Origin of the sequence: Prolixibacter sp. NT017 (genome assembly GCF_009617875.1) — a bacterium.
Lineage (GTDB): Bacteria > Bacteroidota > Bacteroidia > Bacteroidales > Prolixibacteraceae > Prolixibacter.
In genome coordinates this window covers 4267693-4325363 of sequence record NZ_BLAV01000001.1, presented here as the reverse complement: position 1 = coordinate 4325363, position 57671 = coordinate 4267693, and the positions used below count along the sequence as shown (strand labels likewise).

41 protein-coding genes, 1 tRNA gene and 1 pseudogene (2 of these 43 only partly in view) are annotated in these 57671 nt (G+C 47.6%); 15 read left to right on the top strand and 28 right to left on the bottom strand.

All coding sequences use genetic code 11. The features are described 5' to 3' along the window. From GJU87_RS17985 to pepE, 3 genes are all read left to right on the top strand, one after another. Positions 1-379, top strand: partial view of an outer membrane beta-barrel protein gene (locus GJU87_RS17985; protein ID WP_153640740.1) — the 3' end only. It extends 545 nt beyond the left edge of the window; the window shows 379 of its 924 coding nt (coding positions 546-924); its start codon lies off the left edge, out of view; it ends in the stop codon at positions 377-379. 97 nt (positions 380-476) lie between these two features. Beyond that, on the top strand, positions 477-1286 hold the full coding sequence (locus GJU87_RS17980) for an outer membrane beta-barrel protein (protein WP_153640739.1): 810 nt from the start codon (positions 477-479) through the stop codon (positions 1284-1286). Between the two features lie 108 nt (positions 1287-1394). Then, positions 1395-2105 carry a dipeptidase PepE gene (gene pepE / locus GJU87_RS17975; RefSeq protein WP_153640738.1) on the top strand — a complete coding sequence of 237 codons (711 nt, stop codon included), beginning with the start codon at positions 1395-1397 and terminating at the stop codon, positions 2103-2105. Between the two features lie 98 nt (positions 2106-2203). On the opposite strand, the gene GJU87_RS17970 is transcribed toward pepE, so the two are convergent. The 7 genes and pseudogenes from GJU87_RS17970 to GJU87_RS17940 form a co-directional block, all read right to left on the bottom strand. Next, a complete protein-coding gene (locus GJU87_RS17970) occupies positions 2204-2911 on the bottom strand; it encodes a DNA-binding domain-containing protein (protein ID WP_153640737.1) in 708 nt (235 codons plus the stop codon). 279 nt (positions 2912-3190) lie between these two features. Then, the gene (locus GJU87_RS17965; RefSeq protein ID WP_153640736.1) at positions 3191-5608 is read right to left on the bottom strand and encodes an ABC transporter permease; all 2418 of its coding nucleotides are present in this window, start codon (positions 5606-5608) and stop codon (positions 3191-3193) included. Positions 5609-5664: 56 nt separating this feature from the next. Further along, positions 5665-6342, bottom strand: a complete 678-nt coding sequence (locus tag GJU87_RS17960) for an ABC transporter ATP-binding protein (RefSeq protein WP_153640735.1) — start codon at positions 6340-6342, stop codon at positions 5665-5667. Positions 6343-6369: 27 nt separating this feature from the next. Beyond that, on the bottom strand, positions 6370-8721 hold the full coding sequence (locus tag GJU87_RS17955; RefSeq protein WP_153640734.1) for an ABC transporter permease: 2352 nt from the start codon (positions 8719-8721) through the stop codon (positions 6370-6372). Positions 8722-8876: 155 nt separating this feature from the next. Further along, positions 8877-9554 (bottom strand): ABC transporter ATP-binding protein, encoded by a 678-nt coding sequence (locus tag GJU87_RS17950; protein ID WP_106540916.1) that lies wholly within the window; start codon positions 9552-9554, stop codon positions 8877-8879. Between the two features lie 84 nt (positions 9555-9638). Continuing rightward, positions 9639-11981 (bottom strand): annotated as a pseudogene (locus tag GJU87_RS17945) (ABC transporter permease); the annotation flags it as partial. Between the two features lie 53 nt (positions 11982-12034). Continuing rightward, positions 12035-13285 (bottom strand): efflux RND transporter periplasmic adaptor subunit, encoded by a 1251-nt coding sequence (locus GJU87_RS17940; protein ID WP_153640732.1) that lies wholly within the window; start codon positions 13283-13285, stop codon positions 12035-12037. A gap of 313 nt (positions 13286-13598) precedes the next feature. Between GJU87_RS17940 and GJU87_RS17935 the strand changes: the two genes are divergently transcribed. Together GJU87_RS17935 and GJU87_RS17930 are read left to right on the top strand one after the other, a co-directional pair. After that, on the top strand, positions 13599-14951 hold the full coding sequence (locus GJU87_RS17935; protein WP_153640731.1) for a sigma-54 dependent transcriptional regulator: 1353 nt from the start codon (positions 13599-13601) through the stop codon (positions 14949-14951). Then, the gene (locus GJU87_RS17930; protein WP_153640730.1) at positions 14941-16287 is read left to right on the top strand and encodes a PAS domain-containing sensor histidine kinase; all 1347 of its coding nucleotides are present in this window, start codon (positions 14941-14943) and stop codon (positions 16285-16287) included. The genes GJU87_RS17935 and GJU87_RS17930 overlap by 11 nt, the downstream gene beginning before the upstream one ends. Positions 16288-16356: 69 nt before the next feature. On the opposite strand, the gene acnA is transcribed toward GJU87_RS17930, so the two are convergent. Beyond that, on the bottom strand, positions 16357-19137 hold the full coding sequence (gene acnA / locus GJU87_RS17925) for an aconitate hydratase AcnA (protein ID WP_153640729.1): 2781 nt from the start codon (positions 19135-19137) through the stop codon (positions 16357-16359). Between the two features lie 344 nt (positions 19138-19481). Here acnA and GJU87_RS17920 point away from each other — a divergent pair, with 344 nt between their 5' ends. Then, positions 19482-20489, top strand: coding sequence for a virulence RhuM family protein (locus tag GJU87_RS17920; protein WP_153640728.1), 1008 nt, complete (start codon positions 19482-19484; stop codon positions 20487-20489). 143 nt (positions 20490-20632) lie between these two features. Here GJU87_RS17920 and GJU87_RS17915 read toward each other — a convergent pair. The 7 genes from GJU87_RS17915 to GJU87_RS17885 all read right to left on the bottom strand — a co-directional run bounded on the left by GJU87_RS17915 (position 20633) and on the right by GJU87_RS17885 (position 28006). Further along, a tRNA-Arg gene (locus GJU87_RS17915) sits at positions 20633-20707 on the bottom strand. A gap of 72 nt (positions 20708-20779) precedes the next feature. Next, a complete protein-coding gene (locus tag GJU87_RS17910) occupies positions 20780-21940 on the bottom strand; it encodes a methionine aminotransferase (RefSeq protein WP_153640727.1) in 1161 nt (386 codons plus the stop codon). Between the two features lie 118 nt (positions 21941-22058). After that, positions 22059-22784 (bottom strand): DNA repair protein RecO, encoded by a 726-nt coding sequence (recO, locus tag GJU87_RS17905; RefSeq protein ID WP_153640726.1) that lies wholly within the window; start codon positions 22782-22784, stop codon positions 22059-22061. Between the two features lie 3 nt (positions 22785-22787). Further along, entirely contained in the window at positions 22788-25100 is a 2313-nt protein-coding gene (locus tag GJU87_RS17900; protein ID WP_153640725.1) for a two-component regulator propeller domain-containing protein, read from the bottom strand. 42 nt (positions 25101-25142) lie between these two features. Next, on the bottom strand, positions 25143-27152 hold the full coding sequence (locus GJU87_RS17895) for a YfhO family protein (RefSeq protein ID WP_153640724.1): 2010 nt from the start codon (positions 27150-27152) through the stop codon (positions 25143-25145). Between the two features lie 9 nt (positions 27153-27161). After that, positions 27162-27740, bottom strand: coding sequence for a non-canonical purine NTP diphosphatase (locus GJU87_RS17890; protein ID WP_153640723.1), 579 nt, complete (start codon positions 27738-27740; stop codon positions 27162-27164). Positions 27741-27778: 38 nt separating this feature from the next. After that, positions 27779-28006 carry a hypothetical protein gene (locus GJU87_RS17885; protein ID WP_153640722.1) on the bottom strand — a complete coding sequence of 76 codons (228 nt, stop codon included), beginning with the start codon at positions 28004-28006 and terminating at the stop codon, positions 27779-27781. Between the two features lie 281 nt (positions 28007-28287). On the opposite strand from GJU87_RS17885, the gene GJU87_RS17880 reads away from it, so the two are divergent. Further along, complete coding sequence (locus GJU87_RS17880) at positions 28288-28599, top strand: hypothetical protein (RefSeq protein WP_153640721.1); 312 nt, start codon at positions 28288-28290, stop codon at positions 28597-28599. Here the strand turns inward: GJU87_RS17880 and GJU87_RS17875 are convergent. From GJU87_RS17875 to GJU87_RS17835, 9 genes are all read right to left on the bottom strand, one after another. After that, a complete protein-coding gene (locus tag GJU87_RS17875; RefSeq protein ID WP_228492044.1) occupies positions 28596-30062 on the bottom strand; it encodes a DNA/RNA non-specific endonuclease in 1467 nt (488 codons plus the stop codon). The two genes, GJU87_RS17880 and GJU87_RS17875, sit on opposite strands and share 4 nt — an antisense overlap. 240 nt (positions 30063-30302) lie before the next feature. Then, positions 30303-30512, bottom strand: coding sequence for a PspC domain-containing protein (locus GJU87_RS17870; RefSeq protein WP_025862545.1), 210 nt, complete (start codon positions 30510-30512; stop codon positions 30303-30305). A gap of 21 nt (positions 30513-30533) precedes the next feature. Next, entirely contained in the window at positions 30534-31037 is a 504-nt protein-coding gene (locus tag GJU87_RS17865; protein WP_153640720.1) for a DUF4252 domain-containing protein, read from the bottom strand. 45 nt (positions 31038-31082) lie between these two features. Beyond that, positions 31083-32645, bottom strand: coding sequence for a PspC domain-containing protein (locus tag GJU87_RS17860; protein ID WP_153640719.1), 1563 nt, complete (start codon positions 32643-32645; stop codon positions 31083-31085). A 32-nt stretch (positions 32646-32677) separates the two neighbouring features. Next, positions 32678-33004: a PadR family transcriptional regulator gene (locus tag GJU87_RS17855; protein WP_025862542.1), complete on the bottom strand. Its 327-nt coding sequence runs from the start codon at positions 33002-33004 to the stop codon at positions 32678-32680. Between the two features lie 18 nt (positions 33005-33022). Continuing rightward, entirely contained in the window at positions 33023-33478 is a 456-nt protein-coding gene (locus GJU87_RS17850; RefSeq protein WP_153640718.1) for a hypothetical protein, read from the bottom strand. A gap of 639 nt (positions 33479-34117) precedes the next feature. Next, positions 34118-35917, bottom strand: a complete 1800-nt coding sequence (gene typA / locus GJU87_RS17845; RefSeq protein WP_153640717.1) for a translational GTPase TypA — start codon at positions 35915-35917, stop codon at positions 34118-34120. Positions 35918-36078: 161 nt separating this feature from the next. Beyond that, entirely contained in the window at positions 36079-37929 is a 1851-nt protein-coding gene (locus GJU87_RS17840; protein ID WP_153640716.1) for a choice-of-anchor J domain-containing protein, read from the bottom strand. Positions 37930-37970: 41 nt separating this feature from the next. Next, positions 37971-40553: a TonB-dependent receptor gene (locus tag GJU87_RS17835; protein ID WP_153640715.1), complete on the bottom strand. Its 2583-nt coding sequence runs from the start codon at positions 40551-40553 to the stop codon at positions 37971-37973. A 969-nt stretch (positions 40554-41522) separates the two neighbouring features. On the opposite strand from GJU87_RS17835, the gene GJU87_RS17830 reads away from it, so the two are divergent. The 3 genes from GJU87_RS17830 to nadA all read left to right on the top strand — a co-directional run bounded on the left by GJU87_RS17830 (position 41523) and on the right by nadA (position 46422). Beyond that, a complete protein-coding gene (locus GJU87_RS17830) occupies positions 41523-44216 on the top strand; it encodes a TonB-dependent receptor (protein WP_153640714.1) in 2694 nt (897 codons plus the stop codon). Between the two features lie 169 nt (positions 44217-44385). After that, on the top strand, positions 44386-45297 hold the full coding sequence (locus tag GJU87_RS17825; RefSeq protein WP_153640713.1) for a patatin-like phospholipase family protein: 912 nt from the start codon (positions 44386-44388) through the stop codon (positions 45295-45297). 135 nt (positions 45298-45432) lie between these two features. Continuing rightward, on the top strand, positions 45433-46422 hold the full coding sequence (gene nadA / locus GJU87_RS17820; protein ID WP_228492043.1) for a quinolinate synthase NadA: 990 nt from the start codon (positions 45433-45435) through the stop codon (positions 46420-46422). A 315-nt stretch (positions 46423-46737) separates the two neighbouring features. On the opposite strand, the gene GJU87_RS17815 is transcribed toward nadA, so the two are convergent. Then, positions 46738-47751, bottom strand: coding sequence for a branched-chain amino acid aminotransferase (locus tag GJU87_RS17815; RefSeq protein WP_153640712.1), 1014 nt, complete (start codon positions 47749-47751; stop codon positions 46738-46740). 318 nt (positions 47752-48069) lie between these two features. On the opposite strand from GJU87_RS17815, the gene GJU87_RS17810 reads away from it, so the two are divergent. Next, positions 48070-49011, top strand: a complete 942-nt coding sequence (locus GJU87_RS17810) for a DUF3667 domain-containing protein (protein WP_194831573.1) — start codon at positions 48070-48072, stop codon at positions 49009-49011. Here GJU87_RS17810 and GJU87_RS17805 read toward each other — a convergent pair whose 3' ends face one another. The 3 genes from GJU87_RS17805 to GJU87_RS17795 all read right to left on the bottom strand — a co-directional run bounded on the left by GJU87_RS17805 (position 49012) and on the right by GJU87_RS17795 (position 53039). Beyond that, positions 49012-49782 carry a DUF2797 domain-containing protein gene (locus GJU87_RS17805; protein WP_228492042.1) on the bottom strand — a complete coding sequence of 257 codons (771 nt, stop codon included), beginning with the start codon at positions 49780-49782 and terminating at the stop codon, positions 49012-49014. A gap of 104 nt (positions 49783-49886) precedes the next feature. Then, positions 49887-51086, bottom strand: coding sequence for an acyloxyacyl hydrolase (locus GJU87_RS17800; protein WP_153640709.1), 1200 nt, complete (start codon positions 51084-51086; stop codon positions 49887-49889). Positions 51087-51221: 135 nt separating this feature from the next. Further along, a complete protein-coding gene (locus GJU87_RS17795) occupies positions 51222-53039 on the bottom strand; it encodes an ATP-binding protein (protein ID WP_153640708.1) in 1818 nt (605 codons plus the stop codon). Positions 53040-53404: 365 nt separating this feature from the next. Between GJU87_RS17795 and GJU87_RS17790 the strand changes: the two genes are divergently transcribed. The 4 genes in view from GJU87_RS17790 to GJU87_RS17775 are tightly spaced (at most 3 nt apart) and all read left to right on the top strand, a layout consistent with a single transcriptional unit that may run on beyond the window. After that, the gene (locus GJU87_RS17790; RefSeq protein WP_153640707.1) at positions 53405-55723 is read left to right on the top strand and encodes a putative monovalent cation/H+ antiporter subunit A; all 2319 of its coding nucleotides are present in this window, start codon (positions 53405-53407) and stop codon (positions 55721-55723) included. Continuing rightward, a complete protein-coding gene (locus GJU87_RS17785; protein WP_153640706.1) occupies positions 55720-56145 on the top strand; it encodes an MnhB domain-containing protein in 426 nt (141 codons plus the stop codon). The genes GJU87_RS17790 and GJU87_RS17785 overlap by 4 nt, the downstream gene beginning before the upstream one ends. Positions 56146-56147: 2 nt before the next feature. Next, positions 56148-56489, top strand: coding sequence for a Na+/H+ antiporter subunit C (locus GJU87_RS17780; RefSeq protein ID WP_106540874.1), 342 nt, complete (start codon positions 56148-56150; stop codon positions 56487-56489). A 3-nt stretch (positions 56490-56492) separates the two neighbouring features. Next, positions 56493-57671 carry the 5' portion of a Na+/H+ antiporter subunit D gene (locus GJU87_RS17775; RefSeq protein ID WP_153640705.1) on the top strand. Its footprint extends 318 nt past the window's final position, so 1179 of the gene's 1497 nt are visible here — the first part of the coding sequence; the start codon lies at positions 56493-56495; its stop codon lies beyond the right edge, outside the window.

Here is a 57671-nt window from a genome sequence, read left to right as displayed (position 1 = left end):
TGACAACGGTACAACAGCACCTGTGTACCTAACCTACGACAACCTGAAGAAAACCAAGCTCAATACTTTATATCTGCAGGCACCCTTGATGCTGGAATTCCAGATTCCTGTGAATAAATCCTATAAACGGATTTACCTTTCCGGTGGAGTCATCGGTGGATTGAGACTGGGCTCGCATACGAAGGTAAAGCATAGTGGTACCAAGGATAAAAACCGGGATGATTTCAATATTTCGCCTTTCCGCTACGGGACAACTGCCCGAATCGGTTACAAGGGAATTAACCTGTTTGCCACTTACTATTTTACGCCTTTCTACGAGAGTGGACGCGGACCGGAAATGTATCCCTTCACCGTTGGCTTGGGACTGGTAAACTGGTAATAAAAGATATAGAAACATCATAGACTCTGGGCCGGATTGCTTCCGGCCCATTTTTTTTCTGCTGCTTTTTCAGTTAAATTTGTACAAACCTCGGTCCATGACAAGAAAATACCTGATAGTCACAATAGCAGCGTTGTTGTTTTCACCGGTCGTTTTTGCGCAACAAAACGATACGGTCACGATTGTACCGGCTAAGTCTCGGCACGCTGTCTCCATTAATGATTTTATGGGAAACCAGGATGAGTACAAAAGTTTCTGGGACCGTAATTTTTCCGGTCACTGGAGCGGTTTCCACCTGGGGATTAACTCCTTTCTGCAAAAGGATTATTCAGCTTATCCTCCCTCACAGGATGGATTTATGAATTTGAAAATCTGGCGTTCGTTTTCCTACCAGGTTAACTTTTGGCAGAAGAGTATCGGTTTGCAGCGCTATCACGATGCCATTGGTCTGGTAACCGGCCTGGGATTGTGCTTCGACGATTATCGTTTCAATCCGGAGGTGACCATCGAAGCGGACGATAATGGCATAATCCACCCGGTTTATCCCGACTACGAAGAGATGAAGAAATCCAAACTCAGCACATTTTACGGCAGAATTCCGCTATTGTTGGAATTTCAGATTCCCGTGGGGCATTTCCAGCGACGGTTCTTCATATCAGGAGGTGTGGTTTTCGGTTACAAACTGGGAAGTCACACGAAAATCAAGTACCACCAGGCAGGCATTAGCGAAAAGGTGAAGTTCCGCGACGAGTTGTACCTGAACGATTATCGCTACAGCTACACGGTGCGTATGGGATATAAATGGTTTAACGTATTTGCAGAGTACTCTCCTGTTCCTTTTTTCAAAGAAGGTCACGGCCCGGTGCTCTATCCGTTTACGGCGGGCATCACCCTGGTTAGTTTTTAGTTCGGTTTAGCCGAATAATTCGACCATAATCCTGTGATTCCTTCTTTTTTCATTCCCTGAATTTGACTTAATTGCGTTCCGGAAAAAATAAATCGAATCAATAAAGCTATGCAACTTTTACTCATCAGTAACTCGACGATGGCGGGAGAGCCATACCTCGATTACCCCAAACATGAAATCAAAAAATTTCTTGGCGATAAACCCGTAAAAGCACTCTTCATTCCTTACGCAGCGGTAACGTTTTCATTCGATGATTACGAAGCGAAAGTAGAGCAGCGTTTTGCTGAAATCGGGCACCACGTGCGTGGAATCCATCATTACGACGATCCGGTAAAAGCGGTTGAAGAGGCCGAGGCCATTGTGGTGGGGGGCGGAAACACCTGGCAATTAGTGCGGATGCTGCACGACAACAACCTGATGAAGCCGATTGCCAAACGAGTGGCCAATGGTATGCCTTACATTGGCTGGAGTGCCGGTTCCAATGTGGCTTGTCCCACCCTGCGCACCACCAACGATATGCCCATCATCGATCCTCTGGGATTTGACTGCCTGAAGTTGGTTCCGTTCCAGATCAATCCTCATTACCAGGATAAGAATCCGGATGGACATGCCGGTGAAACCCGCGAGCAACGCGTCGAAGAATTTTTGGAAATCAATCCCGATACCTATGTGGTGGGCTTACGCGAAGGAACCATGCTGAAATACGACGATGGGAAGCTTTCGCTGATTGGAAACCTCAAGGCACGGATTTTCAAAAAGGACCAAAAGCCACTGGAATTAAGTAGTGAAGACAATTTCAACTTCCTGCTAAAGAATTAATTCTGCATGTCGGTAACGTGTGAATGAACCTGTTAACGGGGCACTTTCACCCGTTTCCGGCAGGTTCTTTTTTATTCCCGGTACCGGTACCGGGGATTTCAACTTGTTGGTTCGCCTGCAATAATTACCGAGCCTAGAACCCCGGTGCGTAACGAACGGGTTTTCATCCGGCTGCGTACTTCAATTCTGTATTCGCCGGCGGTAAGCGCTTCCGGAATTAGGAAAAGCAACTGGGAGAAGCTGTTTCGGTAAAGCGTTTCCACCTGATAGCTATGATTGTCTTCACCGATGAAAAAAATACCTTCGTCCCGGGCGTCGGCATCGAATTGCAGGTACCGTCCCCCGATAATCGCCGGTCCGCCCGTGGTGGCTTTCCCGTTGACGATGCCGCTGCTTGCGTCGGTAAATTGCTCGGGTTCGGGGCCTGGATGACCGGGGGAGACCTTGTGGGTATGTACTTTTTTAGGTACCTCTTTCAGTTGGCTTCCCGGCCTGATTTTTACGTTAATGGTATGGCGTTGGTTTGAGAAGATATCTGCAGGTCCGTCAAAGTTGCCCTTTATGCTGCACTGTGCATGAAAAAGGGGAGTAGATACAACCCCTCCTTCGGCCAGTACATTCTCCACTTCTTCCATAAAAAGTGCAAGTACTGCCTGAATAGCGCCCGGAGAAATACCGGAATGCCGCTGAATCATATTTCTCTCGATGTCTTCCAGGTTATACTTCCGGCGATTTTTGATGAGAGCCCTGAAGGTTTCCTTTCCTGTTATTACCGGATTCGGATATAAAGCATACGTAATGGCCATCGTTTCTCCTTCTATCTAATTAGTTCATATTATATATATAATATTAATCAAATTAAATATATAATACAAATAGAATCATATATATAATATGAATAGAATAATAACTATAATGCAAACCAATATAACAGAAGGTAATATTGTGAGGGATGACAATATGCCTGAAAAGGAAAGCCCGGGGTAGAAAAGCTTCCACTCCGGGCCTTGAACAGGTTATGGCATTGATAAGAGCAACATCAGCCGCCCCAATGCAGCATTTATCAGCTAAAACTCCTTTTGGTTTTATTCATCTTTCAACACCTCTACCGGATTCCGGTTGGCGGCTTTGTAGCTTTGCCAGCTAACGGCGGCCACGGCAATAACGAGGGTGAACAGAGCTGCCGAAGCAAAAATCCACCAGCTTAAGGCGGTTTTCCATGCGAAATTTTCGAGCCATTTATGCATCAGGTACCACGAGAGGGGAACACCGACAATAAACGCTGAAATCACCCATTTCAGAATGTCGCCGTTGAGCATAGTCATGATGGAACCAACCGAAGCGCCGTTTACTTTCCGCACGCCAATTTCCTTTCTGCGGGTTACTCCCGAATACATGGCCAGCGCCCATAAACCGAGGCAGGCGATGAATACGGCTAAAGCCGAGAAAAAGCCGAATACGGAACCAAAGCGTTGGTCGGACTGGTATTGTTGCTCGTAAAACCGATCGACGAAGAAATAATCGAACGTGGATTGTGGGAAGAAGCGCTCCCACAAATTCCGGATATCGGCCATGGTTTTTGCCGATGGATTACCTGTCATTTTGACGGAGATGAACCTGGGCGAAATCCACGGAATGCGATCGTAGCGAAGCATCATAATCGGCGTATAAGCTTTCACCAGCGATTGCTGATGGTAATTCTTCATGATACCAATGATTTCGAACGGCTCCTCTTCGCCCTCTACGCTTATCCGGCGGCCAATGGATTCTTCGTTGTCTGGAAGGTCAAGCAATTTCAATGCTTCCTCGTTTACCACCAGTTTGTTCCGGTCGTCACCGAAATCTTCCGAGAAACCACGTCCGGCAATGATTTTCATGCCGTAGGTTGAGGCGAAATTATCATCGGCGCTCAGCATTTCGTACAGGCGGTTCTGTTTGTTCGGGTCATCAGCCCGGTGGTTCGAGGCAAAAAAGGCAACTTCCATTCCGGGTACGGCACTGGAAATCGCTGCATTTTTCACATCGGTAAAACCTTTCAGTTCTCGTCTGAAGCTGATGATTTTTTGTTGTAATTCGTCGGTTTGTGCCGGAAACTTAATGGCCATCACCCGGTTGATGTTCACACCGGTGGGCTGGTTCATCATATAATCGAGCTGATTGTACACCACAATTGTACTGAATATTAGCACAAACGAAGCCACAAACTGAACGACTACGAGTCCTTTCCGCATGGAACCGGTTCCTTTGGATTGTTTGCTTTTTCCCCGAAGAATAGAGATAGGCTTAATGGAAGCCAGCACCGAAGCGGGGTAGAAGCCCGAAATGAAGATTCCGGACAGGAATACCAGTACGATGGGAATCCAAAATGTGGAATCTTTCCACAGTTGGAACGGAATATTCTTTCCGGTGAGTTGATTAAACCCTCCAACCGAAACCAGCATGACACCAATGGCCAGAACGAGAGCGACACCATTCACCAGTAACGATTCCATCAGGAATTGAATGACGATATGCCTTTTCGAGGCGCCGGACACCTTGCGGACGCTCACTTCCCGGGCACGGTCCAAAGCCCGGGCGGTTGTCAGGTTGATGTAGTTGAACCAGGCAATCACCAGGATAGCCAGTGCCACCAGTATCAATGCATTCACGGCATTTCGGTTCCCCTTGGCTTCGCGCTCGTATTGTTTCTGCGGAGTGAGATGAATATTTCGCAGCGGGTTGAGGTGGATAGCCCAGGTTTTATTCTTCAGCGCCGGCAATGTTTTGTACTGCTCGGCCATTTTGGGGAAAGCATTTTCGATACTGGTCGGCGACACATTTGGCTGCAGCAAAACGTAGGTGTACACTTCGTGCAGGTACCAGAAGTTTTTCATCCATTCCGGCAGTGTTTCCCATGAAATGAAAAAGTCGAAATGAAAGTGGGAATTGGGTGGTAAATCGGCCATTACACCAGTCACCTCGCAATTTTTCACCGCTCCGGTTGTGCTGAACTTCAATATTTTTCCGATAGGATTTTCGTCGCCAAAGTAACGGTGTGCAGCCGTTTGGGTAATCACCACTTTGTTGGGGCCTTCCAGCGCTGTTGTGGGATTGCCTTCCAGCAATGGGAAATCAAAAATCCGGAAAAACGAAGGCTCAGTAACAGTAACGTCGCTTTCGCGGAAACGCTTATCGTGGTAACTAACAATCTGTTCGGTTTCGTGAATATCCACCCGAACAGCATCTTCGATTCCGGAAATATGCTGCATCATGGCCGGCGCATAACCGAACGAGCTGGTCGGCCAGTCGTCGGTCATGGTATTGCCTTCATAGAAACGCGACTCCACCCGGTAAATGCGTTTGGCCAGGTGGTGCATGTTGTCGTAGCTGAACTCGAAGTTCACGTAGTTCAGTATCAGCAGCGAAACCGCCATCCCAATGGCCAGTCCAAGGATATTGATGACCGTGAATAGTTTGTTCTTCAGCAGATGGCGAATCGCTGCCAAAAGGTAGTTTCGTAGCATGGTTTGGTGTCAGTTTTCGTTTGGTGTTTCAGTAAAAATAGTAAGAATGCCCAACTTTAACTGTTGGCAATTTCTTCCTCGATTTCTCCGTCGGTCAGTCGAATGATGCGTTTTCCATAGTTGGCAAATTCCTGGTTGTGGGTCACCTGAATGATGGTCATACCTTCATCGTTCAGTTTCTTCAGCAGGTCCATGATCATTTTTCCCTGGTCGTGATGCAGGTTCCCGGTAGGTTCGTCGGCTAACAAAAGTTTGGGTTTACCAGCGATGGCGCGGGCAATACCGACCAATTGCTGCTGCCCACCCGATAGTTGCTGCGGGAACAGATCTTTTTTTGCCACCATGTTAAAACGGTCGAGCAAATCGGCGATTACCGCCTGACGCTCTTTCTTTTTCATACCCTTATAGAAAAGCGGTGTTTCGATGTTTTCGTAAACCGTCATCTCCTCAATCAGGTGAAAAGCCTGGAAGATAAAGCCCACATGGTGGCGGTGGAAATCGACTTTTTTCTTCTCGTTGAGTTGGTGTGCCGGCTGATCGAGGAAGAAGTATTCTCCTTCGTTTGGGTCATCCAGCAGTCCGATAATGTTGAGCAGCGTTGATTTCCCGGCGCCGCTGGGGCCCATTACTGATACAAAGTCACCTTCCGCTACATCTAGGTTCACGTTTTTCAGGATGTAGGTCCGTTGGTATTTGTTGTCGTAGTACTTGTAGATTTTCTTCAGGTTGATCATGATGATGGATATTTAGTGCGTTAATGTTTATTCGTATCGCAGGGCGTCAACGGGATTGCGGGTAGCGGCTTTCCAGCTTTGCCAGCCAACAGCGGCGGTTGCAACCAACAGGGCGAACAATCCGCTAACGATAAAGTAACCGGGATGCAGTGAAACCCGGTTTGCGTAGTTGCTGAGCCAATGATTCAATGCAAAATAGTCGGCGGCAAAAGCGAGCAGCATGGCAGCAACTACCCAGATGAGCATATCAAAAAGCAATAGCTGTAATATTTCCCGTACCGAACTTCCCATCACTTTGCGCACACCAATCTCTTTGGTCCGGCGGGCCGTGGTGAAAATCGACAGTGCCATGATACCCATAAAGCTGATGATGATGGCGAGCACCGTTCCGGCCGAAACCAATCGCATTACCCGCTCTTCATTGGCAAATTTTGCATTATAGCGACTCGTTATTTCATAAGTGTTGAAGATAAAGTTGGGATCGTATTGCTGAAAGATGGAGGCCACCTGCTTTTGCTCGACTTTGGTAAATTGCCCCGGAATCCTGAGATAAAAGCAGTTCACGTTATCGCTGTAGTTGGTTAGCATCAGCGGGGCTATTTTTTCACTACTGCTGGAATTGTAGTAGAAGTTTTTGACTACTCCGATAATCTTCATCGGGTCTTTGTACATGGTTACCAGCTTTCCTACTGGATCTTTCAACCCCAGCATTTTTACTGCTGCTTCGTTGAGAATAACGTCCATGCGGTCGGTTTCCCGATCGTCGAAGAAACGGCCTTGCAAAAGATGGAGTTGCATGGTTTTCCCGAATCCGGGATGAATTCGAAGTTCATTAATCGGTTTGAGATTGCCCGATGCATCAGCATACAATTTCAGTCCCTGACCACTATATCCACCTCCCATATGGTGCACGGAGGCTGCTGCACTCTTGACAAACGAAAGTTTGTTGAACTCTTCCTTGATAGCAGGTGTATGAGCTTTGGTATCCTTATTCAGTCCGGAAATTTCGATGACATGAGAGGCATTGAATCCTAACGGAATATCTTTCAGGTAGGAAATTTGGGACCGGATAACGATTAAGGAAGTAATCAGGAACACGGCCACTGAAAACTGAACAACCACCGAAGCTATTGACAATGAACTTTTCTTGCGCTGTTTATCCCGTTGACCTTTTAGTCCGGTAACCAGATTGATTCGGGACAGATGAAATGAAGGATAGGCACCACTGACGAAGATGAGCAAAATGAGAAAAGCTACGACGATGAGAAGCCCGGCAGGAGAAAACAAGTCGGAAGCAGGGAGGTTGCGCTGCATTAGGTGAGCAAACCAGGGACGGGCCAGTTCGGTAATCCAGAAAGCGAGGAATAAGGCAAAGAAGCTGATGACACCTGTTTCGGTGTAAAACAACCTGGCTAATGCCCACTTGTCGGCTCCCAGTGCCTTCCGGGAAGCAATCTCTTTGATTCTTTTTTCACCGTGAAGGACATAGAGGTTAATGTAGTTGATCAAGGCGATGAGCAGGATAAAAAAGGCGAGGCCGGCAATGAGATAGATACTGCTGAGACTTCCTTTTTCCGATAAATCGAAATCAGCTTTGGTGTGGAGATGAATCCGGGTCAGCGATATCGTCCCGGAAATCGCTTTCAAGCCATAGTGAACTGCGATGGGTTTCATCAACTGATTGTTCAGCGCATTAATCTTCGCTTCTGTCTGCTCCCGGTTGGTATTTTTATTGAGCAGGAAATAGGTGAAGAACTCAAATCCACCGAATTTTTCCGGGTGAACCGATGACATACTGGCCAGCAAATCGAAATGAAAATGGGTGGTTGTGGGCAGCTGTTTCATGACGCCCGATACGGTAAACGACTGATCGGAAATGGTGATAGTTTTTCCGACACAATTGGTGGTACCGAAAAACTTTTTAGCCGCTGGTACAGTCAATACTACGGAGTTCAAATCCCGCAAAGCGGTTCCCTTATTTCCCGCCAGCAAATTCAAACCAAAAACATCGAAAAAGCCGGGATCGGCATACAGCAATCGGTTCTTCTCAAACCGTTTGTTTTTCCTTTCCACATTCACATTCCAGCCACGATAAATTTGTACCGCCGCATCGATTCCCGGAACCTTGGCAGGAATTTCGGTGTATGCACTGCGGAGCGAAAGAGGAGAGGATTCAGTAGAATTTTGCTGTGTTATAGAGTTATACAATCTGACAACGCGGTCCTTGGTCGGGAATTGCTGGTCGTAACTCAGTTCGTGGCGAACATAAACCGAGAGCAATAAAAAGGCAGCCAGACCGAATGCCAAGCCGGGAAGGGTAACGAAAACCAGCAACGGATTCCGTTTCAATATGCGGAAGGTGTAACGAAGTTGCTTCATGGGACAAGGTTTTGTGATCAGCTTTCCTTCTTCACGATTCTTGTCAGCACAGGCTGTTCACATTAAGCTAATTGATAAAATGGGAACGAGGATGGGCAAAATCCAAACGGAAATTGCACCATCCCTGCTAGTTTGTCTTATGGATGAAAAAGAACCTATCTGTTATGCTTTTCTGTAATAATCTGACCGTCGAACAGGTTGATGATGCGGTGCGCAAAATCGGCGTCGTGCTGCGAGTGAGTTACCATCACAATGGTGGTTCCCTCTTCATTCAGTTCCGACAGCAAATTCATCACTTCCAAACCGTTGTTGGAGTCGAGGTTACCAGTGGGCTCATCGGCAAGAATAAGGCCCGGATTGGCTGCCACGGCCCGTGCAATGGCCACGCGCTGTTGCTGACCTCCGGAGAGTTGCCGCGGGAAGTGTTTCCGGCGGTGACTGATTTTCATTCGTTCCAGAATCTTCTCGACACGTTCTTTGCGTTCCGATGCTTTCATCTTCAGGTAGATGAGCGGCATTTCGACGTTTTCGAAAACAGTCAGCTCGTCAATCAGGTTAAAACTCTGGAAGACAAAGCCGATGTTTCCTTTACGCAGCTGGGTACGGTCTTTTTCCCGCATGCGCGAAACATCAACACCATCGAACATATAGGAACCCGACGACGGATTATCGAGCAGTCCGACGATGTTCAGTAGAGTTGATTTTCCGCAACCTGATGGTCCCATAATAGCAACGAATTCACCTTTTTTTACGTTGAAGTTGACCTCATTCAGGGCAGTTGTTTCCACCTCTTCGGTTTGGAAAACTTTTGTCAGATTTTCAGTTTGTATCATGATGTAAAAATTTTGTAGTCGATATATTTTGTGAAAATTTAATCAGAATTATTCGTTTCGTAAACTGTCAACCGGGTTGGTATTGGCGGCCTTGTAGCTGAAATAGTTAATCACTAACAAGCAGACAGAAAGCACAATAAGTCCGGCACTAATGAATATCCACCAGGGAAGATTGGTCCGGTAAGCAAAGTTTTGCAGCCACTGGTGCATGAAATACCAGGCAACCGGCACAGCGATGACCACGGCGATTCCAATCCAGCGGATAAAACTTTGATTCAGCAGTGCCAGTATCTGCATGGTCGAAGCACCGTTGGTTTTGCGTAAGGCAATCTCTTTCGAACGTTTCTGGGTTAGATAAGTTACCAGACCGATGATTCCAATCAGGGCAATCAGCAGCGACATCAACGTGCCGAACTGGATGAAATTAGCCAGTTTGTTTTCGCGGCTATACAACGATGCATATTTCTGATCGAGGAACCCAATGGAAGGTGCCGGAGCCGATGAGAATTTCGCCCAGGTATTTTTGATATACTGAGCCGTTTGTGTCAGATTTCCGGGTTGTACTTTCAGCAGAATGTAACGCTGCCAGGTGGGGCTGTCCGTCAGCCAGAACACCATGGGTTGCAACTCCTCACGCAAGGATGAATAGGCGACGTTCTTAGCCACACCAATCACCTGTCCGTTGGCGTCCAATGCCGGAAAGGATACGTCCAGCGGATTTTTCCAGCCAAAATTCTGAACGGCTTTTTCATTAATGATCAGGTCATTCCGGTCGGCCTCCATATTCTGTGAGAAGGCACGGCCTCTGACCATCCGGATGTGAAAGAAATGGAGAAACCGCTCATCAACCGGCCAGGCCCAGATTTTAATACGTTGTTCGTTCACATCGCGGCCCCATGACATCTGCACCTCTCCGGGAACGAAGCCCGAATAGGTATAATCGGTAATTTGCTGGTCCTTCAGTAATTCTTCAGCAAAAGCACGGCTGTGGTGGGTAATGGATCCGTCGGTTTGCAGGTAAATCACGTTGTTGGGTGATAAACCGGTATCGAAATTTTTCCAGTAATTCAGCTGGCGGTGAATCGTGAAAGCTCCGATGATGAGCGCGGTCGAAATGACCAGCTGCAAAGTCGTCAACGTTGCCCGAAGGAATTTTCCGTTTCCGGAAAAGTGTACTTCGCCGTGCAGAATCTTAGTCGGTTCGGCCGACGATAGCAGGTAGGCAGGATACAATCCGGCAAAGAAGCCGAACAGAATGGCCAGGCCGGTTGGAAGAAGCAACAGGTCCAGCTGGTTCATCATCGGCAAGTCCTGATACGGCAGAATTCCGTTCATGTCGGTTCCGAGAAGCTCAACCACTACGGTAGCTAACAAGAATGCGATCAGTGCGAGTGCGATGGCTTCGAAAATGATCTGCAGCTGTACCTGGAACCGGGTGGCTCCCAGGGCCCGCTGGATTCCCAGCTGATGAATTCGTTTCCCGGCCTGTACCGAAATCAGGTTGATGTAATTCACAAAGGCCATGAGCAAAATCAAAAGGGCAACGGAGGCAAATATTTTCAGGAACAACGGATTGACCGGATTTAGGTAGGCCATACTGCCATCGCTCGTAAAGTGCACCTCTTTGAACGGTTTCAGGAAAAGGATGCGGTCTGTATGAAACGCTTTTTTGAACCCCTCGAAAGCCTCTTTGATACTCCCTGCATTATCTTCAATTTTCTGAGCGGTTTGATCGGGATTAACGCCCGGCTTGAGTAAAAACGCGAGAATGTAGCTATATTCTGATGCCTGGTTGGCGGCATTGTTCGGGTCTTCCGATTCGGTGGCAAACGATAAGAAACAATCGGTCTTGATGGATGAGTTGGATGGGATGTCCTTCATCACCCCCGTAATGGTGAACGGGCTCTTTCCCCTCAAGTAAAGAATTTGCTGTCCGACCGGATTCTGGTCGCCAAATATTTTGTGCGCCAACGACTGGGAAATGACCGCGGTGTAGGGTTTACTCAGGGCCGTTTGAGGATTCCCCTGAATCAAAGGAAAAGTAAACGCGGTAAAGACCTCTTTGCTGGCATATACCGGAGTGGCATTATAGTCACCATTCGGCTTATCGACACGATGAATATACTCCAGGCGTGGGATTTGATGAAACACAACCACGTCATCTACCTCCGGCACTGAATTTCCAATCTCTTTTTTCAGCAAGGCGGGGAGGGTGGCTTGCGGCTTCCCCTGATCCATTTTGGCGGTTAAAAGATATAGGCGGTCGTAATTTTTATTGAATTTATCGTAGCTCAGTTCATGTTGCAGGTAAATCATGATGAGCAGGAAACCAAAGAAAGCCAGGGTCAGTCCCAGAATGTTCAGCAAAGTCGTCAGCTTTTGCTTCAGCAGGCTTTTCAATGCAATTTTAAGTCCTTTAAATATCATGGTTGTTCGGGTTTCTCGTTTTGAAATGTGATTTTCTGTCTCTCTCTGTCGGTTTATTTAAAAACCACCCGTTCGTTGTCTCCAAAGGTGTCGTACCCGGAAGTAATCACCTGTTCGCCTGGTTTCAAACCTTCCAGCACCTCGTAGTACTGCGGGTTCTGCCGTCCAATCCGGATATTGCGGCGGGTTGCTTCACTACCATCTTTGCTTAGCACGAAAATCCACTGTCCACCGGTCGACTGGAAGAAACCTCCTCTTGGAATCAGCACGGATTTTTGCGCTTGTCCCAATTGCAGTTCCACGTGATATGTTTGTCCTGAGCGAATATTTTGGGGCACCTCGTTATCGAAAACCATGTCGATTTTGAAGGTTCCGTTGCGGACTTCGGGATAGACTTTCTTTACGGACATATCGTAACTTTTATCCTGGCGGGTAAAGGATGCCTTCAATCCTTTTCGTACCCGGTCGATGTAGTGCTCATCAACCTGTGCCGTTACCTTGAAAGCGCTCAGGTCGTTCACCTGACCGATGCGGCTTCCCTGCGGAATCGACTGTCCTATCTCTGCGTCGAGCAGGCCGATTTGACCATCAATCGGTGCTTTCACGTCCAGGTTCTCCATTCGTTGTTTCACCAGGTCCAGGTTGGTTTTCATCCGGTCGAGGTTATACTCCATCTGCTTCACCTGTACAGCCCGGAAAGCGGAGTCGGTCTTCTGCCGCTCGTCCAGAATTTTACTGGTTTTCACCGCATATTCGTAATCTTCTTTGGAAGCCAGGTATTCATCTTCCGATATCATATCTTTTTTGTAGAAGCGTTGGTCCTGGGAAAATTTCCGCTTCTTTTTCAGAATGTCATAATCCATCTGCAGGATTTGGCGCTGAAGGGTCAGCTTGTCCTGTTCCATCTGGATGCGGGTGTTCCGGAGGAAGTTAATTTGCTCGGCCAGCCGGGCTTCGGCAGTCAGTATATTCAGTTTCAAATCGGGATTGGACAGTTTCAGGATGATATCTCCCTTCTTCACCATCGCACCTTCATCGTTGATAATTTGTTCGACACGTCCGCCTTCGGTCGCATCGAGGTAAATAAAACGAATCGGTTCCACGGTTCCAATTACCCGGATGTAGTCGTTAAAAAGTCCCTCGGTCACCGGACTGATGGAGACTTTATCCCGGTCTACCCGAATGGTTGATGCGTGATTCCCAAAAACCAGTGACATCAGAAAAACGAGAAAAACCAGGCCACCACCAATCATCCAGAAGTGCTTCTTCTTCAACCCCTTCTTTTTCTCTATTTGGCGATCCATTCCAGACATAAGAATTCAAAAAATTAGAAAGTCGTTATCGACTTGCGTTTATAAATCAGCATTAAGTTGTTGGTACTTTTAGCCCTAAAAAGCGTTGTTTATCCGCTTTAGCGTACACTTTTCCGGCTCTGCACACCTCTTTACCAATTCTGTGCCAATGAAGGCAAGGCGTACATAATCAATCTGATAAGGGTGTCATGTCTGCGGTGGGGGGTCCGGAGATGTCAAGTTTCTTGACAAGTTCGACAAATGTTTTTACAACCCCTTGATTGTCGGGGATTGGCAACTTATCTTTGATTATCAAATTGTGCCTATGACTTCCGGAAATATCTTAATCGTCGACGACAACCGAACGGTATTGCGAGCTTTGGAGCTGGTGCTTCAGCCGGAGTTCGGTTCAGTATCGACACTTTCCAACCCGAACCGGTTACCCTTTTTCCTTCAAACGAATACAGTGGATGTGATTCTGCTCGACATGAATTTCGTTGCCGGGGTGAATACCGGAAATGAAGGAATTTACTGGTTGAATGAAATTAAAAAGATGAAGCCGGACATTCCGGTGGTGATGATAACGGCCTTTGGAGATGTTGATCTGGCAGTGAAAGCGTTGAAGATGGGCGCGTCGGATTTTGTGCTGAAACCGTGGGACAACAACCGGTTAATCGAAACATTGAAGTCAGCGGTCCGGGTACGGCAATCGCAGGAAAAGCTGGGCAAGTCGGCCGGCAAAACCGAACAGAACGATCACAAAGAGGAAAACGTGGAATTGTTGGGGCAGTCCAGCGCGATGAAATATGTTTTCAAGTTGATTGAGAAAGTGGCACCTACCAAGGCCAATGTCTTGATCACCGGGGAAAACGGAACCGGAAAAGAACTGGTTGCACAGGCCATTCACCGGCAATCAGAACGGGCCAACAAACCACTGGTGAGTGTCGACATGGGCGCCATTAGCGAAACACTGTTCGAAAGCGAACTGTTTGGCCACGTGAAAGGCGCCTTTACCGATGCACGTGTCGACCGCGAAGGGAAGATTGTGATAGCCAATGACGGCACCCTTTTCCTCGACGAAATCGGGAACCTTTCATTGCCTTTGCAGGCGAAATTGCTGGCCGTATTGGAAAACCGGCAGGTAATCCCGGTAGGAGCCAACCGGGCCGTTCCGGTAGACATCCGGTTGATTTGTGCTACCAACTGCAACCTGGAGACCATGGTGGAAGAAGGAAAATTCCGGGAGGATCTCCTTTTCCGCATCAACACCATCCGCATCGAAGCGCCGCCCTTGCGGGAACGGGAGGAAGACATTGTGTTGCTGGCGAAACACTTCCTGGGATTCTACGGCGAAAAATACCACAAGCAACATCTCACCCTTTCGGGGATGGCACGGGAGAAAATACGCCGGTATTCCTGGCCGGGAAACGTGCGGGAATTGCGGCACGCCATTGAGAAGGCTGTTATTTTAGCTGATGGCGAAGTGCTGCAGCCCGAAGATTTTCATTTCCGGCCGGTCATCGAGCAGGAAGAGGCGCCCACCACACTGGAAGAAATGGAGCGCAGTATGATTGAACAGGCGCTCGAAGAGAGCAGCGGCAACATGAGTTCGGCGGCTACGCGGCTGGGAATTACACGACAAACGCTCTACAATAAAGTGAAGAAATATGGGCTTTAACCGATTCAACGGGAGACTTGCTGGCTTTATTCTGGTGATGGGAGCCCTGGCCATTCTGGCGGCCTTTTGGTGGTTCGCCGGAGGATATTTGTGGAGTGGAATTGCAACCTTTGTTTTCCTTATCGTAGCCGGGAGGTTGTATCATTTTTTGGGAAAAACCAACCGCGATTTGAGCCTGTTTTTCGAAGGAATGCTAAACGAGGATTCATCTCTGAACCTCGAAAAAGGGGTGGCTCCCCCGGGATTCGACGAGCTGAAGGAGTCGTTGCTCCGGTTGCGTAGTGCCATCCGGAAAGAGCGGGTGCACAACCGTTTTCAGGAACAGTTTTATGCAGAACTAATAGGCCATTCGGGAAGCGGATTGCTGGCTTACGACGAGCAGGGAAAGGTCATCATCGCCAATCCTGCATTGCTGGAGTTGCTGGAATTGCATCATCTCACTTCCGTGAAGACGCTGGAACACCGCGTACCCGAATTTTACCAGAAACTGCAGCGACTGAAACCGGGCAAGCCCTTGCTCTATAAATTCACCGTCAACGGGCAGGTGGTGGTGTTGCAGCTTCGCGCCAGCGAATTCATTTTCGGCGATAAGCATTATCATTTGCTGGCGTTGCAAAACATCAAGGCCGAGTTGGAAGAGCGCGAAGTGGAGTCGTGGCAAAAGCTTTTCCGCATCATGTCGCACGAAATCATGAATTCCATTGCCCCGATTACCTCGCTGGCCCAGTCCATCGGGCGTTCGTTGCCCGAGGAGGTTTCCGAAATTTGCACGCAATCCGGCATCGATATCGGGCGTATCCGGAACAGCGCCGGAGCCATCGAGGAGCAGGGCGATTTGATGATGTCGTTCGTTGAGCGGTACCGGAAATTGTACAAAATCCCTGAACCCGTGCTGAAACCGATCGCCATCGAGGACTGGTTGTCTCGTTTCCGGATTTTGTACCATCAGGAAATGCAGCAGCGGAATATTCAATTCAACGTCAACGTATCGAACGGAATCACGGAATTCACAGCCGACGACAAACTGATTTCGCAAGTGGTAATCAACCTCCTGAAGAATGCGGTGGAAGCGGTGTCGGAAGTGGAGCATGCCGAAATCAACCTGAGCGTGCAGAAAGGCGAGCAGGAAACCCGCATCGTGGTGGCCGATAACGGCGTTGGCATTCCGGAAGAATACGCTGACCAGGTTTTCGTTCCGTTCTTCACGACCCGGCAGGGCGGAAGCGGTATCGGACTGGCACTCTCCCGTCAGATTGTTCACCGCCACAGCGGAACTCTCTCGTTCCATTCCATTTCCGGAATGGGCACCACTTTCACGGTCGTTTTACCCGGTTAGCCCGGAAATGAAAAACGGAGCACCGGTTTCCCGAATGCTCCGTTCCATTCGTATTTGTAAGCAAAATGATTATGCTTCGTTGAGGTATTGCCTTAGCACATATTGCAAAATGCCGCCGTGGCGGTAATACTCGATTTCGATTTGCGAATCGAGGCGGGCCACTGCTTTGAATTGTACAGTCTCCCCGTTTTCCTTTTGGGCTTCCACATCCAGCTCCTGCAGCGGTTTCATCTCGTCGCTGATGCCTTTCACGCCGAAGGTCTCTTTTCCGTTCAGCCCCAGCGATTCACTGCTTTCGCCCTCTTTGAATTGGAGCGGCAGCACGCCCAAGCCAATCAGGTTGCTGCGGTGAATGCGCTCGTAGCTTTCGGCCAGCACCGCTTTGATGCCGAGCAGAGAAGTTCCCTTGGCGGCCCAGTCACGCGAGGAACCGCTTCCGTACTCTTTCCCGGCCAGCACCAGCAAAGGCGTTCCGTCGTCGTGGTATTTCATGGCGGCGTCGTAAACCGGCATCTCTTCGGCGGAAGGCAAATAGGTAGTAAAACCGCCTTCCTGCTCAGCCAGTTTGTTTTTGATCCGCACATTGGCGAATGTTCCGCGCACCATTACCTCGTCGTTTCCGCGGCGTGAGCCGTACGAGTTGAAGTTCTTCTGTTTTACGTCCCGTTCGGTCAGGTATTTCCCGGCAGGAGAATCGGCTTTGAACGAACCGGCCGGCGAAATGTGGTCAGTGGTTACGCTGTCGCCCAGCGAGAGCAGTACCCGGGCGCCTTCGATCTCCTGTAGCTTTTCCGGTTTTTCCGGAAGATGGGTGAAGAACGGCGCTTCCTTGATGTAAGTAGACGTTTCTTCCCACGAATAAAGCTGTTCGTCGGGTGCCTGCAGGTTTTGCCAGATTTCGTTTCCGTCGGTTATCGTGCTGTAATCCTTGCGGAAATCGTCCGTCGACAGCACGTTCTGCATGGTTTCGTATATCTCTTCCGGCGTCGGCCAGATATCTTTCAGGTAAACCGGTTGCTGATTGGTGTCGTAACCCACCGGCTCGTTGTTCAGGTCGATATCCACGCGGCCGGCAATGGCGAAAGCAACCACCAGCATGGGCGACATCAGGAAATTCATTTTTACCTGCGGGTGAACGCGGGCTTCGAAGTTCCGGTTTCCCGAAAGGACAGAAGAGACGATTAGTTCATTGTCGTCGACTGCCTGTGCGATGTGCGGCGGCAGCGGACCGGAGTTCCCGATACACGAAGTACATCCGTAACCCACCAGGTGGAACCGCAGCGCTTCGAGGTCGGTGAGCAGGCCGGCCTTTTCGAGGTAATCGGTAACCACTTTGGAGCCCGGCGCCAGCGAGGTTTTTACCCACGGACGGGAAGTCAGTCCCAGCCTGCGGGCCTTTCGGGCAACCAGTCCGGCACCAATCATCACCGAAGGATTGGACGTGTTGGTGCACGAGGTGATGGCGGCAATGACTACCGAACCATCCGAAAGCTGGAATTTTTCCTGCCCCAGTGTTACCTGTACCATCTTCAGGCCTTTGTCGTTCTGACTTTCCACTTCTACTTCGCGCTGACCGCCGGCATACGTGTGTACCGGCTGACTGCCGCCTTCGGCCGACCAGCGGACGATTTCGCGGTTATCCGGCTCGATGTATTTGCGCCCAAAACTTTCTTGTAGCAAGTCGACAAACTTCGGCTTGAATTCACGCAGTAAAATCTTGTCCTGCGGACGTTTTGGACCTGCAACTGTCGGTTCAACCGTCGAGAGGTCGAGCTCCAGTACATCCGTGTAGGTGATTTCTTCCTTACCGGTTCGCCACAGGTTATTAGCCTGGCAGTAATCTTTCACCAGTTGAATCTGATCCTCCGATCGGCCAGTCTTCTGCATATAATCGAGCGTTTGGTCGTCGATGGGGAAGTAGCTGACTGTGCAACCGAACTCCGGCGACATATTACTGATGGTCGCCCGGTCGGGAACCGTCAGATGGTCGAGGCCAGGACCGAAGACTTCGACGAATTTGCCTACCACGCCGTAGTTCCGCAACAGCTGTGTGATGGTCAGCACCATGTCGGTCGCTGTCGTTCCGGGCGGCAACTGGCCGGTCAGTTGCAATCCGATCACTTCCGGCATGATGAAATAAATGGGTTGACCCAGCAGCGCCGCTTCGGCTTCGATGCCGCCGACGCCCCAGCCAACGACGCCGATTCCGTTCACCATCGGGGTGTGACTGTCCGTTCCCACCAGCGTGTCGGGGAAAACCGTTCCATCGCGCTCTATGACGCCCTGGGCGAGGTATTCCAGGTTCACCTGGTGGCAAATGCCCATGCCGGGCGGTACCACGCTGAAATTTTTGAATGCCTTTTGTGCCCATTTCAGGAACTGGTAGCGCTCGCCGTTGCGTTCGTACTCCACTTCCACGTTTCGCCGGTAGGCATACTCGGTACCGAAATAATCGACCTGTACCGAGTGGTCGATGACCAGGTCGACCGGAATTTGCGGGTTCAACTTGTCCGGGTTCTTGCCTTTCCGGGCCAGTTCGGCGCGCAGCGAAGCAATGTCGACTACGGCCGGAACACCGGTGAAATCCTGCATTAGCACACGGGCCGGCTTGTAGGGAATGTCTTTGTCGGACGGTTCCGGCTTCCAGTTGAGAAGCGTTTCGATGTGCTCGCTGGTGACGGCGAAATCGTCGTAATTGCGGAGGGCGTTCTCCAGCAAAATGCGGATGGAAAACGGCAGGTGAGAAATGCTGTGTCCTTTGGCTTCCAGTTCGGGCAAACTGAAATACCGGAAGGAGCCCTTGGCGGTTTTCAATTCTTTTTCGAATCGATATGGTGATTCAGACTTCATACTAACAGGTTTTTATGGTGTGAAATTCGATGTTTGGCTCGGTCAGATGAATCGGCAGCTGATACATGATGCGCGCCAGCCAGTAATTTTCTAACACTCAATGGGGAGGGAATGTTTGGGAGAAGAGACAGGTTATTAAAGGAGTTTGAGTTGAACCAGTAGCGAAATAGTGTATACCCCCAAATGATAAACTATTTCGTTAAATTTGGATTTATGGTCTCGTCCCAAAGTGTTTTGGATTAGAAAAAGAGCTATTGTTCGAATAAACCGGGTCAAAATTTTTAAAAAAGATTGCCTGATACAGGAACACAATAGCCTATCTGCCAAAGAAAAAAAGAATTAAGATGGAACACGATAACATGCAAAATATTATCATTTACAACACACCTGACGGTAAGGCTTCCGTATCCCTTTATGCTAAAGATGGGAGTGTCTGGATGAACCAAAGTCAACTGGCGGAACTTTTTGACACCTCGGTTCCAAACATTAGTATGCATATATCCAATATATTGAAAGATGGTGAATTAGGTGATGGATCAGTTGTTAAGAATTACTTAACAACTGCTGCAGATGGCAAGGAATATAGTGTAACATTTTATGCGCTTGATGTGATTTTGGCGATAGGCTTTCGGGTGCGGAGCAAAAGAGGAACGCAATTCCGAATGTGGGCAAATCGCAACCTAAAAGAATACATGATCAAGGGCTTTGTAATGGATGATGAACGTTTGAAGAACCCGGACGGAAGACCCGACTACTTTGATGAGCTCTTAAGTCGGATTCGGGATATACGGGCATCAGAAAAACGTTTCTACCAGAAAGTTCGCGACCTTTTTTCATTAAGTAGTGATTACGATTCTTCCGATAAAGCAACGCAAATGTTTTTTGCAGAGACACAAAATAAGTTGTTGTATGCAGTAACAGGCAAAACCGCGGCTGAGATTATTGTCTCACGGGCCAGCGCTGATTCGCCTAATATGAATTTAACTTCATGGAAAGGGAGCATTGTTCGGAAAGGCGATATTTTCACGGCTAAAAACTACCTCACAGCAGATGAAATAGACACACTCAATCGTTTAGTTGTCATTTTTCTGGAAAGTGCAGAGTTTCGAGCGAAAAACAGGCTTGATTTAACCATTTCTTTTTGGAGGGAAAATGTCGATCGAATTTTGGATTTTAATGATCAAAAGATTCTTCGGGGAAAAGGCACGATTAGCAATTCGATAATGGAGAAGAAGGTGAGAGAAATTTACGAACAATTTGATTCGAAGCGAAAAGCCTGGGAAGCGCGACAGGCAGATGAACAGGATTTGAAGGAAATTGAACAGGAAATAAAATCCAGAAAGAAAGAATAATATATACCTGGTATCATGTCTTCCCGGAAAATAATGCTCATAAAGGCAAAGGGCCGACATTTTTAAAAATATTGTAGATCGTAATTCTTACGGTGCCGAATACGGTGTCAAAAACAAAAAAACCTCCTGAAAGTCAGGAGGTGTGGTAGCCCCACCAGGACTCGAACCTGGATCTACAGTTTAGGAAACTGTCGTTCTATCCCTTGAACTATGGGGCCATAAAAAACACTGCGCTCGGGCAGTGCAAAAATAGATAAAAATCAATTACAGACAAGCCGGGCCGTTGGCAATTACCTCGCCGGATCCAACACCGGAACAGCGCACAAACGTTTGGCTGCTTCTTCCAGCACGTCGTTGTTGCGGGCAAAGCAAATGCGCAGCATCCTCGATTTGGTTTTCTCATGCCGGAAAGCCGAAAGTGGCAATACCGAAACGCCGTAATCCTTCACCAACCGCATGGCAAACTCCACGTCGGTTTCGTCGGAAATATTGCTGTAATCGAGAATTTCGTAATAGGTTCCGGTGGCCGGAATGATTTCGAAATTGCTTTCGCTCATCAGGCGGTTGAAATAGTTTCGCCGGCCCTGGTAGAAATCGGCAATCTCTTCGTACTTGTTATCTTCCTGCAGAAATTCGGCCAGCGCATACTGTCCGGGCGTGTTCACGCTGTATCCCTGGAACTGCTGGATTTTCCGGAACTCGCTCATCAGTTTCTCGGGGCCCACCACGTAGGCAATTCCCCAGCCACTGATTTTGTACACCGGTCCGAAAGAGGAAACCACGATGCTGCGTTCCGCGAGTTCGGGAACCGACGACATGCTGCGGTGTTTCTCATCGTCGAATACAATGTGCTCGAAAATCTCGTTGGCCAGAATCACAATCCGCGTTCCGTTGGTCAGCCGTTTCAACTGGTTGATGTCCTCTTCGTTCATCACGCGGCCGGTGGGGTTCTGCGGGTTGTTGATGATGATCATCCGGGTTTTGGCGTTCATCAGCTTCTTCACCTCGTCCCAGTCGATATGGAAATCGGGCTTCTTCAGATTCACGTACACCGGACGTCCGCCATTCAGCTCGATGGCCGAGATGTAGGATTCCGAAACCGGTTCGAACAACAACACCTCTTCGCCCTCTTTAATCATCGCACTGATGGTGGTGGCCATGGCCTGCGTAGAGCCGGCGGTGATGGTGATTTCGGTGTTCGGATTGTATTCTTTGTTGTGTAGTTGCTTAATGCGGTCGACGATAACGCGGCGCAACGGCTCGATTCCCTCCATGGGCGCATAGTTGTTGTATCCTTCCGATACATATTTATGCATCAGCTCAACGAGCTGTTCCGGGCTGGGAAGATCAGAAACCGACAGGGCGAGGTCAATGGCGTTATGTTCTTTTGCCAAGTCAGTCATCGTCGCAATGATACTTCTTCTTGATGTTGGCAATTTTGATGAAACCATATATTTTTTTAGAAGATTGGGGTCAAAAGTAGTAATTATTTGGAAGGCGCAACAGCCTTTTTACACCTACAATTTACTTGATTTTTCGGGAAGAGAAAACGCTTGCGTGAAGATTGTGTTACGAAAATAATTCCCTTAGTACCGGGAGGGATTTAATGTGGATGGTACTCCCGAGATGCAAACTGAAATAGTCGAGCAGTGCTTCGAGGTAGCGGTCGCGCAGTTTGTGATCGAGTTTTAGGGTTTCGAGCGAATCGAAATTGACGTGAATCAGCTTAGCGAACAGGCGGCTTTCGTCCTTGTGCAGGTACTCAGAATGCGGAGGCGGCATGGTGACAAACACGCCGTTGCGCAAGTCGAAATACGGTTTTTCTTCGGAATAATTGTCCCTCGGTCCGAAGCCCAGATAGCGGGCAAACTGCAGCAGAAATACCAGATGGAAGTTGGCGGTTCCTTCGGTTGCCAAATCGAGGTACTGTATCGCGTGAAACAGGAATTCAAACAGTTCGGGACGCGGTTCTTCTTCCTGCAACACCTTGTAAAGAATTTCCGAGAGGAACATGGCCTGTGTCGATTTCCCGATTTCGAATGGAATGGAAGAGTAAGGCACCGCATTGCGCATCTCCTTTACGCGCTGCAGTTCGCGGCCCGGTTTGTACGAAACTTCCATATCGAGCAGGAAGAGTGGCTGCAACAGGTTGGCTTTGCTGCGCGACTTCTTTCCACGAACGCCTTGCATCATGAACGACATCCGCCCGAACGCTTCAGTGTACAGCGTGACAATCATGCTGGTTTCGCCGTAGCGAAGGTAATGGAGGACAATGGCGCGTGTTTTCTGTTGCATGGTTTACCGGATAAAAAGGAGTTTGGTTACGAAACTCTGGTCGCCGTTCTGGTCGGAGCAGAAGACCAGGTACACACCAGTGTTCACCCGGCGTCCATATGAATCTTTGCCGTTCCAGATAGCCCGGCCACCATTAGAAGTGGTTTGGAAAACCAGGTTGCCGGCAATATCGGTAATCTTTACGGTTGACTGATCCATCAAACCATCGATGGTAATATCGCCGTGATACGTTTCCCTCACCGGGTTGGGAAACACATATACGTTGGCGAATGTTTGGTTACCACCCGATGCATCGCTCATGTACGACTGAATACCGTAATCGGTGGCAAAAAATACTTCACCGTTTTTCGCATTGATGGTTATCGACTTGATATTGTTGGAGAGAAGGGGCGAATTCTCGGTATTGAAATGGCGAATGAGTGTTTGACCGTCATCCGAGAAGAGAAAGGCGCCGGAATTTTTTGTTCCGAACCATTTCCGGTTGCCGCCGTCCACCGCAATGGAGGTCACTACTTCTTTTTCCAGCAGCGGGTGATAGAGACCGTCGCCCAAATCAACACCGGGTTGGATGCCGTAAAAGTCGGACGTGTCGAAGACCTTATCGGGGTTGTAATATTCCACCACGCCTTTTCCGGTTCCAACCCACAACGCACCGTCCTGGTCTTCGGCCATGCACTGGATGTTCGAGTACAGCTTGGAAATGATAGTTTCGTTGTTGGAGAAAACGCTTCTCACGGTCACCTTCCGGTATTTATCGTCGGTCTGGTCGTCGATGGTGCGGTTGTCATCGAAGGCAAACAAACCCACATTCGCGATGATAACCCATTTGATGCCTGATTTCGTAGCAAGAATATCGCCCACAAAATTGTCGGTGCTTTCCAATCCCGGATATTTCAGACTGGCCCAGCTGCCGTCTTCTTTCAGCACTTTTACCTGGTGCTCGACCAACGCATTGGTCATCCAGAGGTTGTTATTCCGGTCGAACGACAAGCCGCCAATCCAGCAGAGGTTATCGCCATACGCTTCCAATGGTGAGTTGGATGGATCGTAATGTTCCGTTGCCTGGAGATTATCGAAGGAAATCAATCCTTTTCCCCACGAAGCGGCATAAAACCTGTCGGGATTTCCGGGTACGGAAGCCACCCGAACCAAATCATTTACATTATCTAGATTCTTCGTGGTATTGGCGTTGATGGTGTGCCATTCGCCGTTGCTCAGAAGATGAACTTCAGCGGGCAGGAATACATCGCCGCTTTTGGAACCGGTCGCGGCAAAAACGGTCCCGTCGCCGGATGAGAGTGAAGCGCCCAAATTATCAGCCGGACCATCCGGAATGATTTGCTGAAAGCTTCCGCCGCTGGTTCGTTCAACCATTCCAAATTTGCTGTCACCTACCCAAAGGTTACCATTGCTTCCGGCGAACGCATCGGTGGGAGAAATGGTTTGCCATTGTACAATTTCCGGACTGTAGGTGGTGATAGACGAGAGCGAAGAGCCGTTGTACAAATCAACCGACTCACTTCGGGTAATTACCAGTTGGTCGTTGCTGCTGGTCAGGTTCAGGCAATCGTTGATGCCGGTGAAAGCTGTTTGCCAGTAATTTCCGTTCCATCGGTACAATTGTTTGGCGGTATTGTCGAAAGCATACACTTCGTTTTGAAAAGCAGCGATGGAAGTGAAGTCGTCGGTGTTGCCGGGAACGGAGGTTTGTTGCTCCCAGTTGGCGTAATCCTGCAGGTTGGGTTCGTCTTTTCGCGCCCGGTAAATTCCGCTGGCAGTTGCTGCCCGGTAATATTGGTTGTCGATGGCCAATGCATTCACCATCACCGAAGCGCCACCACTACCAATCAACCACGTTTCGCTGATTTCCCGTTTGTCAAGGTTCAGCTTTACAATGCCGAAACCACAACTGAGGTAGGCATCGCTGCCATCGGTAATGATTTGATTGATGGATTTTCGCGTGAGGTTCGTCTTCCGCTTGATGGCAGAAATGTTGTGCACGGTTTCGCCGTTCAGTAAATCGATGTTGCCGTTGGAATAACCAATCACCAGCACGCCTGCCGCATCCGACCAGCCAATGGCTGAAATTCCGGCATCCGACAAACCTTCCACCCGGGTGAAGGTCTCTACGCTGTTATCGCTCTGATTATAACTGAACAGTCCCTGGCTGGTCGCAGCAAACACTTTTCCGTCCGCTTCGGTTACGGCTAACACATCGTTAAACGAGAGATGCGATCGCCAGTGGTACAAAGGCACCTGGGCCTGGGTGATTCCGGTAACCAGTAAAAGCAGGAGGAAGTAAATTCGTTTGTGCATTCCGTCAGGTTTGTTTTCTTGCCCCAAGTTAAAAAAATCGCGTCAGGCAACCGTTTTCTTTTTTCGCTTCCGCAGAAAAGAGTCCCACAAGAGCCAAACTAACAGAAGCAAAAAGCTGATGGCTGAAACCGCGAACGCTGCCAGCACTTTGTTCGGATGATAGCGGAACCGGATGTGATGCTCACCGGCCGGCACCGAAGTCTGCATCAAGGACCGGTAAGCCGGCTGAATGGTTGTCGCTTTCCCATCGATGAAAGCCTGCCAGCCGTTTTTGAAATTCTGCAGATACATTAGTTCCGAAGGTCCCTTCAGCGAAACATCCACCTCGATGTAATTAGCCCCAAATCCGGTGATGACAATTCGGGTTGAATCGTTACCGTTTTCCTTCCGGAAGAAGAGCAACGGATGGTTGATTACCTCCCGAAAAACGGACGAATCTTCCAGCGCGAGCCAATTGCGGTACTGATAAGGCGAATAGCCGTCGAAACTAATTTGCTTGTAGAAAGTTGGCACATTCCGCCACAGCGGACGAATATCGGGTGTTCGTTGGCGAACGGTGGCAATTCGTTGGTTTAAATCGGGAATTGGGAAACCTTTGGGCAGCCGGTTCAACTCAGCTTGTGTCTGAGCCGGCCTGAAATCGTCGATGACCGACATGCGAATGTTGCTTTGAACGGCGAACAGCATGTCGATGAAAATAAGCCCGGGCAACACCAGTCGCCAGTTCGATTTCTTCATCCGGAGAATGAGATACCAGAAAGCGAAGAGCAGAATTTCCTCCAATACCGCTTGCCGGAAAATGGCATGCAGCGCCTGGTCTTCCGGTTTTCCCGTCAGGAAAAAGAGCAGGAGAGAGGCGAACAGTGCGAAAACAAAGAGCGCAACGGCCGTCATTCTTCGCAACCGGTGCTTATGATGTGCGATCATCCGGTTGAGGAATGTCCCGGCCAACAGCAAGCTGAAAAACACGAAAAACAGCCGGAAAAGGGCCGGAATGCGGAAATAGTTGAAAAGGGGTAGGGCGTAATAAAGCCACGTCCGTAACGGCAGACTTTGTCCGAGCGATACGGCCAGGAAAAACAGGGCGCCGGCAAAGTACCACCACTCGGTACGTTTCTTTCCTTTGGTAAAAATCCAGGCAACGAATAGCGTTATGGGCAGTATGCCGAAGAAAACGTTGATCATTGACTGGTCGCCAATCCAGAATGAGCGACTGTAATTCTGCGCTGCCGGGAAAAAGAGCGAGAGCAGGTCAACCGGATAGAACGGAACCGAGAGCGCCCGCTCCAGCGAGATGCCGTTTCCGCGGTGCATGGCCGGTATCAGGTCGAGCAGCGAAAACCAGACGACAGCACTAACCACGGAGAAAATAACGCCGAGCAACAGATGGCTTTTCCATTGGCGGGCCAGCCGTGCAAATGCTTTGTTTCGGATTTCCCGGTAGGTACGCCACAGAAAAATACCGATGAGAAGATAGACGGTGGTGACAAAAAAGGCGAGGTAACCGCCGGTGAACAGGAAAAAGAGGTAAAGGACCGTCAAAGCCAGGTGGCGCGGTTTTTCCTTTTCCAGGAAACGTAGATAAGCATTGAAGACAAACGGAAGCCAGGCGCCACTAATGATCCAGCCCAGGTGTTGGGCATTTCCCACAAAAAAGCCCGAGAACATGTACCCGATGGAACAGAAGAGCGCTACTTCCGGCAACAGTCCTCGGCTTCGCGTTAAGCGAAACATGCCCCAACCAGCCAGGAAAATGTGCAGTAAAAACTCGAGGCTCAGCGAGTAAAGGGTGTATTTCCCGGCAAGGGCAAAGAGCCAGAAGACGGGATACCAGGTTTGCGGATCGCTGTGCTGTGAAAATCCCAGGAACTGGAACGGGTTCCACAAAGGCAACTCGCCATGCCACGCCGTAGCGGTGATGATGAACCGCCACGGAAAGGAGATATCGAGGGCGTCCCATTTGAGCGTGTTGCGAAAAAAGGCTACCTGCCAGAAAGCGGCCAGCACGGCCACCAGCAAAATGAGCAAGGTCTTTTTTCGCGTTAGCTGCATAACGGAGGTTTAGTTGTTCTTCAGGTAGTCGACCAGCTTGGCCACGGCACGGCCCCGGTGACTGATTTCATTCTTTTCGTCTGCTTCCATTTCGGCAAACGCTTTCTGTTTTCCTTCCGGAAGGAAAATAGGGTCGTAGCCGAAGCCGGCATCGCCGCGTGTTTCGGTGAGGATTTCACCTTCTACAATTCCATCGAATTGCGTCTCTTTCCCATCGATGATTAAGGAAATGACGGTGCGGAAGCGGGCAGTCCGGTTGTTTTCTCCGTTCATTTCCCGCAACACTTTCTTCACATTCTCGCGGGCGTCTTTGGCCTCACCGGCATAGCGGGCCGAGTAAACCCCCGGTTCGCCGTTCAGGGCATCGATTTCGAGGCCGGTATCGTCGGCAAAGCAGTTGATGTGGTAGCGATCCCAGATGTAAAACGATTTCTGGGCGGCATTGGCTTCCAGCGTGTCCCCCGTTTCCGGGATGTCGTCGGCACAACCGATGTCGTTCAGGCTGAGCAGTTCGAACTGTTCACCCAGTATTTCGCGAAGTTCTCTCAGTTTGTGTGGATTGTTGGTGGCAAAAACCAGTTTTTTCATAAATAATCCTAAATGCGTTTGGCACAAATGTAAAGCATTTAGGGCGAATCGTCGTTTTCGTGCGGAAGGTTCTGTGGTTTTTTCGAGCGGGAGTTGAAGAACAAACGGATGGTGATGCATAGCGAAACACCGATGAAGAGCCCGGACAGAAACAGCAACGAAGGGTCGTAGCGGGAAATCACCATCAGCATGAGGCCTGCAATGGCTGAAAGAGCAGCCAGGCCCAGCCAGGTGGTTCGCCGGTTGTTTCTTCCTGATGTATTCATGACCAGCGGTTTTAGTAAGAATAAGGTACGAAAAAAGAGAAAGCGGGGAAAGGGCAATAAAATGCAGTCCCGACTTTGGGATTAAATGTTGAATTCTGGTGGAAAATGAGTTCGGGGACTTTGGGATTGCCTGTATCCCAATTCTTCAGAAACGGGTCTGTTTATCGTCCGTGATAAATATATGAGCAAAGCTTTACAACCAGTTTCGCTGGCGGAGAAAGTATCCGGCATGTAGAGAAAACATCCCGGGAAATAGCGAAAACCACCCGAGCCACGAAGAAATGAACACGACGGGTGAAGAAAACATCTCCGGCCTTGAAGAAATGAACGTGACAAGTAAAGAAAACATCTCCGGGGATAAAGAAAACAACTCCGCGACCGACGCAATGGCAGTCTCGACTGACGCAGTGGCAGTCAGGGGGCGAGCAAAGAACTCAGCGAGCCGTTGGAAGAACTCCGGCGCTTGTTTGGCGAACCTTTCGGGAAGAAAGCGGGCCAGGGGAGGTCGGCGGTCGATGGGAATTTCCTGTAAAAGAAAAAACGGCCGGAAACATCTCCCGGCCGCGTTCAATATTTTGCTCGTCAACTGCTAATTGACCGAATAAGTTTTTGTTTCGATGGCGTCCTGCACCGATTGTGGCAACTCCGACAGGAAGTTGTATCCGGTGGCCTTTTCAATATCCCTAACGGTAACAATGTATTGGGTCCAATCCGCATCGATGTTGTTTGTGTTGGGTGTATTCACGGCCAGAACCGTGGTGGTGGAATCAATCCGGCTTAAATCGTTGTCTCCTGTTTTGAGCATGACGGCTATTTTCCAGATATGGGACGGCACGGCAATATTCCCGTTATCGATGGTGTTAACCGTAGTGCCGTAGTAGCCAGTTCCGCCTTCTCCATACGACCCCATGATGATGTAGATTTCGTAGCCCTTATTCCTGACTTCATCGCGCAGGTAATTTTCTAAATCGGCCCACGTGTGCTGGTTGTTGTTGGGAGCCTGTGGAATCATATTGGTCATCAGGAAGGTGGCTGAATTGGCGTCAACTGAGCTGGTCCGGTCAGCCGAAGGGCAGTTGTGTCCCCGGTCGAATCCGCTTCCGTGGTAGCTGTTATCCTGCACCTGGAACCAGTCGGAGGGCAAATCGGCCCATGCAGCGAAATTGTCCTGCCGGCTCACCGCGTGGGAAATATTCGAAGCATCGAGGTGCCAGCTCACCCAGTTGGGCTCGGCCCGGCTCGCACTGTACGACTCGGTATAATAGCCCATATCGATGAGGTAATTGTCTTTCGAAACGATGGAATTCACGGCATCCGACGGATTTCCCAGCAGCAGGTTGCTGTTGTCTCCTGATGCCGGAGGTGCATCGGTTCCAACGGTCACATCCCTTGGTTCGGCAGCATCGGAAGTGGAACCGCCGCCGCCACCGGTAGAGGTGGTATCGGGCTCGGAAACAGAAACGCCCGGGTCGCCTATTCCTTTGAAGGTAATGTCATCGAGATTTATTCGTGTATCGCCGGTTTTCTGAATTTTGAACCGAACCGCCAGTGTATCGCTGATACTGAACGAGTCGGTTTTCAGCGTGGTGGACGTTTCGGAGATATCGCTCCCGATTTGGGTGTATGTCGAACCACCGTCGTCGGAAAGCATGAGTTTCCAGGTGGAATTACCGTCGTTGCCGAATTTCGCGTGCTTTACATAAAGCATTTGCACACCGTTGATGTCAAAATTCATCGCAACGCTTCCGTTGCGCAACCGCACCGATTGGTTCCCGTCTTTGGCATCGCTGGAAAGATTTCCTAGCAAAGCGTCATCAAAGTACCAACTTCCGGTGCTCAGCGTAACGTTTCCGACAGCATAAGCTGTTTTTTCTCCTTTTTCGAAGGTTTCGGTTAATGAAAACGGCTCGCTGTTGTTGCCGGAACCGGAATCCGTTCCGGTTTGATTGTTATCGGGTGATGTACCCGGAACGTCGTTTTTAGAACAGCTGGCAATGGCCAGGATGACGAAGGCCATGAAAAGCCATCGCTGCAGATTTGTCGGTAGTTTCTTCATATCATAAAAATCCTCTAAAACTCGCTGAAATGGGGGAGTTTTCTGTCAGTTAATGATTGGTAGGTCCAAACTTAGGAAAATTACAACGGATAAAGTGTTAAAATTGAAAATGGAACCAGCGGTTATCCGGTTTGAGGATATAAATATGCGAGGGAGCGCTCAGATGCGGAAGTTAGAAAACAAAAAAAGAGGCAGTGCATTCGAAAAACTGCCTCTTCAAAGGGTTGCCCGAAAGCCTGACTAGTACCCGCTATGATAACGATAGTCAGGTTCGGGCATAATGATGGCCAGCACGAAATAGAGCACTACCATCAGCGGATTTATAAATGATAATACGACCCACGCTATTCGCACGAATACCGGGTCCATTTGTGGATTCAAATATTCGGAGATGCCGCCGCATACGCCAAGCAGGCTTTTGTGATACGAACGGGTTAATCTTTTCTGCATAGCTAACTAAAATTTTGTTGGTTAAAGATCTATCTGGCTTTCGCCGATTGATTTCAACTCATCGAGGTTGCGGACATCCATGTCACCATAAAAAGAGATGAGGCAGTTCAATCCATTCGGATTATCATTTCCAATCACAATGTGGCATTCGCGCACTTTACGCTTGTTGCCTTTAATCCAGAACGCAACATTATCGGACGGATCGCTGTCTTCGGGTTCTGCCTTTTTGTAGCGCATCCGCGATAGCTTGTGGTTCATCATCCGGTAGAAATCTTTATGCAACTGCGTTTTCTTCGGATTGAAAACCATGATCCGGATCTCTTTCAAATCGCCGGTTACTTTTTTGTTTTCGTCGTTCAGCGTCAGGTCTACCACATCGAGCATACTCTTCGATACAGAGAACCAGGAGAAGCCGTCCTGTTGGTCAAATTCGCTGTAAATCCGGTACGATTTACTTTGCCCGTTGGAGACCAGTGAGGTCAGCAACAGCGCAATCATAATTCCGATTTTATAAATCAAACTCATCTCGGTTTCGTTTTTATGGATGAATTATGGTGTCCGGCAAACCGTTTATTTTGCCATTGAAAGCCCCTGAGGTGTCATGGTCCAGTATTTTCCGACCATGTCGCCATCCCAGGTATTGGTAGTATTTTCGATGTCATTGATTATTTTAACCATTCTGTCGCCGAGATAAACGGTCTTTCCTACCGGAAGACGAAGAATGACATGTACTTCCTGGTCACGCCACTGTTTTCCTTCTGCAATTTCGAACCAGGGTGAGAAGTTGACCAGCGAATCTTTGATGACAATCTTGTAATTAGCATCTTCCGCATTGTCCTGTGCCATGTCGATGGTCTTCCCGCGGGCCTTCGAACGGATAATCAGTTCCGGTTCTGTACCGGAAGTCGACTCAATATCAAAGGTCGGGTGGCCTACCAGTACAGTACGTCCGTTGAGCGAGGCAATGCGCATATCGTCAAATTGAATATCATTGTCGATGTAATCGCGGTACTCATCCGGAGCCAGCTTCAGGTACAGTGTATCGGCTTTTGTTGTTATTTCGCGACGTTGTGTATACGTTCCCTGACGTTTGAAGTAGTTGACTTTGCTAATGCCGGTCCCCAGTAAAATCATTAAAGCAATAATCCAGAGCGCGAAGGCGGAGAGGCCAACTGCTGCATTATTCGATTTGTAACGGAAAACCAGTTTGGTGCCGAGGTAAATCAGTGCCAGCAGTGGAATTCCAACCAGGGCGGCAACGGAGATCATCAGCCAGTTCAACGTGTCGGTTCCCACATAGAAGTGAAAGAAATTCGGAACCACATGACTACCCCACGGAACAATTCCCAGGAAAGTATTCGAGATGAATAACGAACCGACTAATCCAATAATGGTGAGTAAGCCGCCGATAATCAGGGCAACGCCAATAATAATGACGATGACTTTGAGTATCACGCGCAGAACGGAACCCAACACACTACCTGCTTCATTTATTTTGTCCCGCCCGCGCTCGTACGAAGGGGAATTTCGGAACTTTTGATAATTTTTTTTTACGTCCTGAAACTCATCCTTGATGGTCTTTTTGATGTTGTCGATGTTGACGTCCTCACCCCGCATCTCAAGGCGTTGCGAAGTGGTGATGGCCTTTGGGACAACGATCCAGAAAATCAGGTAAAGCAACAGGATGATTCCGTGCGAGACGAGGAAAAGCAGAACGAACGCCAGACGGAAAATCACCGGGTCAAGATTGAAATAGGCACCTAATCCGCCACAGACACCTCCGATTACCTGGTGTTCCGGGTCACGGTAGAGCCTTTTTCCTGTCCGGAAAGTGCGCTTCTTGTGTTCTGTTGGTTCTTCCTCTTCTTCTTCAACGGCAAAATCGGATGGCCGGCCCATCACCTCGATTACCTCTTCTACATGTTGAATGGTGACCACATTGCCGTCGGATTTTGTCTTTTCCTGGAAGAGTTCAGCTATACGGGCTTCAATGTCCATAATGATTTCTCTTCCTTCCGGATCGGAACCGAAGTACCGGTTGATGTCGAGAAGATAAGCCTGTAACTTATCGTAAGCATCTTCATCGATGTGAAAAACGGTTCCGCTGATATTGATGGTTAGTGTTCTTTTCATGTCCAATGTTTTTGTGTTTCGGGCGATTCCAGTTAACTGTTTTTGATTTCAGCGACAGCTCCGACCAGTTCCTGCCACGAGCCTTCCAGTTCGGAGAGGAATTGGCTGCCGTTTTCGGTTAATTCGTAGTATTTCCGGGGAGGTCCCTGTGACGACTCCTCCCAGCGATATCCGAGCAGACCGGCATTTTTCAGCCGCGTGAGCAGCGGATAAAGGGTGCCTTCCACCACAATCATGCGAGCCGACTTCATCTCCCCGATGATGTCGGAAGCATAGGATGGGCGCTTGGAGAGTATCAGGAGAATGCAGTACTCCAATACTCCTTTGCGCATTTGTGCTTTTGTATTTTCCAGTTTCATTGCGATCCCTTTCTTTATCTACATCAGCTGGCAACTAACCGGGGCGTCCTGGGGTTTGGTGTCCGGGTTCGGTTCGTTGCTGTTTTTCAGCTTGGTAGTTCCACTAGTACTTGTATGGCTATTGTTATTTGATGCTTTTGTGTCTTTGAGTGTTTTGTTGTCTTTCTTTAACGGAATGGGGTTAGCAATCCGGGTATGTATCGGAAGGCTTAACACTTTTTCGGAAGCGTTCTGCTTGACTTCTTTTTTATGTTTCTGTTTATTCTTCATGAAATGAGCTTCCATTTCGGTGACAGTTGCATCGACCAATTTTCCGGGAAGTCTCAATAGAACAGTTGAAATCACCGTGCTCTTTGAACCTTCTCCAACCAGCAGGGAAGCGGGGTGAAAGCCGGCAGTTGGTGTGCAGGAATTTAAAAACAGCATTGCTGCCAGTGCCAGGGTTACCGTGATGTGATTTCCTATTCGTTTCATCGTTTTTTGATTTACATTCTCAAAAATACCTTTTAAGGCATTGAAGTATGTAATGCAAATATATGAACAAAGAATGGTACCATGCAATGCAAAGTAGTATATTTTTCCGAAAAAGATTTATTTTTTGAGGTGAGACAAAGTTGATAGAAGTCTAAAACCCTTTAATTTAAAAGAGAGACTGGCAGTTTGTGAGAATGAGATTTTTGCCAGATTTTTTTTGAGATAAACCGAAAAATTCAGCTCATTTTGAAAATTGTGGCTTCTTCCGGAAGGAAAAACGAAAGGCTGCCTGCCGAAAAATAGTCCGGAGGCAGCCTTTTGGGGTTTCAAGATTGGTTATCTAATTGGGCTTACTGTTACAATTATTCTTTTCTTAGATGATGCTAATAAACGCCATTTATTCTTTTGAGGATTTTCAGAATGTAAAGGCAAACTTTCAAATCGTAAATATTTTACACAGCTGAGGCTAGACAGTTTATAAAATATGGGGAAGCAATTATTTCTTTCAGGTGGTAAAAAAGTCGACAAAGCAATTCATGAAATTCTGAAATATTGCGAAATAAAGTCGTCGACAAAAAGTAAAGACATAAAAAAAACCACTCCGGTTTTGGAGTGGTTCCTGATATATTTTTGATGAATTTATTTCTTCGAAGCGCGTTTCCGTTCGTTTTCATCCAAGAGGATTTTACGAAGACGAATGGATTTTGGCGTTACCTCTACATACTCATCTTTCTGAATGTATTCGAGGGCTTCTTCGAGGCTGAAACGGATGGGCGGTGCCAGACGCACTTTGTCGTCGGAACCCGATGCGCGCATGTTGGTCAGCTTTTTCGATTTGGTTACGTTGAGGACCAAATCACCTTCGCGGCTGTTCTCACCAACAACCTGTCCGGCATAAATCTCTTCCTGTGGGTCGATAAAGAAACGTCCGCGATCCTGCAGTTTATTCAACGCGTAAGCGAAAGCGGTTCCGGTTTCCATGGCAATTAATGAACCGTTCAGTCGTGTTTCGATAGGGCCTTTAAACAGGTCATATTTATGGAAACGGTGCGACATCACTGCTTCTCCCTGGGTGGCTGTCAGCATGCCGGTACGCAGACCGATGATACCACGGGAAGGAATCTCGAATTCGAGGTGAATACGATCGCCTTTGCGTTCCATGTTCATCATTTCTCCTTTACGGCGGGTAACCATATCCACAGCAGTTCCGCTCATCTCTTCCGGAAGGTCGATGTGCAGCAATTCGACAGGTTCGTGTTTCTCTCCGCCGATTTCACGGAAGAGAACCTGAGGCTGCCCAACCTGGAGCTCGTATCCTTCGCGGCGCATGGTTTCAATCAAAACCGACAGGTGCAATACGCCTCGTCCGTGCACGTTCCATGCATCAGCCGATTCGGTGGTTTCGACACGCAGTGCCAAATTCTTTTCCAGCTCCTGCATCAACCGGTCGTGGATGTGGCGGCTGGTGACAAATTTTCCTTCTTTACCAAAGAAAGGTGAGTTGTTGATGGTGAATAACATACTCATGGTCGGCTCGTCGACTGCAATCGGGTCGAGTGGCTCCGGGTTTTCGAAATCACAAACCGTATCGCCAATATCGAAACCGTCAATTCCGACAAGGGCACAAATATCGCCGTTTTGAACCGTCTCCACTTTTTCACGACCAAGGCCGGTAAAGGTTTGCAGTTCTTTGATTTTCGTCCGGATAACTTTACCATCACGCTTCACCAGCGAAACATTCATGCCTTCTTTCAGCTCGCCCCGGTTGACCCGGCCAATGGCAATTCGTCCGACATACTTGGAGTAATCGAGCGAGGTAATAAGCATCTGCGGAGTTCCTTTGTTTTCGATGGGAGCAGGGATATGCTCTACAATCGCGTCAAGCAAAGGAATAATATCGTCGGTTTTCTCTTTCCAATCGGTACTCATCCAGCCCTGTTTGGCAGACCCGTATACGGTTGGGAAATCCAGCTGTTTTTCTGTCGCGTCAAGCGAGAACATCAGGTCGAAAACCTCTTCCTGAACTTCTTCCGGACGGCAGTTGGGCTTGTCGACCTTGTTAATGACAACGATGGGTTTGAGCCCCAGCTGAATGGCTTTCTGCAATACGAAGCGGGTTTGCGGCATGGTTCCCTCAAAGGCATCTACCAGCAACAACACACCATCGGCCATGTTCAGTACACGCTCTACTTCGCCTCCAAAATCGGAGTGACCAGGCGTATCGATGATGTTGATTTTAATATCCTTATAAACAACAGAAACGTTTTTTGACAGGATGGTAATTCCCCGTTCCCGTTCCAAATCGTTGCTATCGAGGATCAGTTCGCCCGGTTTTTGGTTATCACGAAAGATCTTCGAATGAAGTATCATCTTGTCAACCAGTGTCGTTTTTCCGTGGTCGACGTGGGCAATAATGGCAATATTGCGAATGTTCTGCATCTTCAAAAATTTAGTCGGCAAATATAGGAATTAAATCCGTGTACTATTTTGAGTCTGAAAGATTAAACCAAACCATAACATTCGCTTAAACCATATTGGAGGTATGGGTATGAAAAAAGGGGGCAAATGCCCCCTCTTAATGAAGTGTATTTTAATCGGATTTATTCGACAGGAGTTGGTCCTTCAACCAGTTCGAAACTTGGGTCGGGTCCTGACTTGGTGCACTGAAAAGTTACGGTGTATTTACCATAACTACCGTCATTTTCATAAGAGCTGAAAGTGACAATGTACATGACATCCACACCACTTACCTGAGCGACAGCATTTGGGAATTTCGCTTTCAACATGACTGCAACGCCTTCAGCAACGCGCTGCATAATCAAAGCACTTGCATCTTCTTCCGAAAGATCAGCATATTCAGATTGAGTAAAATCTCCGGTAGTACGCTTGACAATACGGAGGTCGAAGTTATTATAATGAGAGTTTGCACCATAGTAGAACTCGCCTGTTCCGTAGCTGTCAACCAGATTCTTGGTGTCCGGATTGGCTTTTACTGCATCAACGACGAGTTGATAGTCGGCTGACGACATGGTGAATTTAACGGTCGGGTCAAAGATCCACTTGGAGCCAACGTTGATGAACTGGTCAGTTTTAACTTCAATCGGATCATACTTGGTCCATTCATTCATGCTGAAACTGTATTCATCAGCGCGGGTCGAGGTGCCACCAGAGTAGTATTTATAAACAACAGCCAGTTTATCACCATCCTGAGCATACGGATATTTTATCGACAGGAGCTGAGGCAGGTAGTCATCCGGGTTATCGGAGCTGGAGAAGTTGTTGTATTTACCCGGTGCGCCCATTGCGTCATAATCATCGGGATTCACCACATATGCGCCTTGATCTTTGGCCCAGGTTCCGTCATTCAGTTGGTAAAAGTCACTCATGAAGCTCACTTTCGGCTGAATTCCGGACACAACCAACTGATCAACTTCCCATGTCGCTGCGTTGGTATCGGATGAGGTATATTTCAGAGCAATATAGATGGTTTGTCCTGCGTAGTCAGAAAGACTAACACGTTCAGAAGTAACAAAATCCCAGTTGCTTCCCGTAGGTAAAGTGGATATATTGATTTTATTCCAAGTTGCAGTAGAGATGTCGGTACCATTGTAATCAGTAGAAACCAATACACTGATCTGATCCCACTGATCGTTGAGATAATTGATGGCTTGTGTTATCTGCATATTTGGGGAAGCATAGTCGCTCAAGTCAATAGCAGGTGAAACCAGCCAGTCTTCATTGACTTGAGCCCCTCCTGAATATCCCGACATTTTTGCATACTCATCTGAGCTATATGAGGCGGCATACCAACTCTGGTCACCGGCGACACTAAACGTTTGGAAATCGCCAAGCGATCCACTGAAGTCTTCTTTGAAGATATTCATCATCGACCCTTCCGGATTGTCGGATTGCGCATATTTATATGTGACCATTTTCAATGTGCCATCCGCTGCATCAGAATATTTTCCGGCCAACAGAGCTGGAAGATATTCTTCTGGCGGGTAAGAAGGAGAAAAGAACTGGTTTACCTTTACTTCTCCCCCCACTGCTGCATAATCCGAACTTTGGAGATAATATGTTCCTGCGTCAGTGTACTCTGCCAGGTAAGCTTTCGGACCGTTGTTGAAATTGTAGGCTACCTTGGCCACCGAGTTTTTACCCAGTGCCGGGTGCAGGCTTTTCAAAACAGCCGGTACATAGTCTGCTGCAAAACCTTCGGGAAGAGAAAGGCTCGATTTGATGTATGAAGCCGTTGTTGAATCTTCTTTGTTGGCTGCAACTGCGAGAGCTTCAGATGAGATTGTTGAATAATCAGCATCCGAGAGGGTGTATTCAAATTCTGCCGTAGGCGCTTCTTTCTGCTGATCCAACTGGTTATTGATATCTTCCATCGGATTACAGCCTGCCAGAGCAACAGCAATGATGATCAGAAATTTATATAACTTATTCATTCTTATCAGATTTTTCACGGTTAAATCATTCTATTCTTAGATTAAAACCTGACTTTTAAACCAGTTGACCAGGTCCGGCCAAATCCGTACCATACCAGTGCTGATGCAGCATCGTGATTGGTTCCGTCTGTGGCATCGGTGATGTAAACATTGTCGAACAAGTTGTTCACATTTCCGTAGAGTGATGCATCGAAATTTCCGATTTTGAAACCATAGTTGATATTCAAATCGAAGAGGGCAGCATCGGGCATTTTCCATGCGTCTGAGCGGTCAGCTGCATCGGTACGGTTCGAAGGGTCGAAGTCGGCGTAGTTACGTCCGTAGTAGTTCCAGTCGAGACCAATTTTCAGATCAGGCAACACTTCCATTTCTGCGCCAAAGGCTGCAGTCGTCTGAGCTGAGTTTCCTACGTGGATACCGCTCAAATAGGCATTGTATGTTCCCTGGTATACATTGTTGTCATCGTATACATCAAATGACACGTCGTTTTGCCATTTCCAGTCACCAACGGAAACCATACCGCGAAGGCTGAGTTTCGGAATCGGCTTGTAGTTACCTTCCAATTCAACTCCCTGGTGAAGTGCATTCAAACCACTGATGTTCGAGCTAACTTGTCCGAGCGATACCCGCAAACCTTTGTCCATCCAGTTGGTGCGATAAACACCCAGTTTCACGTTCAGTTTGCTGCTGGTATATCCATACCCTACTTCCGTAGAAAGAACACGTTCGTATTTCGCGTCTTTGTTGATATCGTTTGTGTAGTTAGGATAAACGATATTGTAATAAGGAGTTCGTGTGAAGTAACCTCCGTTTACATACACATTGTGATGCTTGTTGATGTTGTAGTTGGCACCACCTTTTACACTCCAGGGCATGAAGTTCACCCATCCCGACATCTGGTTACCCGGAGTATACTGGAAGTAGTCTTTCCGGTTGTATGACTGGGATGAGATAGAAGCCGAAAGGAATGCTGAGAAGTTGTCTACAACGTATTCTGCTTGTGAGAAAACACCAATCCAACGAACAATGCCGTCGTTGTGATAGGAGTAGTAATCGCCTTTTTTCAGCGGACTGTTTGCCGGCCGGTTGATGTTTACGTTGTCGATGAAGAACGCGCCACCCAGCAAATCATCCACCTGTTTGGCGTGTTTACCGATGTAGTAACGTCCATCCAAACCCGCAGTAATATTGAAGTTGTTTACTTTGGTATTCAAAGTAGACAGAATACCGTACCATTGATGAGAGTTGACACTCATACCGATGATGGCTTCGGAACCATTCAAAGATGCCTTGTTTATATCCATCACGGCGTTGTAATCATAGTAACCCTCCGGTGTCAGTTTGGTTGTTCCGTAAGGACGGTCGTTGCGGTAGTCCCAGTTCAGCATATTACTGCCAGTACCGTCCACACGACGTCCACCTCCTGATGTAACAGATGCATAAGCAGCGGTCGACAGAAAGGTTTCTTCGTTTAATTTTAAGTACCAGTTCAATGAAGCTTGCGGCTTATGATACACATTGTATCCGTAAGCGCCACCATACACTTTACCGTTGCGGTATCCGAAATCGCTGTTGTATTTGTACCCGTCCTGTACCGGATAGGGAATCTCAGGATTTTCTCCACGGTAAGTGATAATTTTATGCTTGTTACCTCGTTGGTTATGCCATTGCGGGGCACCAAAAACGGTAAATGAGAGACGGTTGGCGTCGTTGATTTGTTTGGAAACGTTGAGAAAATAGGAATATCCGTCATAATTGGTTCCGCGAATATAGCCATCACCGTAGCTATGCGCTCCGGAAATAGTTACTGCCCAGCCATTTTCCAACAAACCGGTCGATGCGGTAAACATGTATTTATGCATGCCATCGTTTCCGATTCCGGCATACACCGAACCGCCTTTTTCAGCATCGGTACTACGGGTAATGATGTTGATGGTACCACCAACCGAAGACAGAGCCAGTTTGGAAGCTCCCAGACCACGCTGAACCTGCATGGTTTGTGTAACATCGGAAAGACCAGCCCAGTTTGACCAGTAAACTTTACCATTTTCCATATCGTTCACCGGAACGCCGTTAATCAGCACCCCAATGTTATTGGAATCAAATCCACGAAGGTTGATACGTGAGTCACCATAGCCTCCACCCTGTTTGGTAGCATAAACCGACGGGGTAGATTTCAAAATTTCGGGAAATTCCTGGTTACCCAGTTTTTCCTGAATCAATTGAGGCTGAATGGTGGAAAGAGCAACCGGAGTCTGGCGGTCGCGGGCGAAAGAGCTGACAACCAGAACCTCGTCGATACCTACCGTATTCGACTTTAGTTTTACGTTGCCCAGGTCGAGTACCTGACCATCTTTTACTGTTATTTCTTTCTCGGAAGGAATGTATCCGATGTAGGAAAATAACAGCGTCTGTTTGCCTGCAGGAACCTGCAGAGAAAAACTTCCATCAAAAAGAGAGGCTGTACCAATGGAGGTGCCCTTCACAACGGCTGCAGCACCTACCAGGTTTTCACCTGTTGATGAATCGACTAAAACTCCCTTTACGGTTCCTTGTCCAAAGGCTGTAACGGAGAATAGCGATAGAAAAGCTAAAAGGAAAACCCTAATAAATCTTGCTTTCATACTTTCTAGGTTAGATTACAAATTAACTTGTTGAATAATAAATATTTGAATAAATAAAAAAGAAATACAGGTATGTAGGGTAGGTAAAAAAGCATGTTCAGATAAAGAAAAAGGGAAATGTCCGCAAAAGGTTAAACCATCCGGAACAGACGGTTTGACTACGGTTGTAGCGGGCTTGTTGGTCTTAGTTGGTTTCATAGGAAGGCCTAATATATTGAACTTTCCTTAATTAGTTTGGCATTTATGTTGCACAATATCTTATTCCTAAAATGAACATAACAAAGATGAGATTGATCTCTCATTCCAGAGTGTTATAAATGTTAAAAAATGTTTATGTTATCAGATACCTTCCTGTCCACCAGTGTGCTAATTTGGTCTAAGTCTTAATAATTTAATTTGAGTTTTGGCAATTAGTTTCATGTTGAAAGTGAATTGATCGTTAAGATTATCAAAAGAGTTTTGGTGATTTGTTTATCAAGATTAAATTCGCCGACGATAGAAGTTATAAATCTGAGTAATCGGATTTGCTGAATCTTATTTTTTCTGGCAACGTATCAAATGAAAATTTCCAGATTTCCTGATATGAGATTTTTACTTTTCCATCCCGGTAGGCTACTTCATCCTTACCCCGCATTGAACATCTTTATTCCACAATCACTTTTTAAATCCCTGCATTATGGTGAGTTTTCACAATAGCGAAGAAAAAATTTTGGGAGTATTGCGTCTGTGTTTTTCTATAAGGATCTGGTTGTGTGGCGAATGAATGCAGGCAAAATTATTGTTGTAACATGTTTGTAATTTTTGATTATCGTTCACTTAACAAATCGTTAATGGCAGCTTTCAGTTCGCCGATGGGCAAGGCCATAATTTTACAGCGCGTTCAAAAGCCCTTATTCGAACATCAGATTGGTATCTATAATACTAGCAACAAATACATAGTTTAACTGGAATTTTACTAATCAATATTTTATGAAAAAGTCAGTCTTTACTGTCCTTCTCGGTATGATAATGGGGCTCTACTCATTTACCGCTTTTGGACAGGGAACAATTACCGGACAGGTAGTTGACGCAGAAACAGGCGAGAGCCTGATTGGTGCCGCCGTTACGGTTAATGGCACGACCATTGGAACTGCGACAGATTTCAATGGAAGCTTTAAGTTACAGGTCCCTGCCGGAGAGCAAACCGTTAAATTTTCTTATATCGGCTATGAGCAAAAAGAGCAATCGGTTACGGTGAAAAACGGTGCGACTGTCGATATGAAGAAAGTGCAGTTGAAGAATGACGCTGTTGGTCTTTCTGAAGTAAACGTAATGGCTAACGTGGCTGTTTCACGTAAAACTCCTGTTGCTGCTACGACCATTAATGCCAAAACCATCCAGTTGCAACTCGGTTCTCAGGAATTTCCTGCCATCATGAAAATGACGCCGAGTGTATACACCAGTAATTTAGGTGGTGGTTACGGTGATTCTCGTATCAACGTTCGTGGTTTCGACCAGAAAAACGTTGCTGTATTGATCAACGGTATTCCGGTGAACGATATGGAAAACGGATGGGTGTACTGGTCGAACTGGGCTGGTCTGTCTGATGCTACCCGCATGATGCAGGTTCAGCGTGGTTTGGGAGCTTCGAAGCTGGCAATCAGCTCTGTTGGAGGTACCCTGAACATTATCACCAAAACAACCGATGCGAAAAAAGGTGGTTTCGCGCAGTACGGAATGACTGATTACGGTCGGAAGAAGCTCATGCTGGGACTTTCTACCGGTTTGATGGATAATGGCTGGGCTGTTTCTTTCATTGGTAGCCGCACCGAAGGAACCGGATACATTCAGTCTACCTGGGTAGATGCGTGGTCATACTTCCTTTCGATTTCGAAGCAGCTGAACGACAAAAACCTGCTTCAGTTTACTGCTATTGGTGCTCCGCAGAAACACGGACAGCGTCCGAACGATGAGTATTCTGCCATGACTGAAACCGTTCACGATGCGATGGGAACCAAATTCAACATGCGTTACGGTTACCTCGATGGTAAGAAAATGAACGAAAAAGTAAACTATTACCACAAACCTCAGTTCGCGTTGAACTGGTACTGGGATATCAGCGAAGATGCTAAATTGCAGACTTCTGTTTATGCCTCTGTTGGTCGTGGTGGTGGTTCCGGCTTGCTGGGACGTTACTATGGTTCTTTCCAGTACATGGGCGAAACCGTTCCCGGATTTTACTACAAGTATGACGTGCCGAAAGTAGGTTTCGGAACTGATGGCTATGACATCTCAAACCCAATGGCACATGAAGACTTCAATATTTCCCGCGCTGCCAACATCAACGCAGCAGGTCAGGGAGAAGGTGCTGTTCAGATTCTTCGTAACTCGGTTAACCAGCACAACTGGGAAGGTATTCTTTCTTCTTTGAATGCACACCTGGGTGAAAACCTGAACCTGGTTGCCGGTATCGACGGTCGTATTTACAAAGGTATCCACTACCGTGAAGTTCGCGACCTGTTGGGTGCTAACTACTGGGACGATTCTTACGCCGGATACAAGTCGGGTAACGCCATGGCCAAAGTTGGTGACAAAATTGACTACTACGATGATGGTCTGGTGAACTACTTCGGTGGATTCGGTCAGTTGGAGTATTCAAACGACATTTGGTCGGCTTTCGTTGCTGCAACACTCTCCAATACCTGGTACAAACGTATCGACTATTTCACTTACGACAACAACACCTATAATGCCAATGGTTACAACGGTGAGCCGAACTACAAAGGCGTAAAAAGTCCGACTGAAAACCAGATGGGTTACAACGTAAAAGGTGGTGTTAACTGGAACGTTAGCCCACGTTCGAACTTCTTCGTGAATGCAGGTTACTATGCTCGTGCACCTTACTTCGACTATGTATTCATCAACTACTCAAACGATGTGAATCCGGATTACACTACCGAGAAAATTTCATCGATTGAAGCAGGTTACGGATACAAATCGAAAAAATTCGATGCACGCATCAACGCATACTACACGCAGTGGAACGACCGGTGGACCAATGGTTCTTATCGCTATACTATGCCTGACGGAACTTCTGCCAACCAGACTGTATATTTCAAAGGTCTGAACGAGTTGCACAAAGGTGTTGAGGCCGAGTTGAAATACAACCCGACTCACTGGTTGCGTTTGGCTGCCAACGGTTCGGTTAACGACTGGCACTATACCAAAGACGTGAACGTTGACATATTCGACGACAGTCACGCAAAAGTAGGTTCTGCTACATTGTATACAAAGGATCTGAAAGTTGCTGATGCACCGCAGACTCAGTTTGGTTTGGCTGCAAAAGCAAATCTGACCAAACAGATTGACTTAGGTCTGAACTGGTTGTACAACGCTGATTTCTACGCTAAATTCTCTCCTGAGAAACGTACCGATCCGAATGACCGTCAGCAGTCATGGAAAATCCCGAACTACAACACATTGGATGCCCGTATCGGATATGCATTCAAACTTGGAGGTCTTGATTCTTATTTCAATGCCAACTGCTACAACGTATTCAATACGTCGTACATTGCCGATGCATGGGACCGCGGTTCAGGTGTTGGAAATCACACCCGCGACAACATGGTTGGTTTCTGGGGATTCGGACGTAACTTCAACTTCTCACTTCGTGTGAACTTCTAAGAAGTACCGAAATACCAAATAATATACAAAAGGGTTGTCTTTTCAGGCAGCCCTTTTTCTTTATCTCTGTTTTTTCAATGCTGGTAATCATTGCATTTACTTAACAGGAAGAGAAGTTGTTTGAACCAGTGGGAAAATTGATTGTATTAGTGAGAAATAAACGAATCGAATGAAACAGAAAGTCGCATTGGTATTGGGCAGCGGTGGCGCCCGGGGCTTGGCCCATATTGGAGTAATCGAAGAGCTGGAAGCCCGTGGTTATGAAATCAGTTCGGTTGCCGGCACATCGATGGGGGCTATGGTCGGCGGATTTTACGCTGCCGGCGTATTGGAGCCGTTTGCCAAACGAATGTGTAAGCTCACCATGCGCGACCTTTGGCATTACATGGATTTGACCATCAGCAGCCGGGGATTTGTAAAGGGCGACCGGATATTCAAGACCATCCACGAAGAATTTACCCATGATGTGAATATTGAGGATTTAGATATTCCGTTTACAGCGGTTGCGACCGATTTGGTTAGTCATCAACTTGAAGTATTTGATAAAGGTTCGCTGTTTACGGCCGTTCGTGCTTCCATATCGGTACCCGATGTTTTTACGCCGGTAGAAGTGGGCAAAAAAAGACTGGTCGACGGAGCGGTGATATCGCCGATTCCTATTCCGTACGTGAAGCGGCAGAAAGACGACATCCTGGTGGTTGTTAACCTTTCGGGAGACGACAAGAGTTATGAGGAGCAATCGAAGAAAATGCTTCGAAAATCGGGTAAGGAAATAAAAAAGAAGGAAGAGGAAAAGCAGACGCTGCACCAGAAACTGGCCCAGTTTTTCACATTCCAGATGCCCGGAATCAAGTTCGATTACCTGGAAACCATGGGGAAAACCATCGAGCTAATGCAGCGGGAAATTGCGGCGTTAACGATACGGAATCACCAACCCGATATTGTGATTAACATCCCGTTTCAGTTGGCCACGCCCTGGGAATTCGAGCGTTCGGCCGAAATCCGGGCAACCGGAAGAGAAATTGCCGTATCAGCACTGGATGCATGGGAAGAAAAACGCCTGATTAAATCGGCTGGATAGTAATTTTTTCTGCCATTCCGGCATGTCCGGCGGCGCTGTTACATTCGCATTTCGTTTGCAGATAAATTCTTACCTTTGCCTCCGTTATTTTGCCTCGTGGCATCCGAACATAACCGTTTAAAGATTGAGAGAGGAATGGAAGAAGTAGCAATCCGGCGAATGCTGGAGGATAAAGGGTTCATCGACGAACCTGTTTCCCCGCAGGTCAACCTGGTTGAAGAGATTCAGCGATTGAAGCGGGAAAAGAATGCAGTCATTCTGGGACATTTCTATATCACTCCTGAGTTACAGGATATTTCCGATTTTTTGGGCGATTCATTGGCATTAGCCAGAAAAGCACAGGAGACTGACGCTGATGTTATTGTTTTCCTGGGCGTTCATTTCATGGCCGAAACGGCCAAAATCCTGAATCCTGATAAGAAAGTAATCATCCCGGACCTGAAAGCCGGTTGTTCGCTGGCCGAATCGGCGCCCAAAGAGGCTTTCGCCAAATTCAAGGCCGAGCATCCGGGCCATAAAGTGATTTCGTACATTAACTGTACGGCCGACATCAAAACACTCTCCGATGTGATTGTTACTTCCTCGAACGCGAAGAAGATTGTCGATTCGTTCCCGGAAGATGCGAAACTGATTTTTGCCCCGGACAAAAACCTGGGTAATTACCTCAACTCGCAAACCGGACGTGACATGGTATTGTGGGACGGAGCCTGCATGGTCCATGAAAAGTATTCGCTGGAGCGGATTCTGGAGTTGATGGATGAAAATCCGGACGCAGAGTTTATCGCCCATCCCGAATGTGAAAAACCGGTGTTGATGGTGGCCAAATACGTAGGTTCAACAACGGCACTACTCAATTACGTTCAGCAGCACGAGTCTAAAAAGTTTATTGTCGCCACCGAAAGCGGAATTCTGCACCAGATGCAAAAAGCTTGTCCCGATAAGGTGTTCATCCCGGCTCCATCCATCGACTCGACGTGTGGTTGCAACGATTGTACTTACATGAAGCTGAATACGGTTCAGAAGCTGTACCTCGCGCTGAAACACGAGCGTCCGGAAATTAACCTGGATGCTGACACCATCGAAAAAGCCAAAGCGCCCATTCTGCGGATGTTGGAGCTTTCATAAACGGTTCCCCATCTCAATGCTTGAACTATCTGCCGCTCGCAGATGGTTGCCGTTACGAATCGAGAGCTATCTGCAATCGGCAGATGGTCCCCGTCATGAATCAAAAGCCGTCTGCGAACGGAAGATGCTCCCCGCCGGGAGAAAAGAGCTGTCTGCGGGCGGCAGATGGTTCCCGCAATGGATCGCAAGTCATCTTCAGACGGCAGATTGACCTTTCCCCGATGCGAAAGTAGAAAACAACCCTTCAGGCATAAAAAAACCGTCTTCCCGGTAGGGGAAAACGGTTGAAAGCCAGTTGGAGCTGACTCTTATTTCTTATTCAATTACTTCAGTCCATCCGTAAGGATCCGGTTCGGTTCCGTACTGAATGGCGCGAAGTTTATCGTACAGTTTCTGACTGACTGCGCCCGGTTCTTTTCCGTACGTATATTCCTTGTCGATATCGGCGTCGTAAACCCGTTTGATGGGGGAAATAACGGCTGCCGTACCACAGGCTCCCACTTCTTCGAATTCGGCCAGTTCTTCCACCGGAATTTTCCGTTCTTCCACGGTCATTCCCATATCAGCTGCCAGCTGGCGAAGACTCATGTTGGTAATGGAAGGAAGGATGGAAGTCGACTTCGGCGTTACATAGGTATTGTTTTTAATACCGAAAAAGTTGGCGGGTCCGCACTCGTCGAGGTATTTTTTCTCTTTGGCATCGAGATAAAGAACGGCGGAGTAACCTTCGCTGTGCGCGCGGGTTCCGGCCTGCAGACTGGCAGCGTAGTTTCCACCCACTTTATAAATACCGGTTCCGTGAGGTGCAGCCCGGTCATATTCACGGTAGATAACCAAATCAGTCGGTTTAAAGCCTTCTTTAAAGTAAGGGCCTACCGGCATCACAAATACCATGAAAAGGTATTCTTCCGCAGGTTTAACGCCAATTTGTGGTCCGGTACCAATCAGTAGCGGGCGAATGTAAAGCGATGCGCCTGATTCGAATGGAGGTACATATTTTTCATTCATCTTAACAGCTTTCCGAATAGCGTCCATGAAAAGGTCTTCCGGAACCGGAGCCATCATGATTCCGTTAGCGGAATTGCGCAGACGCTTGGCGTTTTCGTCCATGCGGAAAACGCGTACTTTGTTGTCTTTTCCACGAAAAGCTTTCAGTCCTTCAAATGCTTCCTGGCCATAATGCAGTGCGGTGGCTGCCATGTGCATGGTTACCTGTTCCGAATCGGATACCTCCAGTTCGCCCCATTTTCCATTGCGATACCAGCACCTGATATTGTAATCGGCTTTCCGGTAGCCGAATCCTAAATTTTTCCAGTCGATAGTTTCCATATGATGCGTAATTATATTATTCAATATATCATTCACAACTTGGGAATGATGTATAAACTAAGGTAAAATTACAGGAAAATAAAATGATTTTCTTCCCAATTCCCGAGTCATAGGTCTTAATTTCAGACCAGATGCGAAGATAGCTAATTTTAAATGGATAGTCGCCTGAATTCAATTAATCATCGTAACGGCTTTTTGAATTCGAGATTCATATTCGGAGGGAATTATTGGTGATAATTTTATAAGAATAATTCATAATATTATATTTACCAATAACACCAACCAAACGGTTTATCGCTCATGACAAAATCGGATTTAATGTTGAATAACATGCCAGTTGAGCCTGAAAATCAGGAGACCTGTAAGAATTGTGGAACGACTTTTCACGGGAAATACTGTCCGGAATGCGGACAATCGTTGCGTGATTTTCAGAAACCTTTTGGGATGGTCGCCGTCGATTTTCTGGGCAATGTAGCCGCATTCGATACCCGTTTATGGCATACCATCAAACCTCTTTTTTTCGAACCCGGAAAATTGACGAAAGAATTTCTTGCCGGGAGGCGGGTGCGTTATGTTCCGCCATTCCGGTTGCTTTTTTTCTTCAGTTTTGTATTCTTTTTGTTGCTGAGCTTTCATTACCGGGGAGTTCTTCGAACACATCTCAAAGATGCAGACCAAATCGAAAAACAGCTCAGTAGCCGAGGACTACCGGTCGACTCGTTGCAGAATAAAGCCGAGGAGAAGATGAAGACGCACGGTGATGTTCTGCAGGAAGTTTCGAAACAGATGGAGGCTGGAAAAGATACCCTTACCGATTCGTCGGAGAAGGAAATATTTCAGAAGGTTTCGATGTTACTGAAATATCCCGAAGTGTTTATGTCCAAGTTGTTGCAGACGACTTCGTGGCTGGTGTTTTTGTTGATACCGGTGTTTGCTCTTTTGATGAGTCTGTTTTTCCGGAAAACGCATCCGTATTACATCAATCATTTAATTTTCACGGTGCATTTCCATGCCTTTCTATACCTGGCGGGGATTGTTGCATTACTCGGAATTTGGGTGGCCGGCCCCAAACTAGACGGATACATTACCTTGTTGCTTTTCGCCGGAGCGGGAGTTTATTTCTTCCTGGCCATCCGGAAATTCTATCAACGGAGTTGGTGGGTAACTATCAAACGGTTTGTCTGGGTTTCCTTTTTCTATTTCATGTCGTTAATGGTCATGCTTTCGGCAGCGGTCTATATTTCGTTCAGGTTTCTGTAATCAGGCTTTGAGTTCCACGAAGTAGCCGTTGTGAGCACGTACGTTGAAAACCCGGTCGTCATCGAAAATCAGGTATTGTCCTTTGATGCCGCTGAGTACACCTTCTAGCTGGTTTGTTTTATCGAGTGAAATGCTTTTAATCTTATCAGGAAATTTTTCTACCGGATAGGTAAGCGACGTGATTTCGTGCTCGTCGCTGAGGTACTTCTGCAGCTCTTCAGGAAGTAACGTTGCAACGCGTTCTTTTTCGTCAGCCAAATCGACGGATTCGTCCACTTCGTTGCGCAGCATGGCGCGCCAGTTGGTTTTGTCGTTCAGGTAGTTTTTCAGATACGCTTCAATCACGCCGGCGATGTGCCGATTAGGCGTTTTAGCCAGTTTGATGGCATAACTGGCTCCCTGGTCAATCCAGCGGGTAGGCACCTGGTGGTGGCGGGTAACACCTACTTTGAGTGCATCCGTTACAGCCAGGTAAACGTAGTGGTCAATCAGGTCGTGCTTTTGTGCCCACTCCAAATCGCGTGCAATTCCCAAATGGGAACGCGATAATTCCGGCCGCATCACACTGGGATCGGCTTCGGGAGCTGTTTGGAAACACTGGTAGCAAAACCCCTGTCCGAACGAGCGCTTGGTCTTCTTACCGCAATGGATGCAGTTGATTTGCCCCGAAAAATTGATGGTTAGTTGATTTCCAATCAAGTCGTTCATGGCAATGACTTCTCCGCCAAGGGGCAAAAAATAACGGACCGGACTTTCCGCTTCCGTTCTCATCTTAATCAGGTTTCCTTCGTGTTGCATGGTGAAACGTTGCTACAGTTTTGTGATGTTAAAGGTAACGGAAAAATCTTCGAAGAGTTTAACGAACCTTGGATGAACTACCGACTTTTCCGGGTCCATTTGATCCGGTGTCCAATGGTCCAGGCAATGTAATCGGCGTTGGAAAACTGAGTAGCCCGCAGACCGATAGCTGCAAATGTATTTTTCAGGAAGAAAAACTTCAGCCCAACTACCTGGTAGAGTTTGTGCCCGTCCTCGTTGTCGTTTTTCCGGATAACGTAATATCCCAGTTGAGTCCAGGCGGCAAATCGGTTCAGATAGAATTCGGCCGAGCCGAAAAATCCCAGGCTGATTCCATCCCAGAAATTCCCATATATTTTGTACGGATTATTCTGGTCGTCGAAAGCCAACGTGGTATTGAACGTTTCGTCGTACACCACGTCGGTACCAAAGCCGGCTTTTACAATATGGCTAACCGGTCTTTGGAAATTCAGGCTCAGGTTGCAGGCATTGAATAATTTGTCATTCCACGGAGAAACTCCCGGCATCTTCGATATATCGAGTTGCAGTTGCTTGACACCATACCCTACGGCCAGGTTGGTCTCCCAGATTTTCGAAATAGGGGCAGGAGGCTGCCACTTGAACTCCGGTCGTTCGTTGAACTGGTAGTTCAGCTGCACAAACGGAGCCACCAGGTTGATGCCTTTGTTGGGCTTCTTCAGGGAACCGTTGGAGAAGTGGTTGAACTGACCACCTGCAACCAATTCAAAATGTTTGGAAAGGGGGATGGATACGTTGGTACCAAACTCAATGTATACGGTTTCTTTTGAGCCAATCACTGTGTTCCGGGGGTTGGTAACCGGGTCGTATGGTTTCCAGTTGTAGGTAAGGCCCAATCCAACCGTGTAGTTCAATGCCACTTTATTGAACCGTTTAAACGGCCCCCTGAAAAATCCATAGATGGCAATAGGTTTACCCAGTTCATTGCTTTCGCCGGGAAAAGTCGCTGTATACAGCCCCACTCCGTATGCCGGATAACCGTAATATTGTTCCCACTCGCGGTCGCCATACGATTGCCAACCAAGGATGATGGTTCCCGAATAATTGTGGTCAATTGGGGCAGAGTTCTCATTATAGCTCCTAAAGAAGTTGGATGTCTGCATGACAAATCCCGGGGCATATTTCAACCCAATGAACAGGTGCTTTTGAACCTTCGCCCGCAGTGTATCGCTAAGTAGCCCTTTCCCATAGAGTTGAACGGATATCAACAAGAAAAGGAGCACGATGAATTTCCTCATTGTGAATGATTTGGGATGAACAGTCTAAATTTTTTGTCGGTAATGGTCAAGCAGGATAAGGAGACTAAAAATAGGAAATAAACTTGGGAAAGTAAGTCGATCGGTGTGTTGGAAAGAGCAGTTTTTACAAAAAAATCAAATATGCTTTTTCACCAGCGCTACGAGTTCTTTCGGAAGATAGGGTTTGAGAAGGAAATCATCGAAAATGGACTGTTGTTTTGATGAATTTTGATGACTGGGCTGTTGCGCACTTTGACCAATGATTAGAATTCCCGGGCATTTTTCTTTAATCAGCCGGGCTGTTTCTGTTCCATCTATTCCCGGTAGATTTAAATCCATGAGAACGAGCCGGATGGTGGTGTCTTCAGAGCAGGCCTTAATGGCTGATTCTCCGTCTTTGACAAAAATGACTTCAGCACTCACTTTTTTCAGAGCCTCTTTAATCAGAAGAGTAGAAGCATGCCCGTCTTCTACAATCAGAATAGCTGGATTCTCTGTTTTAACGGAGGGAACATAATCTTCTTTGGATGCTGACTTTCCGTAACTATTGCCGTTGGTTTGTGCCGGAATACGAATATGGAATACAGAGCCTTTTCCGTGTTCAGATTCGAGTTTCATGGAGCCTCCCAGAAGTTCTGTTAAGCCAAGCGAAATGGTCAATCCCAGTCCGGTTCCGCCGTATTTCCGGGTTGTCGAATCGTCTACCTGGCGGAATCGCTCAAAAATGGCTTTTTGGTCTTCAGGAGCAATACCTATTCCTGTATCAGCGATAGAGAAACAAACTTCACTATTTTCAACGGAGGAACTGATGCTGATCTCACCCTCCTGCGTAAATTTTATCGCATTTCCGGTGATGTTAATAAGGATTTGCTTCAGTTTGGCTTCGTCGGTATAGATATGCGCTTTGTCTTTCGGAAGAAGATTCTTAATAGTCAGTTCTATCCCCTTGTCGTCGGCTTGAAGCGCGAACAAGTCGTAAATATCGGATATGACCTTGTTTAAATCGGTTTCCTGACGGATAATTTTTAGTTGTCCGGTTTCCAGTCGGGATATATCTAAAACGTTGTTGACAATCACCAGCAGCATTTCCGCATTTTCGGCAATAATACGGCTGTACCATTTCCTTCGCTCGTCCGGAAGCTCGTCGTTTCCCAGGAGCTCGGCAAAGCCGATGATGCTGTTCATGGGCGTTCGTATTTCGTGGGAGATGTTGGCCAGAAATACTGACTTCAGGCGCTCGCTTTGCTCGGCACGCTGCTTCGCGTTTAAAATGTCTTTCTCTGCCTTTTTCTCATCGATAATATCTTTAACGATCACCCAGATTTCCTCGCTATCACCTGTTGGAGCCGGCATTTTGTAAGCCATGAGTGATACGGGGACTTTTTGCCCGGCAGCATTCAGCAGCTCAATGTCGATGATATCGGTGTACCCTCTTTCGTCGATGGCCGATAGAAGCTGGTGACACCCCATTGGGCAGAGTTCACGGTAATGTTTCCCAATGAGCTGTTCCGAACTAAACTGGAGCATATTCAGGAAAGCAGGGTTGGTCCCTTTTATAGTCCCGGCTGCGTCTAGCCAGGCAAACCCTTCGCGAATATTTTTATACAACCCAAGAAAACGCTTTTGACTCGAACGTTTTTCGTTTTGAAATTGTCGAATCGTTTCAAGGCTCTCGGAAAGTTCGTCATTTCGTAAACGTAACAGATCTTCGACCGCATTCCGTTTTCGGATTTCCTGCCGGATGAGAAAAAAGATGAGTAGGGCAGTGGAAATAACAAAAAACCAACCCTTGTAATTTTGCAGACGGGTGAGATCCTCGGCAGTTTGCCCGAACATAAGTATCGCTTCGTCGGAGAGCGTAATCCAAAGAATACCAACGATTAGGTAGATAATGGTGATGCGCACCTCAGTTTTTCCCCTCACCTTGCGCTTTTCATTGGTTGGTTGCTGCATACATTCATTAAGCTGGTTAAGAAGTCTTTAACCCAACATTTAATTCCGGTTACCCAATCCGTTGATTCGCTTTTCTCCAATAGCCTGCAAACCTGGAGTGTTCGGGTAATATTATTTGTTTAAAAGTTTATCGTCTTGATGCATTGAAATTTAGATGATCTGACAAAGACTAAAGTTTAACAGTCAGATGTGGCTAAATGTTTATCAGCCAACGGTAACAATGCTGAGGCGAAGTAAGGAAAACTTTTCTATTATAAATGATTTTGCTGTTAAAAAGATAAACAAAACTAAATTTTAGTTGTATTCTTAGAAACAACAATACAGCGATATCAAACACTAATATTATCTGATTAAACCTGTTACTCATGTCGTTGATCTGGATTGTCGGTTTGGTTTTTTCCCTGGCATTTCTTGCCCCTTTTATCGACAAAAGGCTGGGGAAGATCTCAGGCTACCTGTATGCCTTGCTACCGGCTGCCCTGTTTGTGTTATTAATCAGATTGCTTCCGGCTATCATCGACCGTCATTTCATCGTCCGATCAATTGATTGGTTTCCATTGCTGCACGTCCGTTTATCCTTTTATCTCGATGGGCTTAGTTTGCTATTCGGTTTACTGATAACCGGAATGGGAACATTGGTATTGATCTATTCGGGGTATTATATGCAACATTATTCCATGCGGGGAAGATTCTATTTCTACATTCTTCTTTTCATGGGAGCGATGCTGGGGCTGGTCCTTGCGAATAACCTGATAACGCTGTTTGTTTTCTGGGAAATTACCAGTTTTTCTTCGTTTCTGCTCATTGGTTTTAACCATGAGCGACCGGAAGCCCGGGCAGCGGCTTTGCAGGCATTGTTGATTACCGGCTTTGGTGGTTTGGCCATGTTGGCAGGATTTGTTTTGCTGGGAAATGTAGGAGGAAGTTACGAGTTGACGGACTTGTTGCAAAACGGTGCGGTGGTGAAGAGCAGTAAAATGTATGTGCCGCTGGTGCTTTTGATAATGGTAGGAGCTTTTACCAAATCGGCGCAGTTCCCGTTTCACTTTTGGCTTCCGGGTGCTATGGAAGCTCCGACGCCTGTGAGCGCTTACCTGCACTCGGCCACCATGGTGAAAGCCGGAATTTATCTGTTGGCCAGGCTTCAGCCGATTCTTGGCGGCACGGACTTGTGGCAATTTTCGCTTGGCCTCGCCGGAGCAACGACCATGTTGGTCGGAGCCTATTTCGCGTTTACGCAAACCGATTTGAAAAAGATATTGGCTTACACCACGATTAGTGCATTGGGAATGTTGGTGTTGTTGGTCGGGATGGGTACGGAACTCGCCATTACAGCAATGGTGATTTTTCTGATTGTTCACTCGTTATACAAAGGGGCGCTGTTTATGATTGCCGGCGCTATCGATAAGACCGTTGGTACCCGAGATATACGCCACCTCGGCGGCATGTGGCCGGTGATGCCGATAGCGGCCGTAGCCACCTTTCTGACACTATTCTCAATGGCGGGACTTCCTCCTTTCCTCGGATTTATCGGGAAAGAAGTGATTTACGACGCCAAGGTGCAAGCCCCTCAGATTGCAGTGTTCCTGGCCATCCTGGCGGTCACAGCGAACATATTTATGGTGGCGGTAGCTTTCCTATTCGGTCATGGTGTATTCTTCGGTAAGCGAAAAGACCCGCCTAAAATTCCAAAGGAACCCGCTATTCCACTGTTGATTGGTCCGGCGGTGCTTTCGGTGACCAGCTTGTTTATGGGGATTTATCCGGCTATTATCACCCAGCCGCTGGTGATGCCGGCGATTGATGCAGTGAATGCCAGTCCGGTTGACCTTCATATGAAATTGTGGCATGGCCTGAACCTGGTCTTCCTGCTAAGTGTAATCACCATTACGTTGGGACTGACGCTGTTTTTCTTCCGGAAACCGGCGACCAAAGCCTTGCGGAAGTTTAACCAGCGCTATTTCAGAATCGAGTTCACCGATCTGTTCCGCAGATTGGTGGAAAACTTTCTTTCATTTACGAAACGGCACACCGAAGTGGTTCAGCACGGCTATCACCGCTTCTACCTGATGCTGATTTTCATTGTCTCATCGTTGCTGGTATGGTACCAGCTTTATCATACGCGTGGTTGGGGCTTTCAGGCCAGTTGGGAAGAAATTCCGTTTTACCTGCTCGGAATCAGTTTACTGATTATTACTTCTGCAATCGGAGCGGTATTTACGCGATCGCGACTGGTGGCTATTGTGCTTCTCGGCGTTATCGGCTATGCCATGGCTTTCATCTTTATCCTTTATGGCGCCGTGGATGTGGCCATTACCCTTATTCTGGTAGAAACCCTTATCCTGGTGCTGTTCGTGATGGTGATCTACCATCTGCCGGGTTACATGCCCAAATATTCCCGTCCGTCCAGCCGGATCCGTGACGGCGTGATTGCCATTGTTTTTGGCGGCTTCATGACCGCTCTGGTATTGAAAGCTGAATTCATCAAACTCAGTCCACCTATTAGCGATTACTTCCTGAAAGAAGCTTTCACGAAAGGCCACGGCCGGAACATTGTGAATGTGATCCTGGTCGATTTCCGCGGGTTGGATACCATGGGTGAAACCGTTGTACTCGTGATTGCTGCCATTGGTGTGATTTCGTTATTGAAGTTGAAACCGAAAAAGAAGGAGGAGGAAGAATGAGCAATCCGTATTCAAATATCTTCCGCATAGCAGCCACGAAACTACGACCGCTGTTGCTCATTCTTTCGTTGGTGGTGCTGTATCGCGGGCACCAGCAGCCGGGTGGTGGTTTCATCGGCGGATTGATGGCGGCTTCGGCTTACATTCTTTACGCTTTGGCCTTCTCTTCTAAGGAAGCGAGAAAGAAACTGCCGCTTTCCACTTCAGCTTTGCTGGGATCCGGATTGGCGGTTATTCTCGTTTCAGCTTTGCTGAGTGTTTTTTCAGGCGAGCCGTTTATGACCGGCATGTGGACGACCGTGCATCTGCCGTTCGGGCAGGAGCTTCATCTGGGAACGCCGGTGTTGTTCGATCTGGGAGTATACTTGGGAGTTACCGGCGTATTGTTAACCATCATGTTTGATATCATTGAAATAGAATAATAATGGAAATCATACTGGCAATCGTAATCGGTGTTTTGTATGCAGCAGGCGTTTACCTTCTGTTACGGCGAAGCATTGTGAAGTTAATTCTCGGGCTGATTTTCTTTAGTCATGCCACCAATCTGTTGGTTTTCCTGGCGGGAAGTTTGTCGAAAGTGAGTCCCCCGTTTGTGCAGGAAGGCCAGAAAGTGGCTCAGTCTACAGTAGCCGATCCGCTGCCACAGGCATTGGTGTTGACCTCTCTGGTGATTGGCTTTGGAATTACAGCTTTTGCGCTGGTGTTGATTTATCGTTTTTACCAATCGTCAGGAACGGTTGATTTTGACCAACTAAAAGAAGATTAGCGGATGGAAAACCTGCTCATGTTACCTTTGGTTCTTCCTGTTTTGGCGGCCATTGTTAGTTTGTTCGCCAAAAACAGCCTGAACTTCCGAAAGGCTTCGGGAGTGTTTTTCACGCTGATGCAGCTCGTTGTGGCGGTTGTTATCCTGGTTAAAGTCTACCGCGATGGAATTTTGGTTTTGCATGTGGGAAGTTGGCCGGCTCCGTTTGGCATTATGCTGGTGGCCGATATGTTCAGCGCTATCATGCTGTTCTTCGCCGGACTCATTGGCTTTACCGTGTCGGTGTATGCGCTGGGATTAATGGATGAGCGGCGCCTGAAGTTCCATTTCTATCTGCTGTTCAATATTCTCCTGCTGGGCGTCAACGGGGCTTTCATCACGGGCGACGTATTCAATTTATATGTCTGGTTCGAAGTAATGCTCATTGCGTCGTTCGTTTTGATTACGCTGGGCGGAGAACGTAAACAGCTGGAAGGAGCGGTCAAATATGTGACCATCAATATGGTATCCTCGATGCTTTTTCTGGCGGCAGCCGGATTGCTATACGGGAAAATGGGAACGCTGAATATGGCGGATTTGGCGATGAAATTGCAGAACGATCCTTCGTCGAATCTGGTAGCCAGCTCGGCGATGCTGTTCTTCATCGCCTTCGGCATTAAAGCCGCGGTTTTTCCCTTCTTTTTCTGGTTGCCCGCATCGTATCATACGCCGCCCGTGGCGGTGACAGCCCTTTTTGCCGGGCTGTTGACCAAAGTGGGTGTATATGCCATGATTCGGTTCTTCACCCTGTTTTTTATTCCGCTTGGCGGAATTTGGAAAGAGCTGTTTTTAATAACAGGTGGTCTCACGATGCTGATTGGCGTATTCACTGCGGCATCGCAGTATGATATCCGGCGGATTTTGTCGTTCCATATCATTTCCCAAATCGGTTACATGATTATGGGACTCGGCTTTTTTACACCACTCGGGATTGCCGGAGCGATATACTACATGGGGCACAACATCGTTGCCAAAACCAACACATTTATGGTGGGAGGAATGGTGAGCAAATTGAAAGGAACCTTCGAGCTGAAAAGCATTGGCGGTCTCTACAAAACTAAGCCGTACCTGGCATTGCTGTTTATCATTCCGGCATTTGCGCTGGCAGGTGTTCCGCCGCTCTCCGGCTTCTTTGGGAAATTT

Excerpts from the sequence above, each read along its gene's own strand:
- GJU87_RS17825 (WP_153640713.1), top strand. The coding sequence starts at position 44,386 with ATGAAACAGAAAGTCGCATTGGTATTGGGCAGCGGTGGCGCCCGGGGC.
- GJU87_RS17855 (WP_025862542.1), bottom strand. The coding sequence starts at position 33,004 with ATGAAACTGGAAAATACAAAAGCACAAATGCGCAAAGGAGTATTGGAG.
- GJU87_RS17850 (WP_153640718.1), bottom strand. The coding sequence starts at position 33,478 with ATGAAACGAATAGGAAATCACATCACGGTAACCCTGGCACTGGCAGCA.
- GJU87_RS17885 (WP_153640722.1), bottom strand. The coding sequence starts at position 28,006 with ATGAATACATCAGGAAGAAACAACCGGCGAACCACCTGGCTGGGCCTG.
- GJU87_RS17830 (WP_153640714.1), top strand. The coding sequence starts at position 41,523 with ATGAAAAAGTCAGTCTTTACTGTCCTTCTCGGTATGATAATGGGGCTC.
- GJU87_RS17800 (WP_153640709.1), bottom strand. The coding sequence starts at position 51,086 with ATGAGGAAATTCATCGTGCTCCTTTTCTTGTTGATATCCGTTCAACTC.
- GJU87_RS17965 (WP_153640736.1), bottom strand. The coding sequence starts at position 5,608 with ATGCTACGAAACTACCTTTTGGCAGCGATTCGCCATCTGCTGAAGAAC.
- GJU87_RS17840 (WP_153640716.1), bottom strand. The coding sequence starts at position 37,929 with ATGAATAAGTTATATAAATTTCTGATCATCATTGCTGTTGCTCTGGCA.
- GJU87_RS17860 (WP_153640719.1), bottom strand. The coding sequence starts at position 32,645 with ATGAAAAGAACACTAACCATCAATATCAGCGGAACCGTTTTTCACATC.
- typA (WP_153640717.1), bottom strand. The coding sequence starts at position 35,917 with ATGCAGAACATTCGCAATATTGCCATTATTGCCCACGTCGACCACGGA.
- GJU87_RS17930 (WP_153640730.1), top strand. The coding sequence starts at position 14,941 with ATGGGCTTTAACCGATTCAACGGGAGACTTGCTGGCTTTATTCTGGTG.
- GJU87_RS17910 (WP_153640727.1), bottom strand. The coding sequence starts at position 21,940 with ATGGTTTCATCAAAATTGCCAACATCAAGAAGAAGTATCATTGCGACG.
- GJU87_RS17810 (WP_194831573.1), top strand. The coding sequence starts at position 48,070 with ATGTTGAATAACATGCCAGTTGAGCCTGAAAATCAGGAGACCTGTAAG.
- GJU87_RS17970 (WP_153640737.1), bottom strand. The coding sequence starts at position 2,911 with ATGGCCATTACGTATGCTTTATATCCGAATCCGGTAATAACAGGAAAG.
- GJU87_RS17960 (WP_153640735.1), bottom strand. The coding sequence starts at position 6,342 with ATGATCAACCTGAAGAAAATCTACAAGTACTACGACAACAAATACCAA.
- GJU87_RS17780 (WP_106540874.1), top strand. The coding sequence starts at position 56,148 with ATGGAAATCATACTGGCAATCGTAATCGGTGTTTTGTATGCAGCAGGC.
- GJU87_RS17890 (WP_153640723.1), bottom strand. The coding sequence starts at position 27,740 with ATGAAAAAACTGGTTTTTGCCACCAACAATCCACACAAACTGAGAGAA.
- GJU87_RS17940 (WP_153640732.1), bottom strand. The coding sequence starts at position 13,285 with ATGGATCGCCAAATAGAGAAAAAGAAGGGGTTGAAGAAGAAGCACTTC.
- nadA (WP_228492043.1), top strand. The coding sequence starts at position 45,433 with ATGGAAGAAGTAGCAATCCGGCGAATGCTGGAGGATAAAGGGTTCATC.
- GJU87_RS17785 (WP_153640706.1), top strand. The coding sequence starts at position 55,720 with ATGAGCAATCCGTATTCAAATATCTTCCGCATAGCAGCCACGAAACTA.
- GJU87_RS17935 (WP_153640731.1), top strand. The coding sequence starts at position 13,599 with ATGACTTCCGGAAATATCTTAATCGTCGACGACAACCGAACGGTATTG.
- GJU87_RS17805 (WP_228492042.1), bottom strand. The coding sequence starts at position 49,782 with ATGAGAACGGAAGCGGAAAGTCCGGTCCGTTATTTTTTGCCCCTTGGC.
- GJU87_RS17880 (WP_153640721.1), top strand. The coding sequence starts at position 28,288 with ATGAACACGACGGGTGAAGAAAACATCTCCGGCCTTGAAGAAATGAAC.
- GJU87_RS17835 (WP_153640715.1), bottom strand. The coding sequence starts at position 40,553 with ATGAAAGCAAGATTTATTAGGGTTTTCCTTTTAGCTTTTCTATCGCTA.
- GJU87_RS17795 (WP_153640708.1), bottom strand. The coding sequence starts at position 53,039 with ATGCAGCAACCAACCAATGAAAAGCGCAAGGTGAGGGGAAAAACTGAG.
- GJU87_RS17980 (WP_153640739.1), top strand. The coding sequence starts at position 477 with ATGACAAGAAAATACCTGATAGTCACAATAGCAGCGTTGTTGTTTTCA.
- GJU87_RS17875 (WP_228492044.1), bottom strand. The coding sequence starts at position 30,062 with ATGAAGAAACTACCGACAAATCTGCAGCGATGGCTTTTCATGGCCTTC.
- acnA (WP_153640729.1), bottom strand. The coding sequence starts at position 19,137 with ATGAAGTCTGAATCACCATATCGATTCGAAAAAGAATTGAAAACCGCC.
- recO (WP_153640726.1), bottom strand. The coding sequence starts at position 22,784 with ATGCAACAGAAAACACGCGCCATTGTCCTCCATTACCTTCGCTACGGC.
- GJU87_RS17950 (WP_106540916.1), bottom strand. The coding sequence starts at position 9,554 with ATGATACAAACTGAAAATCTGACAAAAGTTTTCCAAACCGAAGAGGTG.
- GJU87_RS17790 (WP_153640707.1), top strand. The coding sequence starts at position 53,405 with ATGTCGTTGATCTGGATTGTCGGTTTGGTTTTTTCCCTGGCATTTCTT.
- GJU87_RS17865 (WP_153640720.1), bottom strand. The coding sequence starts at position 31,037 with ATGAGTTTGATTTATAAAATCGGAATTATGATTGCGCTGTTGCTGACC.
- GJU87_RS17870 (WP_025862545.1), bottom strand. The coding sequence starts at position 30,512 with ATGCAGAAAAGATTAACCCGTTCGTATCACAAAAGCCTGCTTGGCGTA.
- GJU87_RS17955 (WP_153640734.1), bottom strand. The coding sequence starts at position 8,721 with ATGAAGCAACTTCGTTACACCTTCCGCATATTGAAACGGAATCCGTTG.
- pepE (WP_153640738.1), top strand. The coding sequence starts at position 1,395 with ATGCAACTTTTACTCATCAGTAACTCGACGATGGCGGGAGAGCCATAC.
- GJU87_RS17900 (WP_153640725.1), bottom strand. The coding sequence starts at position 25,100 with ATGCACAAACGAATTTACTTCCTCCTGCTTTTACTGGTTACCGGAATC.
- GJU87_RS17920 (WP_153640728.1), top strand. The coding sequence starts at position 19,482 with ATGGAACACGATAACATGCAAAATATTATCATTTACAACACACCTGAC.
- GJU87_RS17895 (WP_153640724.1), bottom strand. The coding sequence starts at position 27,152 with ATGCAGCTAACGCGAAAAAAGACCTTGCTCATTTTGCTGGTGGCCGTG.
- GJU87_RS17815 (WP_153640712.1), bottom strand. The coding sequence starts at position 47,751 with ATGGAAACTATCGACTGGAAAAATTTAGGATTCGGCTACCGGAAAGCC.